This is a genomic window from Bacillus sp. LB7 (assembly GCF_030449715.1).
Lineage (GTDB): Bacteria > Bacillota > Bacilli > Bacillales > Bacillaceae > Bacillus > Bacillus paralicheniformis.
This window is the reverse complement of record NZ_JASGCA010000001.1, coordinates 390,905-448,575: the sequence shown is the minus strand read 5'-3', so window position 1 is coordinate 448,575 and position 57,671 is coordinate 390,905. Positions and strand designations below refer to the sequence as shown.

Genomic DNA, 57,671 nt, shown 5'->3' with positions numbered 1-57,671 from the left:
CTCTTGGCAAAACCCTCTGGAATCAAAAAAGCTTTAGATACATATGGGCGTCACAAACAGCACAGGCTGTCGGATCGATTTTGATGACGATCATCGTCATGGTCGATGTATTTAAGGAAACGAACTCTGTATTCGGATCGGGTCTGGTCTTGGCTTTATCCTCGTTCGGCAGTGTATTAGGCGGAGCGATGGCTGCTTTTGCTATTCAGCGCCTAGACCTGCTGCAAACGGCCGCTTATTCAACATGGTTCAGAGCGGTCTGCGCATTATGCATCGGCTTATGCCAATCGCTGGGCTTACCCTCTTATATCATTTATATGCTGCTGTTTTTGCAAAGCTTTGTCGGCTCCTGGTATTCCCCCGCACAGTTAGGTTTACTGTATCAAGCGATTAAAAAGCGCGATTACGTGGCTGCATCGGGAAGCATCGTAACGGTCAACCAGTTTGTTCAGGCAGCAGGCTGGGGGCTAGGCGGCTATTTAACCGTTTTGACCCAGACTCACACGCTGACAGTGTTTACAGCAGGACTCTTTTTCGTATCAGGGTTTTTAATCAAATTGCCTGATTTGAAAAATGCGGTTATCCCTCGCCAAAAAACCCGCACGCAATCAGTCTGGCGGACTGTATACAGGAAGAAAACCGTTTTGCTGCTTACGATGATGGACATGTCAGAAGGTTTAGCAAATGAACAAAGCGGCGCTCAGTAGAATAACATGCTGCGCGCCTTCTGATTCAGCGGGATATCAGCTCTTCGTATTCCCGCTTCAATATCCCCATAATGATTTCATCCGAGTACTGCTCATTCATATAAAGAGCCTCCCTGACCGTACCTTCCCTTTTAAATCCGGCTTTTTCATATGCTTTCAGCGCGCGGATATTGTGTGAAAAGACTTCGAGCTGGAGGCGGTTAAGATCGAGCCTTTCGAATGCAAACTGCATGGCCAGCCGCACCGCTTCAGAACCATAGCCTTTGTTCAAATAAGCGGGGCTGTGCAAAGCGATTCTAAACCCCGCTTTTCGATTTGTCCGGTCGATCTCAACGATGGACAGATCGCCTAACAAACGATCGTCCTCCTTTAAGCAGACGGCAAAATCATAGCGCGTCTCATCGCTTGTGATTCTCTCGTAATGCTCATAAAGGTCTTCCATCGCAAATTCACGTGTCGTGCCCGTCATATACCTGATGTCTTCATTTTGAGCGGCTTTATAAAAGCTCTCCATATCGCCTTTTTCAACAGGCCTGAGATAAACTCTACAGCTCTCGAACATCGAACGCCCCTCCCCTACTACATTTGATACGCAGCAAACCAATGGTATGGCTGTATTTCCTTTAAAGATTTATAGACCAGACGCCAATCCGGTACAGTTACAGCTGCTTTAAGATCCGGCCCCCAAATAAAAAAGTCTTTCCTGGCATACCCCGCACGGCGTTAATACCTTGCATTCGGAATGTTCATCATCTCTCACGACACAAACGGAGTGCGAAATTTTTGCCTGATACTTATGGGCTTCGAGAATGGCGCCCGTTTCAATGCATAAATCGGTTGAAGCGTTGATTACTTCCGGCGCTACGCTCGTCAAGATTCTTCCGTCTTCGGTGTACATGGCGGCTGCCCCGCCCCATCCGGTCGGATACCTCTTTTTGATCAATTCGACTGCGGTGTCATACAGCATCTGTTCAATATTCATTCAGCAACATCCCCAAACATTGTTTCTAAGGTCTCTCTATTTACAATACCTGATAATGGAATGTAGGTAAATGAAGATATTCATGACCTCCTGATTATGCTCACGCATGCCCATGCTGACGGATGCTTGTATGCTCATCGCATCTTCAAAATCGCTGTTCTTCTGTTTTCATCCGGTTGGCATGACACATTTCCGAAATGAATACAGTAAAATGAAGGAGATGAGAAGATTGCGTTCTTTACTAGAAGACGTGAAAGCTTTCAGACAAAAGACGCTCGCAAAGCTTCAAAATAGACAGAGACCTGATGGGTCATGGCGTTTTTGTTTTGAAGGGCCCGTGATGACAGACAGCTTTTTCATTTTGATGCTGACTTCGCTTGGCGATCAGGACTCTTCTCTCATCGCAAGTCTTGCTGAACGAATCCGTTCGAAGCAGAGCGGAGACGGTGCGTTTCGCAATCATCCGGATGAAACGGCAGGCAATTTGACCGCGACCGTCCAGGGCTATACCGGGATGCTGGCTTCGGGGCTCTATGACCGGAGAGATGCGCATATGCAGAAAGCCGAGGCTTTTATTAAGGCTGCAGGCGGTTTGAAGAATGTGCACTTTATGACGAAGTGGATGCTCGCTGCCAACGGGCTGTATCCATGGCCGAGAGCCTATATTCCGCTTTCATTTTTACTGATCCCGCCCTATTTCCTGCTTCATTTTTACCATTTCAGCACATACGCAAGAATTCATTTTGTCCCGATGGCCATTACGTTTAATCGACGATTCTCTTTAAAAAACAACCAAATCGGCTCGCTTCAGCACCTGGATGAAGCCATGTCAAAAAATCCTCTCGACTGGCTGAACATCCGCTCTTTTGACGAGAGAACCTTCTATTCTTTCAATCTGCAATGGAAACAGCTCTTTCAATGGCCGGCTTATGTCCATCAGCTCGGATTTGAAGCGGGCAAAAAATATATGCTGGACAGAATCGAAGAAGACGGAACACTATACAGCTATGCGAGCGCGACCATGTTCATGATTTACAGCCTGCTGGCGATGGGAATATCAAAAAACGCCCCCGTTGTTAAAAAAGCAGTCGGCGGAATCAAAAGCCTTATTTCATCATGCGGAGAGGAAGGCTTCCATTTGGAAAACTCAACTTCCACTGTCTGGGACACCGCGCTCATCAGCTATGCCATGCAGGAATCCGGAATACCTGAACAACATTCTTCCATCTCATCGGCAGCGGACTACCTTCTCAAAAGACAGCATGTGAAAAAAGCGGACTGGGCGGTCTCAAACCCTCAAGCGGCACCGGGAGGGTGGGGTTTTTCACACATCAATACAAATAATCCCGATTTGGATGATACCGCTGCGGCATTAAAAGCAATTCCGTTTCAAAAGCGTCCGGCTGCCTGGAACCGGGGGCTCACCTGGCTTTTATCCATGCAAAACAGGGACGGGGGGTTTGCAGCATTTGAAAAAAACGTTGACCATCCGCTCATTCGAAATCTGCCGCTCGAATCTGCCGCTGACGCAGCGGTCGATCCGTCAACTGCAGACTTGACCGGGCGCATTCTTCATCTGCTCGGACTTAAAGAGCGGTTGACAGATGACCATCCCGCGGTAAGACGCGCTCTAAGGTGGCTTGATCACCATCAGGAAGTTGACGGCTCGTGGTATGGCAGATGGGGTGTCTGCTTTATTTACGGGACATGGGCCGCACTCACCGGAATGAAAGCCGTCGGGATTTCCCGCAACCACGCGTCTGTCAGAAAAGCGGTCTCTTGGCTTAAATCGATCCAGCTCGAAGACGGAAGCTGGGGAGAATCTTGCAAAAGCTGTGAAGTGAAGCATTTTGTGCCTCTTCACTTTGGAACAGTTGTTCAGTCTTCATGGGCGCTGGAGGCGCTTTTGCAATATGAGCGTCCGGATGACCCTAAGATCTTAAAAGGGATTCGTTTTCTCACCGATGATCACGAAAGCTCGCCTGAGCGACTCGAATACCCGACGGGAATCGGGCTGCCGAAACAATTCTACATCCGCTATCACAGTTATCCTTTTGTGTTTTCATTGCTCGCTTCAAGCGCATTTATTAAAAAAGCGGAAATGAGGGAGACATATTGAATGCTTACAAAGAAAAAATAGCGTCATGGGCCAAAGATCTGAAAGACCAGATGAAAGATGATCCTTCTTTAGAAAGTCATTTAGAAAAACTTTTTCAATCACTGGATGATCCTCGTGCGACCGAACAGGAATGGTATGAACAGGCAGAAGCCGTGTATCAAGCCATCTCCCGCAGTGATGCGTCTCAAGCAGGCCGGCAGCCATTCAGAACAGTGCCGATCGGAGGCCACCGCCTGCCAAGCCTGCCCTACTCGTATTCAGCCCTTGAGCCTTATATTTCAAAAGAAATTATGTTTCTTCATCATACAAAACATCACCAAAGCTATGTCGACGGCTTGAACAAAGCTGAAAAAGAACTGCAGAAAGCAAGGCAAACCAAACAGTTCGACCTTGTCAATCACTGGGAAAGAGAGCTCGCCTTCCACGGAGCCGGACACTATTTGCACACGATATTTTGGTACGCGATGCACCCAAAAGGAAAAAGGCGGCCGACAGGCGAATTGCTGGAGATGATTAACCGTTCTTTCGGCAGCTATTCGGCCTTTAAAGAACAATTTTCCGAAGCGGCGAAAAAGGTGGAAGGCGTGGGCTGGGCGATCCTTGTCTGGGCGCCTCGCTCACACCGCTTGGAAATTCTGATCGCAGAAAAACATCAGCTGATGAGCCAATGGGATGTGATCCCCCTTCTCCCGCTCGACGTATGGGAACACGCATACTACCTTCAATATAAAAATGAAAGGGCAAAATACGTCGATAATTGGTGGAATGTCGTTGACTGGAGAGAACCTGAAAGGCGGTTTGCGACAGCAAAACGCGTTCTATGGGAGCCGTTCTGATATAACTTCAAATGGCAGGACTTCAAACTATTGAAGTCCTGTTTTTGTTTCGATTGTTACGCCGGACATCGGCCTTCCCGTCATCAGAGATGAAAAAGAATGCCTCAAAAAGCGGACGAGCTTTTCCTCTCGCACCTTTCTCTTCTCGGCGCCAGGCGCCGTCAACACCGGCCGTATCGAGCCGAGTACCGATCCCTTATCACTGTCAATGCCGCATCCATGTTTCCTCTATCATATGTAAAGAGATAATGTATAAAAGTTTCCTGTTTATTCTCAGGATTTTCAAAACCGATACACGGAGATGCTCGAGCAGATTCAGAAGAGAAATCCCGCATCCGTACACCTTTTTGAACCTGTTATTATGATAATCCCCTTATGGAAAAGCGAATCCGCAATACTCTATCAATATATCCCAAATTTGCGCCTTAAGTATGAAATGTGAACATTTTTTGATTTATTTGGAAAATAGTCGTTTTTCCTCATTCTTCTAATTCTAAAAATCGTTAAGCTATTCTACAAGAAGGGAGGGAATAAGTGAACAAGGTGTCGATGTTTGTCTGATTCAGCTGGTCAGTTTTTTGAAAAATGGAAATTTATTTTAGGAGGGTTAATCATGAAAAAAATGTTTGCTTTCTTTACAGCCTTCATGCTCGGTTTGACTTGTCTCCCGTACTTATCAGAAGCGAAAGAATCAAAACATACGGACAGTGCTGTTACAACCTTGCCTTCTATGTCTATACCCACATCTCTCAATCAGTCATTGGACCAGGAAAAACAACAGTTTAAAACTTCCGCTATTAATCTCAACATCGGCCTCGATCTCTTAGGAATCGGAAACTCGATTAGAGATGCTATCGTCCAAAGCAATAACCGCAGCGGTTTCGTCAAAAACTGCATGGAAACTGCTTTTTACTCTGCAGGGCAAAGATATAATGTCATGGTGTTCAACTTAAGCCAAGGCTATCATAATGGTTTAAGAGGAGTAAAATTTTATGGATCTGCCAACTATCATGGCGTGATTTACGGCATTTGGGTATTTGAAAGCGGACAATTTACAAACCAGGGAGATGGCGGCTGGATTAACTGGGCCTTTAAAGGCTGGTTTGATCGGAACGGCCAAACTGTAACATTTCGCAAGCCTTAATCAAAGTCAAAGTATCCCCCTCTTCTGCCTGCCGGTAAAATCGTCAAAAACGAATTCATCGGCAGGCTTTTTTAATATGTCTGCGCAGAAAAAAGTCGATTTTTTCCTTCCCTCCTTTATTAAACCGATCATACCGCGATGCTTATCATTAGCGGCACTCAAACTGTCTGCATGAAAAAAAGGCCGGATTTGTCCGGCCTTATAAACAATTCAATCTTAAAATACGCCAATGACGTCCAAAAAGACGACAATAATAACGATCGGAGCGGCGTAGCGGATCAGCAAAAGCCATGCTGCAAACCATTTTCTGCTGATTTTAGAACCCTCTTTCAATTCGGCAAAAAGCTCGTCTTTCGGGATTTTGAGCGGCACAAAAACGGCGATGAGCAAAGCGCCGAGCGGCATTAAAATATTGCTGACAAGGTAATCCGCCGCATCAAAAATGGATAGATTAAAAATCGATACATCCTGAAGCACGCCGTATGATAATGCTGAAGGAATTCCGAATAGGAAAATCGCAATTCCTCCGGCCCAAGCGAAAGCCTGTCTTTTTTTAGGATCCCCTTTTGACAAGGAAGAAACAAGGATTTCAAGCATTGAAAATGCGGACGTCAGTGTAGCAAATAAAAATAAGAGCATAAACGCCAATAAAAAGACGATTCCTAAAGGCATCTTATGAAAGACTGACGGTAGCACATTAAATAACAGCATCGGGCCGGCATCAGGAGATAATCCGAATGAAAAAACGGCCGGAAAAATCGCAAACCCGGCAAGAATCGCTACAGATACATTGAGCAATGTCACTGAAACGGCCGACTGTACAAGGTTTTCTTTTTTCGATAAATAAGAGCTGTACGTTACCATAACGGAAACACCGACACTCAGCGAGAAAAAGGATTGTCCAAGCGCAAACAGCACCGTTTTGGCTGTGATATGGGAAAGGTCAGGTTTTAAGAAAAACTCCAATCCTTCCATTGAACCGGGAAGTGTGAGCGAACGGATGATCAACAGCAGAAAAATAATGAACAGAGCAGGCATCATAAACTTGCTCGCTTTTTCAATCCCGCTTCTGACTCCTTTGGACACGACAAGGATCGTTATCATGATAAATGCAAACTGGCTCGCAAGAACGAGATACGGATTTGCAATCGTCTCCCCGAAAAGACCGGCATAATCCGTACTTCTTGACAGTTCGCCGGTCAGCCCTTTAATAATATAAATGATGATCCAGCCGCCGACAACACTATAGAAAGACAGCAGAATGAAACACGTGATAATGCCGAGGCGTCCAATCCAGTGCCAAAGCGAGCCGGGCGCCAGCTCCTTATAGGATTCAACGGCATCTTTTTGAGTCTTTCTGCCGATAATGAACTCCGCCATTAATAACGGAAGCCCAATCAATAAAGTAAAAAGAATAAACATAAGTAAAAATGCTCCGCCGCCGCTTGTTCCGGCGACATAAGGAAACTTCCATATCGCGCCGAGCCCGATTGCCGAGCCGGCCGAAGCTAAGATAAATCCAAGCTTTGATGACCATATATTTTGTTTATTTTCCACTTAAGCACCTCTTCTTCTCGGTCTAATTGCATATGGCTACAAACTATCATTTTAAAAAGCATAAACGAATTCGTCAAGGTTTTCAAACATTTCTTTCAGTTTACATAATAATATTATTTAAAACAAATTGGCATTTTACTAGTATTGAATTATTCAGAATATTAATTATAATAAGAGAATGTTATATTTTCTACAGATGTGAGGAGCTGGACTTATGAGTTATTTGATCAAAATCAGTCAATTTGCAGGAAAAACGTTCGCCATTTGGGTGATTCTGTTTGCGGTTCTCGGCTTTGCCTTTCCGACGCAGTTCACCTGGATTATCCCTTATATTACCATCCTGCTTGGCGTGATTATGTTTGGCATGGGATTGACATTGTCAGCGGACGATTTTAAAGAGCTGCTGAGACGTCCCCTGCATGTGCTGATCGGTGTGATGGTTCAATATACGGTCATGCCGCTGCTCGCTTTTGGACTTGCCTATGGACTCGGTCTTCCCTCCGAAATAGCGGTTGGGGTCATTTTAGTGGGATGCTGCCCCGGGGGAACGGCATCAAACGTCATGACATTTTTGGCGAAGGGGAATATCGCCCTGTCAGTGGCGATTACAACGGTATCCACATTGCTTGCGCCTTTTTTAACGCCGTTTCTCATTTTATTTTTCGCAAAAGAATGGCTTCCGGTATCTCCGGGCTCGCTGTTCGTGTCGATTTTGCAGGCCGTGCTGTTCCCGATTATCGCCGGGCTGATCGTTCAATTTTTCTTTAAAAAACAAGTAAAAAAAGCTGTGCAGGTGCTTCCGCTCGTCTCTGTTCTCGGCATCGTCGCCATCGTCTCGGCGGTCGTCGGAGGCAACCGGGAAAACATTATTCAATCGGGGCTGTTGATTTTTGCGGTCGTCGTTCTTCATAATGGCCTCGGGCTTTTCCTTGGCTTTGTTTTGGCAAAGTGCTTTAAAATGGATTATGCATCACAAAAAGCTGTAGCCATTGAGGTCGGCATGCAAAATTCGGGTCTCGGCGCGGCATTGGCAACGGCGCACTTCTCCCCTCTTTCCGCTGTTCCGAGTGCTGTTTTCAGTGTCTGGCATAACCTTTCAGGCTCATGGCTTGCGACATATTGGGGCAAAAAAACAAATAAGCAGAAGAATGACAATCATTCTCCTGCCCCGCAGATGATAAACAAAAAGCTTTGACCGTACGTGCGGCCAAAGCTTTTTTCTTGATTTAACCTTCCAACAGAAGCTGTTCAGGATCTTCAAGCAGATTTTTAATCGTAACCAGGAAGCCGACCGCCTCTTTACCGTCGACGATCCGGTGGTCGTACGATAATGCAATGTACATCATCGGGCGGTTTTCGAAACGCTCTTCATCAATTGCCACAGGGCGCAGCTGGATTTTATGCATGCCCAAAATACCAACTTGCGGGCTGTTCAAAATCGGAGTCGATAACAGTGATCCGAACGTTCCTCCGTTTGTGATCGTAAAGGAGCCGCCTTGAAGCTCGTTGAGCGACAATTTGTTGTTTCTCGCTTTCTTCGCAAGCTCTCCGATATCCCTTTCAATATCTGCAAAGGTTTTGCGGTCTGCATCGCGCACGACCGGCACGACGAGGCCATCCGGCGCAGCAACAGCGATTCCGATGTCATAGAATTTTTTGATCACAAGCTCGTCGCCTTGAATTTCCGCATTAAGGAGCGGATATTTTTTCAGCGCGGCGACAACAGCTTTTGTAAAGAATGACATGAATCCGAGCTTCACATCATGCTGCTCAAGAAATTGATCTTTTCGGCGCTTCCTTAGGTTCATGACCGCCGTCATGTCCACTTCGTTGAATGTCGTCAGCATAGCGGCGGTGTGCTGAACTTCAACGAGGCGTTTGGCGATCGTCTGTCTCCGGCGGGACATTCTTTGACGCTCTACCGGTTTACCTGTATCTTCGGTTTGTTTAGCGGCCGGCGCCTGTGTTTCACGTTTTGGTGCAGGCTGAGCTTTTGGCGGCTGCTCGTTCTTCTGATAAGATTCAACATCTTGCTTTCTGACCCTTCCGAGCGGATCACCGGCAGGAATCTCCGATAAATCGATGCCTTTTTCACGGGCGAGTTTTCGGGCAGCCGGAGAAGCGATTGTTCTTGTTTTGGCTGTATCCGCCTCATCGTTCGCGCTTTCGCGAGGTTCGGCTGTCTTTTCAGACGAGGCTGCCTTCTCTTCCGAAGCGCCGGCGCTTTCTTGAGCGTCAGCTTGAGGCGCCGTTGATTTGCCTCCTTCTCCTTCGCCTTCTGAAATCGTTCCGATTATTTCGCCGACCTGAACCGTGTCACCGGAATCTTTCAGCACTTCCTGAAGAACGCCGGACTGCTCTGCCGTCAATTCCACGTTGACTTTATCAGTCTCAAGCTCAAGCAGGAATTCCCCTTGTTCTACATAATCTCCCGGTTGTTTCAGCCATTGGGCTATCGTTCCTTCTGAAATTGATTCCGCTAATTCAGGTACTTTAATTTCCGCCATTTTTTAGTTCCCCCTTAATTTTTGCGAGTCAAGCTATCAGATACAATGCGTTCCTGTTCCTTTTTATGAACCGTCGGATCTCCTTCTGCCGGACTTGAACGTCTTCTTCTGCCAATATAGCGGACCTTCACGTCCTTTGGAGCAATCTCTCTTAAATAAGGCTCAATATAGTTCCATGCACCCATATTTTGCGGTTCTTCCTGTACCCAGACAATCTCCTCCAAATTCGGGAGTTTGCTGAAGATCGCTTTAATATGCTTTGCAGGGAACGGATACAGCTCTTCAACCCGTGCAATGTGCAGCCAATCTTTTTCACCTTCCATTTTATTGAAATGGCTGCTGATGTCAATCGAAACTTTACCGCTTGAAAGGACGAGGCGCGTCACTTTGTCATACTGATGGGAAAGTCCTGACATTTCATAGACCGGCTTAAAGCTGCTGTCGCTGAGCTCCTGCACTTCTGACACGGTATTCGGATTTCTCAGCAGGCTTTTCGGCGTCATGATGATCAGCGGGCGGATCTCCTCGCGAAGGAGCATCTTCGCCTGCCTTCTTAAAATATGGAAGTACTGGGCAGCGCTCGTCAAGTTGGCTACAGTCCAGTTGTTTTCCGCCGCCAGCTGAAGGAAGCGTTCCGTTCTTCCGCTTGAATGCTCAGGTCCCTGCCCTTCATAGCCGTGCGGCAAGAGAACAACGAGCCCTGATTTTTGTCCCCATTTCGCTCTTCCTGCAGAAATGAACTGATCAAAGTACACTTGCGCCGCGTTTGCAAAGTCGCCAAACTGCGCTTCCCAGATCACCATCGTTTCCGGCGAAGACACGTTATATCCGTATTCAAAGCCAAGGACGGACCCTTCAGAAAGCGGGCTGTTGTGAACCGCAAATGACGCTTTCGTATCTGCAAGGTGATGCAGTGCGATGAATTCGTCCCCTGTCTTGCTGTCGTGAAGGACAAGGTTGCGGTGTGCGAATGTGCCGCGTTCTGAATCCTGCCCGGTCAGCCTTAGAGGTGTGCCGTCTTTCAAAATGGACGCAAAAGCCATTGCCTCTGCTAGCGACCAGTCGATTTTTCGGTCATCGTCGAACGCTTTGGCGCGCCTTTCGAGGATTCGCTTTAGCTTATCGAAAACGTTGAAGTTTTCAGGCCATGAAACAAGCTCCTGATTGATTTTGCGCAAAGTTTCAACATCAACCGACGTGTCAACATCAGGAAAACCGTTGGAAACAGGCTCGGGAAGAACGATTTCATGCGTCATGTCTTCCTTCTTGGCCGGCACTTTGCGATAGGCTTCTTCTAAACGCTTCATGACAGCGTCCCCGATTTTGTCGACGGTTTCTTTATCGACGATCCCGTTATGAATCAGCTTTTCAGCAAAGATGTTCTTGACGGTCGGGTGCTTTCTGACCGCATCATACAGCATCGGCTGCGTTGCAGACGGCTCATCCATTTCATTGTGGCCGAAACGGCGGTAGCCGATCAGATCGATCAAAAAGTCTTTGTTGAAAGTCATGCGGTATTCAACAGCGAGCTGAACCGCTGAAAGGCATGCTTCAGGATCATCCGCATTGACGTGGACGATCGGAATTTCAAAACCTTTTGCAAGGTCGCTTGCATATTTCGTCGATCTTGACTCATTGCTTTCCGTCGTAAAGCCGATCATGTTATTGGCGATAATGTGAATCGCTCCGCCCACCTGATAACCTTTAAGCTGGCTTAAATTCAGCGTTTCCGCGACAATGCCTTCCCCTGGGAATGCCGCATCGCCGTGAATCAAAATCGCCAGCGATTTTTTAACGTCTTGAACCGGATAGCCGCTCTCCGTTCTCGTTTCCTGGGCGGCTCTTGTCGAACCCTCAACGATCGGATCGATGAACTCCAGGTGGCTCGGATTGTTCGCGAGCGCAATGCGCGCCGTTTTCGTATGCTCATCCTGAATCTGGCGGTTGGCGCCGAGGTGATATTTTACGTCACCCGTCCAGCCGTAATTGATCCCTGTCGAACCTTCCGACGGAACGAGGTCTTTGTTCGGCGCATGCTGGAATTCAGAAAAAATGATTTCATAAGGTTTTCCGAGCACATGCGCAAGAACGTTCAAGCGGCCCCTGTGCGCCATACCGATATTAACGTTTGTCGTACCTGCCGAAACGGACTTGGCGATAATATTATCCAGCATGGGAACAAGCGCATCAAGTCCTTCTATTGAAAAGCGTTTTTGCCCGACAAAGGTTTTGTGGAGAAACTGTTCAAGGCTTTCAACTTCTGTCAGCCTTCTTAAAACTTCCACCAGCTTTTCTTTCGATTTCGGGGCGAATAATTGCCCTGATTCGATCTTTTTCATCAGCCAGTTGCGCTCTTCAAAAATGTGCACATGGTCAAATTCAAAAGAAATCGATTTTTTGTATGTGTTTCTCAAGTACTGAATGGCTTCTAAACCGTTTGTTACTTCTTTAGGGGCATCTTTGCATATGACAGACGCCGGAATTTTTTTCACATCCTGCTCAGTTAACCCGTACTCAGCAAGAGGAAAAAGCTCCTGTTTCTCTTGTGTTTTTCTCAGTGGATTGACGGAAGCGTTTAAATGGCCATAGGTTCTAATATCTTCTGCGAGTTTTATCGCTGATGCGATTTTTTGAATAGATCCAGCCGTGAAATCTGCCTCTTCGTTTTTTAGAGAGGCGGCCCTTATATCGCCCGGGGGAGCTCCAAGTTCGTCAAACATCTCTTTTAAATCAGCATCCAAGCTTTCTGGATCCTTGACGTATTGATCGTAAAGCTCCAGCACATAGCCGAGGTTCGGACCGTGAAATTCTTCCCAAGTCATTCTTTGTTTCATACTATTTTGAAACATTTGAACATTACCCCCAACCTAATAATCAAGTGAATGATTCACTATCTTAATATATCTTCTGAACCTTGCGCCCAGAAATATGTAATAAAAACGCTTCCACGTACATTTTACCACTGTTTCTCATTTGTTTCTACACAGATTGTTCAAATAAAATTAAAAAATCATCTTGAAAAATAAAAAATTTTATAATTTTGAACTTTCAGACCGGATTCTCTTAAATCGGCTCATTATTTATTCACATATTTCCCCTGACCGTCTATTTTTTAACATCCCGATGTGCTCCGCAAAAAATTAAGTTGATAAAAATAATAAAAATTTCAATATTTCACTGTGTTTCTACGATAAAAAACAGATGGCCGCGAGTATTGCTGCCATCTGTCATATCTATCGTATACTTTTGTTCAACAGCTTTTTTAAAAGCGGGTACAGAACATCGGGAAGCTGATCGACGTCCGGGACGAAAAGGCTGTACTTTCCGTACATATCCTGTATCGTCTTCATTTGCGATTCTTCGATTTCGCTGTTTGATAAAAATACATTGATGACTTCGATATTTCGTTTCCTCGCTTCCATAACGGCTTCATGTGTATCGACAATCCCGTTTTGTTCATAATCGAATGCTGCCGGCTCCCCATCTGAAAAGACGATCAGGAACTTTTGAGCTTCGCTTCTTTGAACAAGCATCTTTGTCATCTGTCTGATCGCATATCCGTCCCGGTTGTCTTCCTCCGGTTCAAGCTGCATGACATGCGGTCCGGCGCCTGCTTTTAAGGAATCCGCAAAAGAGACGACCGTATGAAAGTAATTGGGCTGGCTCGTCTCTGTCGCATCGTTCGTATCTTCCCAAAAACCGACGATTTGGTGAGGGACAGCAACAGATTTAAGCGCTTCGTGAAACAGGACAATGCCCCGTTTCGTCTCCGCCATTTTGTCATGCATGCTTGCTGAACAGTCGACGAGCAATGTAAAAACGGCGTCGATCTCTGTTGACGGTTCTTGCTTTTTATAGAACAGGCGCGGATTGCGCTCTGTAAAGTAACGGAGCAGTTTATTGTTCAATCTGCCTGCATGCAAATCGGTTCTCGGGAGCGTTTTTTTATGCTCGAGCGTTTTTTGAATTATCTGTTTGAGCCGTTTTTGATACGATTCGATTGTTTTGGCTTGAGCCTGGTAGTCTAATATGTCTTCGTTAGAAGGTTTTTCCGGAGGCTTCATTACTGAAAACGCATAGCGGTTTTCTTTGCCTGCTGGTGCGGCGCCGCCGTTCAGCTCATCTTGAACAGATTCAAGCGATTCAAGTTTTGAATAGTCTTTTCTTTTCGTCTGCTTCGCCGTTCCCTGAACAGACCCGAGCGCTTGGTCGCCGTCTTCTCCTTCTCTTAAAGCGCCGCCGGAAATATCGGTTTTTGCGCCGTGCTCCAAATCAAACTGGAGAAAGCTTTTCGCCGGGGCTTCCGTTTCTCTGTGCCAAGTCGGCATTTCTTCTTCATGAACTTCCTCGTCACCCGCACTTTTCTCTTCAAGCGTCAGATCCTCGCTCAGCTTCGGTTTTGCTTTCAAATCTTGAAAAAGCTCTTCTTCGTCAACTTGTTCGTATTCCAGTTCCGGAAAAAAGAAGTACGTATTCAGCATATCCTTTTCGAGCACCTCTTCGAAACCTTCCATCAGCCCGCTTACAATCGAGACGATGTCAGCAGTTGAACGCGCTTCGAATACGCGGGCGAGCTCGGCTTCTATAAATCCCTTCATCGGATCGACCGATTCATGGATAGCCGGTATCTCATCAAGCGGCGATTCCGCGGTCAGCTTAAGATATACAGCGCAAAACAAAGCATCCGTAAAAATGCTCCGCTCCAAATTCAGCGTCAACTGGGTCGCAAAGTGTTTCCGGTACATTGATTTCCGGCTCGAAAATACCGGTTTTGTGCCGGGGCGCTCCCTCTTGATGGACTCTTCGATTCTGATGTCTTCAAAAAGCATAAACAACTGTTTTGCCAAACTCTTAAACTGATATTTCCGAGCCGCGTCAAGCATGCGGGAAAAGCCTTTCATCGAGCTGTAGCGGGAGCCGACTGACCGCAAGTAGACATCGCTCTTCAAACCGTCTACCATATCCCGGTGGTTCCGGTCTTTCCAAAAATGGCTCATGTAGATTTTTTTCTCAAAAGGATTGTAATAAGATTGAACCCCGTATTCCACTTCAACCTGATCGCTTTTCGCAAGCGTTTTCGCCAGATCTGTCAGCTCCATAAAAAGCAGAGAGTCAATCTTGCTGTCATTGAATTTAATAAACTTCATAAAAAACCCTCATTCGAACAAAGTTTGGGCAATATTTCGGACCGCCGCTTTTTCGCGTTCATCATCAAGCTTTTCAACGATGCCCCGTTCGATCGCTCGCAGCGGCGGAATATACGTTGACAGGTCGCAAGTATCGAGAAGCGCTCTGATGGAAGCGGCCTCTTCAGAAACCTGTCCATTATGAGCTTGCGTCATTAAGTCCGATGACAGGGTGACAAACCGGTTCAGCAGCTTCTGATTTTTTAGTTCGGATTGTGTTTCAAGCACCCGTTTCAGCAGGTCACCTTTAATGTATGGCACGTCGATAATGACAAACCGGTTTTTCAGCGCTTCATTCAACGGGACCGTTCCGACATAACCTTCGTTTATGGCTGCAATCACGCCGAATCCCTCTTTCGCTTTGATGACGTCCCCCGTAAACGGATTGGTCATCATTTTCCGGTAATCGAGCACCCCGTTTAAGATCGGCAGCGTTTCCGGTTTCGCCATGTTGATTTCGTCAATATATAGGAAATGGCCGTTGTTCATCGCTTTTGTCACAGGACCTTCGATAAATTCAATAGAGGCGTTCCCGTCGGTGTTTTCAATCGTTTTGTAACCGACAAGCGCCTCTGCATCAAGGTCCACAGAACAGTTGACACTGTGCATAGGTTTTTGAAAATAAGCGGAGAGCGTTTCAGCAAGTTTTGTTTTTCCGGAGCCTGTTGGGCCTTTTAACAAAACGTTTTTTCCGAGTGACAGCGCGATCATCGCGTCATAGAGAATGGCGCTGTCTTCCGCTTCATAACCGGGCGTTCCAATCAATGATTGGTATTCCGCGGCAACAGGTTTGGCAGCAGACTGAATCAGCCGCTCTTTTATTTTTTCAGGCAGCTCTAGTTCATGCAGATCATATTTCATGTGTTGTAAAATTCCTTTCTCAAAGCGTCTTCTGTATGTAAGTATACTAGAAAAGATGCGCTGCCCTCAATATAAACGGCTTCCATGCGGCGATTCACTTTTTTCCGGTGTTCGTCAGCGCTCCGCAAACCATCCGGGCTCCGGAGTTTCCGGATGGATTTGTCAAATCATCATCCTGATGCTCATGAATGATGAAAGCACTTCCATCATGATCAAGCAGACTGAACTTGCTTTTCTGATCGAGGGTGACGTCCGGCGCATTTACGATGACGTCGACTTTGCCGTCGGCTCCGACTTCAATATTCGGCAAATCACCGGCATGCGGTCCTTTCGGATTGTGAAAGCCGTGCTCCTTTTGGTCAGGATTGAAATGAGCACCCGCACTTTCAAAATCAGGCTTTTTACACACGCCTGTTTCATGAATATGAAAAGCAAGCATTCCCGGCGGCAGATCATGGGCGCTGACTCTGATATCAAGGCCTTCTGCAGCAGATTCAGACACTTCTATAAAACCGGTCTCCGTACCGTCGCGTTTGATCAGCGGTATTTTTAATGGCTGTGTCATCGCTTCAAAAGTTTCTTTATGTTCCTGTTCGGCATTTTTTTGCTCGATTTCTTTCTGCTGTGTGCATGCAGCTGCCAAACAAACAGCCATACATGTGAGCAATATGTACTGTAATGTTCTCAAACGGCTTCCCCCTTCGCTTTTCTTTTCAGTTTAGACAACGAAGAAGGGCATTAAACCTGTCCTTACCATCCTGAAATCACGAAAAAAAGCCATATAAAATGGCTTTTTTAAAATGAATACCGTTTTGCGCCGAGATAGCGCTGTTTCCAGTAGGAATTGTTCATGTCGCTGACAGAGACGCCTGAATCGTTTGCATTAATAAATTTGTTGTTTCCTAAGTAAATCCCAACATGTGAAGGACCTTCTTTATATGTTGAGAAGAAAACGAAATCTCCTCTTGAAGGCTGGCTGACTGGCGACATGATGTTCCAGTATCCGGCTGCGCTCAGCCTTGAGACAGATGTAACTTTGTTCAACGTGTAATAGATGAATCCGCTGCAGTCAAAGCCGGAAGGGTTGTTGCCTCCCCATCTGTAAGGCACGCCGATATGCTTTTCTGCTTCCGCAATCATCCGTTCGACCTTTGCACTTGTCGAAGTGCCGGTTGAAACTGAAGAGTTCGGCGAGCTGGAAGATGGGCTGCCAGATGAGCCGGAAGTCGATGCACCGGAAATTTTAAGCTTCTGGCCGACTTGCAAAACATCTGTTTTTAATTGATTAGCCTCTCTGATGCTCTGTACCGTCACCTTCATCGAATTTGCAATTTTCCACAGAGAATCGCCTGGTTTAACCGTGTAAGTGGTCGTTTTTGAACTGCTGCTTGTGTTCGTTTTACTTGATGAAGAACTTGAAGACGAACCAGAAGATGGTTTGCTTCCGCTGGAAACCGTTCCTTTCACTTTAAGAACCTGGTTCGGGTAGATCGTGTCCGACTTCAAGTTGTTCAGCGTTTTGATTTCGGCGACTGTCATATTCAAATTATTTGCAATTTTCCATAAAGAGTCGCCCAATTTGACTTTGTATGTGCTGCTTGAACTGCTTGCACTTTGCGAACTTGAGGATGAGCTGGATGATTTCGAACTGGAACTCGAGCCGGAGCTGGAACCGGTGCTTTTCGCGCTTCCTTTAATGACCAGCTTTTGTCCCGGGTAAATCATATCGCTGCTCAGCCCGTTTAAGTTTTTGATCTCTTTTACGGTTGTTTTGTAGTCTTTGGCAATCAGCCACAAGGAATCTCCTAATTTTACCGTGTAAGTTGACTTGGCAGTGCTTGAGCTGGAACTTGCGGATTTTGTCTGTGAGCTGCTTTTTGACTTGCCGTCCGGTACTTTTAAAGTTTGTCCAACATAAATAACTGTAGATGAAAGATTGTTGGCTGATTGAAGTGCCGAAACACTGGTATTGTACTCAGCTGAAAGCTTCCACAGTGAGTCTCCGCTTTTCACCTTGATGGTTTGGGCTTCTACCGGTGATGCCGCCAATGAAGTTCCAACTACCGCAGAGGCCGCCAAACCTACTGCTATCTTCTTCTTCATAACCTCTTAACCTCCCGTTTCATTTTCGTTCTCTCTATGTATGCCATTACATTTGCTATTGCTTAAGACTTTATCCGGCCGATCAGACAGGTGATCTGATCACCATATGTATGACCTTTGGCCGAAAGCCCCCTTTTATATTCTTAAGCAAAAAATGCAATTCACGATTTGTATCGGTCTATTTTATATTTTTTTAATAGTCTTTTTGTTTTTTTACAAATTTCTCATTAAAAATACAGACTGATAGACATATTGACAAAAATCAATACTTTTTTCGCGCGCTCGAGATGTCGGATGCTTTTTTTGGCAAAGGTTTGCGTTTCAATTTTTCGGAAATACGATGATCAGTTGTTTTAAAATCAGAGGTTCATGGTGAAAAACAGCGAGAAGGAGTTAACTGGATATGCTGCATGTGCCGAAACAGCCCGAATAGACGCCGTAACATGCGGATTTCCGTACCGTTTTACAGCCGCTTTCTTTTTCTCTCGGATCAAACGGTCAACAGATGGACAAGCCAGCGTTCAAGTTGAGGATGTAAAAACCGTGTATTCATATTCATTTGTTTACCGGAAATCGCCGATCAATCCTCATCTATTGCCTAATCGAAAAGCAAAGATCAGGATCACTCATACATTTCTACATTTCAGCACAAATTCCTCCAAGAAACCATAAATTGACTATATCATACATTTTTTTTGCCAACATCCGGAATTGGGAGTATCTTTTATTTAGATCGAACGGCGTTTTACTATTTCATTTATAGATTCTTTTTCCCTATCTTAATATAACGATAAATATAAAAACAAAACTTAATACTCATTCATTTTTGTATATCAATAGTCTTAATAGACTATTAGAAAACAGATGAAAAAGCTTCTGATTTATTACCGCCGCTTTCATGCATGTTTCCATCTTTATGGCGCATTTTAAGACATGGAGGTGAATCTTCTTGGCCATTCAAAAAATATGTCAATATTTATGTACGTGTTTAGGAATCCTTTCTCTTTCCTTTATTTATGTGCAAATGTTTAAAAAAACAAAACAGACGAAAAAAGATTGAACAGACATTTATTGCATTTTATACATAACGTGTTATAATTTCTCTCGTTATCCAAAAGAAACGGGGAACTGATATGAGGGAAACAAAGGATTTGCGGGAGAAAACAAGACAGTTTTTAACGATTTTGATTCCGATTTTGGTTACGCAAGCGGGACTGTCGCTCATTACGGTTCTCGACACAGTGATGTCAGGCAAAGTCAGTGCCGCAGACCTCGCCGGCGTCGCAATCGGCTCGAGTTTGTGGACCCCCGTTTATACAGGGCTTGCCGGCATTTTGACGGCTGTAACACCGATGGTCGCCCAGCTGATGGGGGCCAAGCGGCAAAAGGCTGTCCCTTATACTGTTATTCAATCGGTTTATGTGGCCGGGATCATCAGCATTGCTGTCATCGTTTCCGGATACTTACTGATTGATCCGGTGCTTGAGAACCTCGATCTTGAGCAGAAGGTAGCGGTCATCGCAAAGCAATATTTAATCTGCATCGGGCTCGGCATATTGCCGCTGTTTGTTTACAATGTGATGCGCTGCTTTATTGATTCACTCGGAAAAACGCGGGTGACGATGCTGATTACGCTCTGTTCTCTGCCCATTAATTTTGTTTTGAATTATTTGTTCATTTTCGGGAACTTCGGCTTTCCAAAGCTTGGAGGAGCAGGAGCCGGTATGGCTTCCGCCATCACATATTGGTGCATTTGTCTGATCTCTTTATACATCGTCCACAAAAAAACGCCGTTTCACCAGTTTAGGATTTTTGGAACTTTCTATTCATTTTCTTTTGCTGAAAGTATGAAACTGCTGAAGATCGGGATTCCGATCGGTTTCGCCATCTTCTTTGAGACGAGTATATTCGCAGCTGTCACTTTGCTGATGAGCCATTTTGACACGGTCACGATCGCTTCCCATCAGGCGGCAATGAATTTCGCTTCGCTTCTTTACATGCTTCCATTGAGCGTATCGATGACGCTGACAATTGTCGTCGGCTTTGAGGCCGGAGCAAAACGGTTTAAAGACTCAAGAACCTACAGCTATCTCGGCATTTCAATAGCGGTCGGTTTTTCATTATTCACCGCACTCATCATTTTACTGTTCAGAGAGCAAATCGCCGGTTTGTACGCGGCTGACCGGGATGTGCTGCTTCTGACAAAGGACTTCTTGCTGTATGCGTTGTTTTTTCAGCTGTCAGATGCCATCGCCGCGCCGATTCAAGGAGCGCTCAGAGGATATAAAGATGTCAACTACACGCTTGTTACCGCTCTCGTCTCGTATTGGATTATCGGGCTTCCGGTCGGTTTTGTGATCGGAACGTATACTTCATTCGGAGCTTTCGGGTACTGGATCGGACTGATTACGGGGCTCGCAGCCGGTGCAGTCGGGCTGTTCTTCAGGCTCAAACGCATTCAAAACCGCTATATTCACACTCAAAGCGTATAAAAAGGTGCCGGGCTCATATGCCCGACACCTTTTTTGACCATTTTAATCATTCCATTGATAGGTCCAAAATGTTTCTTTTTCAAACCATGTCTCAACAACCGGCTCGCCATTGGCGAGTTTTTGCTCTATTTCTTTCATAAAGCCGCCTGTTTGAGATTTATGCGCTTTGAGCGCGTTCATTTTAATATCTGCGGCTTCTTTAATATCAAGAACGACGTCAGGCTTGCCAAGAACCTCTTCCCTGTGGTGGGTGATGGCCATACATAAGACGCGCGGCCGGTCTTCTTTCTTTTTCCGCGATAATGCCCTGATGACCGCGGCACCGCACGCATCATGGTCAGGATGAACGCCGTGTCCCGGATAAAACGTCACGACAAGGCTCGGGTTTACATCATCGATGACAGCCTCTATTCGATCGGCCAGTTTTTCTTCATCCTCGAATTCGAGCGTTTTGTCGCGGTATCCGAGCATGCGCAAGTCCTGTACATCCATTTCCTTGCAGGCGTCGATCAGCTCTTGCTTTCTGAGCAGCGGAAGGGTTTCCCTGTTGGCAAAAAGCGGGTCTCCCATATTTCTTCCCATCTCGCCCAGCGTCAGGCACGCGTATGTGACAGGTATATCTTCTTTTCGGTTTAAGGCGATCAAGCCGGCGACTCCGAAAGATTCATCGTCAGGATGCGGCAAGATCACGAGTAAATGTTTTTTCATCTATAACACCTTCTTTTTAGACTGCAAATGGCTTTTTGCTGATTTGAAGCGAAATGGCAAGTTTGCCGCCCGGCAAATAGCCGGCGAGAAGCAATCTCCCTTCATCATCAACCGTATAATCCGTCAGGCCTTCGGCGTAGATCCAGCCGTCTTCGATTTTCAAACCGGCGCGAAATGGCCCCTCGCCCGTGATTTTTGCCCGGGAGCAGGTCACCTTCGCGTTTCTGATATACGCCACCACGGTCATGTTCTGCTCATCTTTATGCGCGGAATACGATCCGGTTGTCGTCTCCAAATGAATGTAAACAGGCTGGTTTAAAAATGTTTCCAAAGAAGCCTGCACATCTTCTTTTATTATTGCTTTCATGTTACTCCCTGCTTTCTTCGTTTGTTAATAACTCCAATCGTTCCGTATGCCATTCAATCAGCTTGAGCTTCATATCTGGTTCCAATTGTGAATTCACAATGCGCCGGATTGATTGATAGTATTTTTCGTGCTTCGTCTTTCTGAGCCTTGGATGGGTACGGAGGTCGTTCAACTCATCATCAATCGCCCGATGAAGCGCCTGTCTGTCTTCTCCGTCTATCGTCCGGTTTTTCCAAAGGGTTTTATACGCCCGCAAAAGCTCTAATTCGTCTGCCATGACGGAATAACCTCCGAATTGCTTCAATAATGTTTAATTATACATAAACAGGGCTTATTGAAAAGAAAAAGGGCTTACGGATGAAAGGAATTTTTTCTTTTTAAAAATACTTTCACCGGTTTCTTCCATTGAAATTGCGAAAGTGTAAACAAAATCAGCGCCGCCCATATGCAGGTAAATGTAAAGACCTTACTGCTGCTGAACGGTTCATGATAGACGAAAACGCCTAAGCATAATGTAATGGTCGGAGCGATATATTGCAAAATGCCGACTTGATAAAGCGGAAGTTTTTTCGCACCTTCCGCAAATAAAAGCAGCGGAATCGCGGTCAACACTCCTGCCAAAAACAGCAGCACCATCATGCCGATGCTCCCTGAAGCGGCTTGAGCCTTTTCCGGATGGCTGAAGAACAGCAGGTAGATCGCTGCAACCGGAGCGATCATCATCGTTTCCAGGGTAAGCCCTATGGCGCTTGAGAGCGATGTCCGCTTTTTCGCCAGTCCGTAGAGCCCGAAGCTGAATGCAAGTATCAGGGCGATGTACGGCACGGAACCGTACTGGAAAGCGGAAATAAGCACCCCGAAAGCAGCGAGAAGAACTGCCGCTCCCTGCATCCGTGTCAGCTTTTCCTTTAAAAAGACAATTCCGAGCACGATCGATACGAGCGGATTGATGTAGTAGCCCAGGCTCGCTTCAAGAATATAGCCGTTGCTGACAGCCCATATGTAGACATACCAATTGATCGAAATCAGAACGGACGACAAAATGAGCGGTACAAATTCCTTTCGGTTTCCCGAAAGCGCGCGAAATGCTTTGACTCCGTTTTTCCACTGCCGCAAAACGAGAAGCACGCCGCACATGAAAACAAATGACCAGATAATCCGGTGCGCCAGTATATCGAGTGCAGCCGTCTGATCAAGTACTTTCCAATATAAAGGAAGGAGCCCCCACAGCAAATAAGAAAGCGCTGTGTAAATGATTCCTTTCGTTTGAGATGAATGATTCATGTCTGTTTCTTTCCTTTCTTCTCATCACTTTCCGCACTTTTTTGCATATACTGTACCGTCTATGTGAAAGGAAGTGTGATCGTGTTTGATTGGCAACGCTTTTTTCCATTTCAGCAGTTTTCTAAGGACGGATTAAAAAACGCTGACCCGAAAGATGTGGAGCAATATATCCACCACATGATGAAAAGCGTTTTCGGACCGGGGTATGCAGTTCAATTTCCTTTTCGTGACCCTCTCTCAAAAGAAACACCGGCGGCAGATGAATCTGATCCGATTGATATTTTTGAAACGACAAGCCATGTATTTGTTAAAGTACCGCTCACCAAAGAACAGCTTAACCTTCTGAAAATTAAACATACTTCACAAACCCTGATCATAGAAAACTACCCTGAAAAAGGGCGGCAGGAAAAAGTCGTTCTCCCCTCTCTAGTACGCAGAAAGGGTACGAAAGCAATATTTAAAGACGGCATTTTGGAAGTGATGTTCTTAAAAAATGAGGACTTTAACCTGTCTGAAATCGACATCACGTTTTGAAAACGGCCAGCTTGGAGAAGCAGGCTGTTTTTTTTTCTTCCTGTACCATCTTAACACTAGTCCTCATGGATGATCATCTCATTTGCCTGACATTTGGCTGTGCCTTTACATTTCGACATCGCTAGTCATTATTCCTTAAAAAGTCCCTGTAACTATTTCCTCTTTCGGCTGCTGTCAGTTAGTCCTTATAATGATAATGGTTCTCAATTTATAAAACAGGAGGATGAATATGAAAAAGAAAATTAGCCTATTGATAACAGCGATGTTTTTGACGATCCTTTGTTTTTCACCTCAAGCTTCTGCAGCATACAACTCACTGCATAAGGGCTACGCCACTTATACGGGGTCAGGTTACTCCGGCGGTGCATTGCTTTTGGATCCGATTCCGTCCAATATGAAGATCACCGCTTTAAATCCGACAGATATGAATTACCGCGGAGTGAAAGCAGCTCTTGCCGGCGCCTATCTGCGGGTTGAAGGGCCGAAAGGAAAAACGACCGTCTATGTGACCGATCTGTATCCTGAAGGCGCGCCGGGAGCTCTTGACCTTTCACCGAACGCTTTTCGCGAGATCGGCGATATGAAAGACGGCAAAATCAACATTAAATGGCGTGTAGTCAAAGCGCCGATTACCGGCAATTTCACTTACCGGATCAAAGAAGGCAGCAGCCAGTGGTGGGCGGCGATCCAAGTCAGAAATCACAAATATCCCGTCATGAAAATGGAATATTACAAAGGCGGAAAGTGGATCAATATGGAGAAAACGGACTACAACCATTTCGTCAGCACCAATCTCGGGACAAGTCCGCTTAAAGTCAGAATTACAGATATACGAGGAAAAGTCGTAAAAGACACGATCAAAAAACTGCCGGAAAACGGGACGTCAAGCGCATATACCGTACCTGGAAAAGTACAGTTTCCTGACTGATCGATCCGGAAAGAATGAGACGGCGGCCAAAGGCGAAAAGATTCGCAAGCTTTGGCCGCCGCTTCATATTGGACATCCGGCATTTAGATGCCAGCAACAATCGGCTTATTGATCAATAGCCCGGTCCCGCCCCTCTGTATGGAGCTGCGCCCGGAACACCTCCGTACGGAACGGCCCCAGGAGCTGCCCCGTAGCCGTAATAAGGCGCGCCGCCGTAAGGTCCCGGGTATGGCGGCGGGTAAGCGTAAGGCCTTGGGTAGTTAAAAATCGCGCTTCCGAGAAATCCGCCCAGCAAACCGCCGACAAGCGGCGCTCCAAAACCCCAGAATAACGGGAATCTGGCCGGGTATCCGGCAGGACCTGATCTCGAGTAAAGCATATGAGGGTTCATTGGCTTTTATCCTCCTTTATGTCTGCCTATAGTAAAGGTATTCATAAAGTCGGGAAACGTTTGGGCTATTCTTCATAAATCATTTTTTTTGTCATTCCGCCGTCCACAGTCACGTTTGTACCGGTGACAAAGCGATTGTCCGGATCGGTCAAATAAAAGCATGCTTTGACGATATCCTGAGGGCGGCCGACCCTGTTTGACAAATGCTGCCCGTGGTCAATAGGCCGCAGGGCAGTATCATCCTCGGTTTCGATCCATCCCGGGGAAATGCTGTTGACGACGATCGAATCTTTGCTTAAAGACGCGGCCAATGCGTGAGTCAAAGCGATTAAGCCCCCTTTTGACGCGGCATAGGCTTCCGAGTCCGGCTCGGACATAAACGCCCTTGTCGAAGCGATATTAACGATGGCTCCGCCTGTTTTCGCTTCTTTCATTTGTTTGGCGGCTTCTCTTGCGCAAAGAAACGCGCCTTTCAAATTGGTATTCAGAACATCGTCCCATTCTTGCGCCGTCAAGTCATAAGGGGACTTCCAAACTGATCTGCCCGCGTTATTAATGAGCGCCGATATCAAACGGCCGTTTCGGGAAGCTTCCTGCATCAGCCGTTTCACATCTTCTTCAGATCCTACATCACAAACCGCAAACTGAACGCGCGCTCCGGAAGCGGTCAGCCCTTTTTCAAGCTGTTCACCCTCTTCTTTCAGTACATCGGCAAATACGACGATAAAACCTTTTTGAGCATAGGCGGCCACCAGGTCTCTCCCGATGCCTTTGGCCCCGCCTGTAATGACGACTGTTTCTTTACTAGTCAATCCGGTCAGCTCCCTTCCGGATGGCAATGATGTTCAGCCCAGGTTTGTATCTCTTTGAGGACAGGCTTCAGGGCCGTTCCCTTGTCTGTCAATTGATAGATGACTTTTACCGGCGTTTCCGGCAGCACTTGGCGCTCGATTATTTTGCAGTGTTCGAGCTCTTTTAAACGTTCAGCCAGCATTTTTTGGCTAATCATCGGTATCATTTCGGTCAAGTCTTTAAACCGTTTAGGCCCATCCAATAATACATGGATAATCAATCCATTCCATCGTTTGCCGAGTAAAGAAAAGGCGGCTTCCATTCTAGGACACATTGTAAACCCCAATTCTCTCACCCCTCCATATCCAGTTGACAAATATAATGTGTGCTATTAAAATACTCATTAAAGTTACAAAAAGTAAGTTTCTAACTTTTTGTCTGACTCTATCATAACATGTTTAGCCCAAAGGAGGAAGTCACATGTCTTCACAAGAAAACACTGCTCTCAACATTCTGGAAGAGCGTACTTCGATTAAAGAATATGACACAAGCGTTTCCATTTCTAAAGAGGAGCTGACAAAGCTGCTGAGCGTCACAACAAAGGCTCCGTCAGCCTGGAATCTGCAGCACTGGCATTTTACAGTCTTCCACAGTCAGGAATCAAAAGATAAGCTCCTTCCGATCGCGTTCAACCAAAAACAAGTCAGCCAGGCATCTGCGGTTGTAGCTGTGCTTGGAGACTTACAAGCGAACCTGAACGGTGAAGCCGTATACGGCCCTCTGACAGAGGCAGGTTATATGACCGAAGACATTAAAAACACGCTGCTCGGACAAATCAACGGAGCTTATCAAAACAGCGGATTTGCAAGAGACGCCGCCTTTACAAACGCATCGCTCGCGGCCATGCAGCTGATGATCGCGGCTAAAGCAATGGGCTATGACACATGCGCGATGGGCGGCTTTGACAAGCAAGCGTTCGTGAAAGAATTCAACATTGATGAACGCTATGTACCGGTCATGCTGATTTCGATCGGAAAACCGGTCAAACCTGCACACAAAAGCAATCGTTTTGATGTGTCTGACGTATCTACATGGCTGTAAACATGCTAAAAACCTTAGTCCCCAAAAAGGACTAAGGTTTATTTTTATGCTTTTATATGCTTTTCATACCAGACTTTCGCCTGGTCGATTTCGCTGTGTGTCAGCTGATGGCCGCCGCTTTCCCAGTGAAGGAGTACTTGGGCGCCGGCGTTTGTGAAGTAGCCGGCAAGCTCGCTTGATTCTTGCGGCGGACAGAGGGGGTCTGTTTTGCCTGCTCCGATGAACACGGGCAGGCCTGTCATATCAGGGAGCTTGCGATTTCTAAACGGAACCATCGGATGATGCAAAATCGCCCCTTTCAGTACACGTTCATGACGGAACAGGAGACTTCCCGCGATATTGGCGCCGTTTGAATAGCCGATTGCGACCACCCGGCTCCTGTCAAAGTGAAATTCATTTGCGGCTTCATCTAAAAACGTTTTTAATTCATCCGTCCGGTCGATCAAATCTTTCTCGTCAAATACCCCTTCTCTCAAGCGCCTGAAAAACCGGGGCATTCCGTTTTCCAGCACATTTCCCCTGACCCCGAGCAAATTTGCATCGGAATCAATCATCCTGCCGATCGGCAGAAGATCGTGTTCGTTTCCCCCTGTTCCATGCAATAACAAAAGGGTCGTATCAGAATTCCCTTTCTCATATATATGATTCATTTCCTTTCACTCCTCTTCCCATTTTGTTTCCGCGATGTCATTGCAACAGTCTTTCCAGCTGTTCATCAATCAAAAGCCCCTGTTCGCCCGTCTCTTTCCCATTCATTTACTCAGGAGTCTCCTGTATGGTGATCCCCTTCATTCTGTTTTATCTCGAATTCAAGATATTAGTTATTGTAAAGTTATACTTTCGAATATGCAAGCCAGAACGCCTGTTTAAATAATTTAAAAAATCACTTTTTTCTAATAATTATCTTGTGATTAAATCTGACAACTGCTATGATTATGAACATTAAAATCGCTAAAGGAGGAAAAAAGGTGAATCAACAGCTTTTTAAATGGGTTCTGTTCATCATCCCTTTTATCGGGCAGCTTGCCTTGCTGCCATTTGTAAACCGGATTGATCCGATCGTTTTCGGACTTCCATTTTTTCATTTTTGGCTGGTGCTGTGGATTGTGCTGACACCGATGATCACATTTGCGATTTACAGATTTGAGAAAAGAAACGGAGGTTATGAGTGATGCAGGGAAATTTAACAGCGCTCCTCATCACCGCCGGCATTATTTTGACCGTAGTCTGTATCGGGTTTATCGCCGGCAGCAATAAGCAGTCGCGGAAATCGGTTGAAGAGTGGTCCGTTGGCGGAAGACGGTTCGGAGGGCTGCTCGTCTGGTTTCTTGTGGGTGCCGACTTGTATACGGCTTACACGTTTTTAGGATTGACAAGCACCGCTTTTACAAGCGGAAGCGTCGCTTTTTTCGCGATTCCTTATTCGGTTTTGGCCTATTTCATCGCCTACTTTTTTCTGCCGAAGATTTGGAAGGTTGCGAAAGTGCACCAGCTCACAACGCTGGCTGATTACGCAAGGGAACGCTTCAGCAGCAAGCTCCTGTCTTCGCTTGTTGCGATTGTCGGCGTCTTAATGCTGATCCCGTATATCTGCCTGCAGCTCAGCGGAATTCAGGATACGCTTCAAGTCGCGGGTACAGGGTTTATTAACGTCAATGTCGTCGTCATCATTTCGTTCGTCCTTGTCGCGCTTTATACGTTTTTCAGCGGCATCAAAGGTCCTACATATACCGCCATTATTAAAGACATTTTAGTTTGGGTGATGATGCTGTTTATGGTCGTTTCGCTACCGCTCATCCATTTTAACGGCTGGACGCCGATGATTGACAAGCTGGCAAATGAAGCGCCGCATATGCTGACAATCCCTTCTGACGGACCTCGCGGAATCGCCTGGTTCATCACGGCATCGATCGTTTCCGCGTTGGCTCTGTTCATGTGGGCCCATGCGGCGACAGGCGTTTTCACGGCGAACAGCGCGGATGCACTCAGAAAGAACAGTATGTTTCTGCCGCTGTACAATATTGTATTGATTTTAGTCATTTTCTTAGGCTTTATTGCATTTCTCGTACTTCCTGATGACATTAATCCGAGATTTGCCTTGCTGTACTTAATTCAAAGTTCCTACGGCGGCGTCACGCAAGGATTCGCCTATTCAACGATTGCCCTGGCAAGTCTGATCCCGTGTTCGATTATGGCGATTGGGGCGTCCAACCTGTTCGCTAACAATTTATACCGCGATTTGATCAACCCCCGCGTTTCCGGACAAAGACTGACGATCATCACCCGCTCGATGGTATTCGTCGTCATCGGCCTGGCCCTTTTATTCGGAATGCTGTTCCCGGCAGCGCTTGTAACGCTTCAGCTTCTCGGTGTATCAGGCATGGTGCAGATATTCCCTGCCATCGTCATCAGCCTGTTCTGGAAAAACCAGACGAAGGAAGCGACGATCATCGGTCTTCTCGTCGGCCTTGCCGTTACATTTACCGTTTATTTAACAGGAGCCACTTTCGGCATTTACGAAGGCTTCTGGGGCCTTGCCGCCAACCTTTTGACTGTTGTCTTGTTGAATCCGTTCTTTGTGAAAAATGTAAAACACAATTCTGTGATCAACTATTTGTTCCATGCTAAGAAGGATGTGCAAAAAAGCGCTTGAGTGCCGTTCATCCCCATAGGGTTATGCCTGAAAAGCACTTGTCGCCAATGCAGTGAAAGTATTATCTGTATGGCAAACCAAAAAGAAACCACTGCGCCAGTGGTTTCTTTTTGGTGCATCTGTGCAGTTCAGACCAACTTTTTATGGTTAAAAGTACAATCATTCAAATCGATTTAGCATTTGTCAATTAATTGGCCGATGGCTTCTGTAAACATCTCATTCATATCCTTTGTCCCTATCGTAACACGAAGCCCTCCTTTTAATTGAAACAATTTATCTGTCGACCTAACCATGATTCCTTTCTTTAATAACTCTGACTCAAAAAAGCTGCTGTAGTCACCACAGTTGATCAAAACAAAATTCGCGCTGCTTTTGAGTGTCTTGATCCCGATTTTTTCGCATGCTTGTTCTATTTCTTCACGCCCTTGCTCTACAACTTTAATGCTCTTTTGTAAATGGTTCTGGTCATTTAAAGCAGCAATTGCTGCCGCTTTACTAAGGGAACCAACCATGATAGGTTCTCTGCATCGATTGATCCATGAAATAAATGAAGGGTCCATCATGCCGTAGCCCACCCTTAATCCGGCGAGGCCGAAAGCTTTTGAAAAAGTTCTCAATACAATCAATTGATGCCCCTCTTTTAAAAGAACATCCGCTCCTTCCTGTTGAGTGTATTCATAGTAAGCTTCATCAACAATTAACAGACATGTCGGCGGCAACCGTTTCATCAGTCCACGGATTTGATCATTAGAAAATCTTAAACCTGTTGGGTTATTGGGATTACACAACAGCACAACTTTAGCGTGCTCTGCTTCTTTCACAATTGCAGGAAAGTCCGGCTGCATATTATCTAATAGAGGAACTGGAACCGGAATCCCTCCGCTGATTTTTATCACTTGATGATAGGCAGCATACGACGGCCACGGGAAAACCACTTTTTCATTCAAATAGAGAAAAGTTTCCAATATTACTCTGAGAAGACCTGATATCCCGGCCTCAACAACAAGATGACTCTCGGGAAATCCAGTGTAGCCTGCTATATGTGATATCAGGTTGGAATTGCTTCCGTCGGGATAGTAGCGAACATCATTTAACGCTTTTATGATTGCTTCATAAACTTTGGGAGACGGACCTATTGGATTTTCGTTCGCCCCCATTCTTACCAGTTGATCGATGTTTAATTCTTCCATGAGCGTTTCAGCAGGTTTAAAAGGAGAGCTTGTAGGCAAGTCCTCCAATGTTGATTTGACAGTTAAGCGGGTTTTCACACTACTCTCCCCCTTCTTAATTCCTATGCAGGATCTTTTTTTACGAAGCGTATGACGAATTGCGATTCAGTCTGTTTAAAAGAAAAATATTGACCTTTTCTCCATTTTTGATGATGATCATCATAATGGACTGACAGCGGGTGACCGGACTGTCCTCCCGGCATTGCTATGACGCCCTCTTCTTCCATGCTTGGCGAGAATACAAACCTTTCGGAAACACCGAAGCCTGACCAAGACACCTGAATACAATGAGGACATCCGTCTAACGGCTCGTGTTTCATATTTAATATTTTCCAGGTACCTTGATAAATCAATGACAACGGGTGAATAATAAACGCTCTATTCACATCTCCCCACTTTATGGAATGCAAAGATACTTTTCTCGTCTGCCTTTTAAGCTCATGTACACACTCTAAAAGTTTATCTCTAAAATAAGAATCCCAACTGTTGAACGTTCCAGGAATCAATTCCGTGATCTGTGAGTCTAAAATCCTCCTTAACGGCAATTCAAAGTTCATCCACGAAAATTGGAATGCGGGGTCAATCCGGCGGCACTCAGCTAAAAGCAAACCTAAGATTTCCTCTGACAGTTTCTGATGGAACAAGAACAGCAACGGAAATCCCTTGCTTCTTTTATGTGCAGTACCATCCCAAAGATTCAAGTATTTCCTGACCGCGGAAAGCTTGCGATTCGGCTTTTTTTCCAACAAACGATTTATCGCATCTAGCGATATTTTCCGGTAACATTCATAAAACTCGCTGGTGGTGTCCAGTTGCATGTCATGCATAAAGTCTTCCGAAAACTTGTTGCCCCTGGCCAAAAGGTCTTTTATACGCTTAGCACGGTAGCCGCCAAAAAAGTTAAAGCCGAGCTGATAGGGATACTCGCTTCCTATCGTTCGATTATTAGCAGTGACTAAAAACCCTTCTTCCGGATTGCACACACTAGGCAGATTGTACGGTGGAATAAAACCCGACCATCCTTTTGTTCCGTCCGCCCATTTTTCAGCTTTTATTCCTTCAAATCCGTAACGGTTAGGAAACTTTCCCGTTACTGTCCATGCAATGTCCCCCTTGCTGTCAGCGAGCATAACATTTAAAGGCGGACCTCCCCAGTTGTTCATTAATTCGACCGTTTCAGAGATCGACTCAGTTGTATCCATCTTTATTAAATTAAAATCAACACCTTCTGGAGAAAGGGCCGCCCACTTCAAAGCGACCTCATTCCCTAAGAGTTTCGAACCGCAAACAGGTCCCCAACATGTCAGGCGGACTTTATCAGTCACACTTCCGCCGCCTTTTATTTTGATCGTTTCTTCCACCACTTCAAAATCCGCCCATCCTTCAGGTGTTTTATATTGATTTGGATTTGCCGGGTTCTCTTCAATATAAACGAGATCAAGATTGTCCCCGCACATCCTCGTAAACCCCCATCCGACTTTTCCATTGGAACCGGCAACCATCATGGGAACGCCTGGCAGAAAAATTCCGTTTAGATCTGCCTGTCCATACTTTAAACCCGCTCGATACCAAACGTTGGGCATTCCGAGTTCAAGATGCATGTCACTAGCCAGCATGGCGCAGCCATTAGCCGTTTTTTTCCCCGACACTGCCCAATGATTGGAACCGATTGGCGGGTTAAACGATTTTACAAGACGGCTTATATTTGTGACATTTTTTTTATTTTTTTTTGCAATTTCAATTAGCGATTTAAAAGCATTTACATGTGAAGATCTTCTTGGCTTATCCCCTCCAACAAGAGTAGATTGGTAAACGTCCTCATCGGTCGTAAAGAAGGCGACTGCTTCTTTTGGAAGGGCTTTTTCCATTACCGTAATCATTCTTTTATCACTTCCGTCCGAACACATGCGGCGGAATATTTCCAAGTAAACTAAAATGCTGTCTTTAGGTTCCCATGGTTCAGGCTTGTATTTACACAACCTGAACTCAAATGACAGAGATGAAGTCTCGAGATAATGATTGACCCCCTCAGCAAACTTTTTCAAAGCGCGCTTTTGTTCATTATCCAAATTGTAATAGATCTTTCCCGCCTGGCGATGAAAGCCGATTTCTCTTGACAATCGGTCGTTTTCCAAGTGAAAGCGTCCAAAAATTTCTGACATCCTCCCCGAGGATACTCTTCTAAGCGTATCCATTTGAAACAGCCGGTCCCTTGCCATGATGAATCCTAATACAAGATAAGCGTCCGTTTGTGACGCCGCCTCAATTTGAGGTACACCGTTTTTATCAAATTTAACCTCAACGTCTGTATGCAATAAGGGCATGTCTATTCTTTCGGCAAGAGGTTTCGGCATTTTTGACCTTAGGATCACGATCACATTGGCGAAGCGGTAAATATCTTTTATTCTGAGATATGCGTAAAGAACCATGGCGATGACCACGACCAGCAGCAAAGTTAAAACAGTTTGGTTTTGAGGCATATATCGAACCGCCGCAAAAACGGCTAGCACGGGCATAAATAAGACGCAGATTATCATGAGGATGTTAAAGCCAGTCTGAAGCCTCAATATTTTTCTAATCAAATTGTTTCCTCCTCAAACCGCTCGGCAGTTTGGTTAACAGATGCTTCAAGAAAGGAGACGTATTCATTCGTCAGACTTTCAATTGTTTCTTTTTTAAATCGATCTGCATTAAATTGAAATTGAACATAAAAATTCTCATTTGTCACTGTGGCGCTGCATTCAATATCAAAGCTTGTAGGTACTATATTTTCAGATGGGTCCATAATCTTTGCTTGTTCAATTTTCAGCCTGTCCGTCTCTTCTATTGCCGGTTCGATCTCATAATTAAAGGCTATTTGACAAAGCTCTGAGCGGTCTATCCCTTTTTGGCTTTCCAGGATGTCTGCAACCATTTCAAAAGGTACATCCGAATGAATCTGCGCTTCGATGACATGATGCCTAACATCGTTGACCAGATCAATGAAAGATTGATTGTTTTCAAGTTTTGTTTGAATAACGACATTGTTTGAAAACAGCCCTACTGCTCTGCTCAACTGACTTCTGTGTCTGTTGGCAAACATCGTCCCAATTTGCACAATATTTTCAGGTGCGTAGCGGAAAAGGACTGCTTTCAATGCGCTTAATAAGGTGACAAACATCGAAACGTTATTCCTTTTGTTGAAGGAATGAAGGGCTTTCCTTATGCCACCAAGGTCATATCGGCAAACAGATTGCAAATATGTTCCATTATCAGGTTCAGGAAAATCGTACGGTAAATTCAATCGTGTATGACAAGCCCCCAATTTGCGCAGCCAAAAGTTCAATTGCTCCTGGCATGCATCGGTTTTCAAAAAATTCATTTCCCAAACGGCATAATCAGCATATTGAATGTTTGGCTTCTCGATAGGAACCGGCCTATTTTCTGTATATGCTTTATAGATTTTGGATAAATCTTCAGTTAATATCCCTAATGATACTCCATCACAATTGATGTGATGCAAGACCATGGTTAATAGATAATCATCACTTCCAACTTTGATCAGGCTGCTTTTTAAGACCGGTCCATCATTCTTAAAGTCAAACGGCTTCTCTAAATCTTTCATTACGATTGCACGTATCTTCTCCCTCTTTTCTTTTGGCGGAAGATGGCTTAGATCCCATTCTATTGTTTTATGATGATCATCATGTTCGGAAACCCTTTGATACAATTCGCCATTTACTTCGTAAAAATTAGTTCTCAAAGGTTCATGATAATGAATTAATTCGTCGATACTCGCTTTTAATGCTTCAATGTCTACTTCTCCCTTTAATTGAAGGGGTAGCAGCACTTTTAAGAAAGGAGTATCTCCCAGTTCTCTTTCGAGCATCCATAGATTCTTCTGAGTTAAAGCCGCCGGAATCTTTTCCTGGCGAGCCACCTGTAAAAAGATGGGAACGGCACCTGTTTCAGCCTGCAGTAAGCGTTCTATTTTTTCACCTAGCTCTCTAATTGTTGCACCTTCATACAGAAAACTTAAAGGAACTTCAACTTTAAATGTCTCCCAAATTTGAGCAATAAGTTGTGTTGCCAAGAGGGAATGCCCTCCCAGTTCAAAAAAGCTCTTGTCAACTTCCAACTGCTCCGCATTCAATAAATTTTGATACATAGACAGCAATGTTTCTTCTAATTGATTGCTCGGCAAGCTTCTGCCTTGATAGGTTAATTGATTGGAAGGCCCCGGGTTTGGCAATGCTTTTCGATCGATTTTTCCGCTCGCGGATTTCGGGAGCTCCTCTACACAAATAAATGCTGAAGGGATCATATATTCAGGTAACTTTGTTTGTAAAAAAGCCCTGATATCTTCTAAACCGATGCCTTCATATACGACAAGATATGCTACCAGCTCACCATCCTTGTCGTCATGGCGCAGAAGTTTGACAGCCGCTTCTATGACGGTCGGATGCTGTTCAAGGCATGTCTCTATTTCACCTATTTCGACCCGGAAACCCCGGAGTTTAATCTGATAGTCAAAACGGCCAAGACATTCAAACCTTCCGTCTGAACGCATTCTCCCTCTGTCTCCCGTTTTATAAACAAGCTGGTTGCCGAGACTCTCTGCTGCAACAAATTTCTCTTTAGTGAGCGCTTCTTTGTGCAAATAGCCTTCGGCAAGGCCTTTGCCGCCGATACATATTTCACCCGCAACCCCCACAGCTACAGGCTCTAACTTTTTATTTAAAATGTACACTTCATAGTTGTATGCAGGTTTTCCTATCGTTACCGCTTCGTTTGGTACAACGGTTCCCCCGGTCGCATTGCCGGTTGTCTCTGTAGGTCCGTAAAAATTATTAATCTTTATAGACGGCAGTAATCTCCACGTTCGCTTTACCAAATGCTCGTCCAGTATTTCTCCTCCTAATGTCAGTTCAATAACCGTCATTTTATTGCATAAAGAGCTGTTTTTCTCAAGATAGTCGACTACTTTTTTCCATAGAGTCGGAACACAGTTAATCCCTATATTTTTCCTTTTGCTTATTTCTTTTACGAATATTGGAATATCAAATATTTTTTTCTCAGGGATGATCCATACAGACTTTCCGACGATGAGCGGACCCAGAAATTGCTTCATGCTCATGTCAAAGCTCATTCTTGTGATAAAAGGAAGGTATTCGACCGGATCACACATCAATTGCTTCGCCCAATTCAGATGGTTGGACAGGTTCTGATGACTAACCTTGACACCTTTCGCCTTCCCCGTAGAACCGGAAGTATAGATGATATAAGCCAAATCAGCTTCATCCATTTTTGAGGGGGCGCTGGCCGAAATGGCAAATAAGCGACCGTTGACATGAACCGGGTCTTGAAAATGGTCTGACTTAAACATTGCACGATCCGTGAAATCCTTGGTTGTTAAAACCATTTTCGGCCGGGAATCTGATAGTATATTTTGAATCCGATTTGCTGGATCGTTTGCATCAAGCGGCAAAAAAGCGGCTCCCGCTTTTAATACGCCCAATGCGGAAACGATACTTTCCATCGACTTTTCCATATATATCGCGATCATGTCCCCTGACTCCACGCCCGCATTTGTCAATAAACTCGATAATTGATCAACGTGCTGTTTTAATTCCCAATACGTCATGACGGCTTTACCGTCATCCAAGGCCGTTGAATCAGGAGAAGCGATTGCTTGAAGGTCAAACATCTCATGAACTTTTTTCAGCTCCTGTTGATTAGGGTTTTTACTCCACTCGTTCATGACAAGAGACCGCAGCGATTCCGGTAGTAGACTATTTTCCTGAATGCTTCTGTTTGGATTTATACACACACGCTCACATAATGAGATAAACTGCTCCACTAAAATATGAATGCTTTTTTCAGTATAGACAGCTTCATTGTAGAAAAAGCGGACATAAACATCGCCTTCCTGGCAAATAGCGATGTTCAAATGGAGATCTCGCCTCTCTCCACCGTCATACTGAATGAAAAGACGCGGATTCTCGCCTCCAAGCGTCTCATATGAAAATCCAATTGAATGAGAAAAGCTGTCATGTTCTTGGCGGTAATAGTCTTGCCAATCCAGAACCAGCTTCAGCTCTCGCTTTACATTTTCAATTAATTCAAAAAAAGTTAAATGATCTTCAGCCGGACATTTAAACGGTACCCATCTTCTGAAAAGACCTAAGGTGTCCTGGAGCTCATCAGCAGTGCGACCGTCCACTTCAAGCGAAATTTTCATACGATCTTCCATCAGCAAAACGGAAAACATCCCATAAAAGCATGTAAAAAAAAACAGCGATAGATCAACTTTTTCCTGGCCGCAAAAGGTTTTAATGCTTGTAAGCGTGTGTTGCGGAATGTTTCTTTCGAAAAAGCCACGCTTGAACTTATCAGGTTGCTTGTGATGTGTAAACGGCGATACTTTGGAAACCGTTTGATCATCTTTTAGGTTAAAACTTGCTGGTAAGTTTGCGTTTTCGGCTCTGCAATTTTCATGTTGCCAGCTTGAAAATTCACGATATTGAACGACTTCCTTTCCTGCTTCTTCATCATCGGCATAGACCGCGGAAACGAGGCTGAACAAAAGGTGCAACGTTTTTTTATCTGCCGAAAGATTGGGCAATGTTAAGATGGCGCTAAACTCAGTCTCGGAGAGCTTGACCAAGGTGCAGGAGAGCGGACCGTATTTGGCGTCCTCTTTATCCTTTATTTTTAAATTTTCTAAAACGGATTCTCTTTTATCTCCTTTACCCGAAAGATCAGCTCTTTTTCTAGAAAAATCGCTTTGATTCGTTGGACTTGGAAAGGGATCAAGGGGCTGCAAAATATATGTAGTCCTTAAAATTTCATGCTGGTCTACAACCTTTGTCACTGCGCACCAAAAACGGTCTTCATTTAAGTGATTAAATCGAAATTCACATTGAACAGCATTCATCCCGCAATTTTTGAACATCTGTTCCTGCTGGAAAGATAATAGGTATTCGCTTTGATCTGACGACATGTTTTCACCCTCTTCAAGCATCATTAAGATCTGGTAAATTTCGCCGGCTTATTTACAACGCAACCTTCCATAAGCTTTTTTATATTACTGAGTTTCATGTTGGAATTCCCTGTAGCCAAGATTTTTAAAAGCTTGTTAAAATCCTTGAATATCCTATCGATGTCTGTCTCGTCAAACATCTGTACCTTATAATTAATAAACAGCCTTATGCCCTTCGACGTTTCAGCAAAAGACATTAATATATCAAACCTTGCAGTTGAGGGATAAATTTCAACCCTCTTTATCTCAAGATCTCCGATTTTCAGATTGTCTACAGGAGCATTGTTCATGACAAGCATCGTTTGAAATAAGGGGTTGCCATTTAGCTGTCTTTCGGGACGTATGATCTCTACTACTTTGTAAAATGGAACGGATGCATGCCGGTATGCTTCAATTGCGTTTTTTTGAACCCGATCCAAAATTTCTTTAAATGTTGGATCCCCATCAAGGTTATTTCTTAAAACAATGGTATTCACGAAATAGCCCATCATTTTTTGTGTTTCACATTTATCCCGGTTCGCATAGGGCGTTCCGACACATATATCTATTTGGTCCGTATAAATATGGAGCAGTGTGACGTATGAAGCCATTAAATAATTAAAAAGGGTGCTTCCCGCAATTGCAGCCTGCTGAATGATGCTTTTCGAGAGTTCGGCTGAAATATTTTCAGGCTTCCATTCCCCTTTATTTGTCAAAGATTCTATGTGGTAATTCCCCATTGGAAAAGTCACTTTATGCGGTGCTGGTTTTAATTTTTCTTCCCAAAAATCAAGATCTTTACTGGATTGAAGAACTGAAGTTGCTCTCACATAGTCTGTATATTGGTATTGAACCTCCGTGAGCGAGGACGATGCACCTTTGGAATAACTATTATATAAAGCGCTGAATTCTTTGAAAAAAATATCCAGAGTCCACCCGTCAGAGACGATATGATGAAAATTAATGAGCAGATAATCATGATTTTCATTCAATTTGATGCTGACCGCCCGGATCAACAAATCATTTGTTAAGTCAAATGGCCGGTTGACTTCTTCGTTCAATAATTCATAGCACATGCGTTGTTTTTCTTTCTCGTCTTCATGATTTAAACGGTATATTTTCAATTTGAGCATTCGCTGTCTGTGTATTACTTGATAAGGGATTCCTCCCCTTGAGCGAAATGACGCTCTTAAAATGCTATGTCTGCGAATGATTTCATTTATACAATTTTCTACAATCGTTAAATCGACGCCCCCTTTAATAAAGATCGCAGCCGGATTATTATATGAAGGATCCTTCGGATCAATCTGGTCGGCAATCCACATTTGCTGCTGCTGGCTTGATAGTGGCAACTCAGCTCCGTCGTCAGCAATCTTTTTTTTCTTCATTAAAACCCTAATTAATTCCCTTTTTTCACATGATAAATGGGCGTATTTATATTGTGATTCAAGCGAATCCAAAGCCTTCACCTCCGCAAGCTGAAATTGGCACTGATTTCGTCTAAACTGTTCATTTCGTTTTCGGTCAAACGCCATCCCGCTGCTTTTGCATTTTCCTTCACCTGTTTAGGATTTGTGGCTCCGACAATCGGAACGGCCCCCTTGCTAATCAGCCAATTCAAGGCTGTCTGCGGTACTGTCCTGCTGTGTCTTCCGCCTATATCCCGTAGCAAATTAATCATAATGTCCAATGCCTCATATTGTATGTTGGTGAGCAGTTTCTTTCTTTTCCCTGGAGGAGGATTTTCAGCAGAATACTTGCCCGAGAGCAGTCCCATAGCCAAAGGCGAATATGCCAAAACGGTAACATTTAACTCTCGACATGCATCAAGGACTTCCTTCTCTTCTGCTTCCCTGCGAAGTAAACTGTATAAAACTTGATTGGATACGAGCGGCACGCCTCTTTGTTTTAAAGTTATATAGGCTGTATATAGTTGTTCAGCGTTACAGTTTGAAACACCAACCGCATTTATCAAATTTTGATCATAAAATTCAGTAAGAAGATCCATCCACTTTTTTAATGAAAAAGGGGGGAGCGGCCGGTGTAATTGATATAAGTCTATTTGCCTCAGACCAAGGCGTTCAAGGCTCGAAGAGAGAACCTTGGCCATGCTTTTTCTTCCGCACCTCCAAGGAAAAGGCATGAATTTAGTTCCAATCACGGGATGTTGATCCGCCTCTTTCATAAAAGAACCTATCAGCTTCTCTGAAGCTCCAGAACCATATAGCTCAGCAGTATCAAAAAAGTTGATTCCAGACATGCTGGCCTGTAAGAAGGTTTGCTGCAATTCTTTCCTTCCGTAATCAACTCCGTAGGTCCAAAACTTCGAATCACCCCAAGCCCATGTACCGATTCCAATAGGGCTGATTGTCATTTGCGTATTGCCAAGCTCCCTCGACTCTTCCACTAAACCTTGTTCACTGGTAATGCCACTCAATGCGTATCCCCTACTTCGTATTCCATCCGTAATTGATCCAAAAGCTCGAGACTGTCAATAACCTTGTATTCGTCAACTCCAAAGTCAATCAGACAGGCAATTTCATTTACACCCACCGATTTGAGTTCATTGATCATACTCTTGCAACTGTCAATCGTCCCCATTAAGGAACTTGTATGGAAATACCTTTCAAACGCAAAGTTTGCTAATGCCTTTTTATCTTCTTCAGAGAACTCTTTCGGATCGACATTCATTTCTTTTATTAAGGAATGATCGTTATAAAGCTCCATATGCATCCTCAAATAATTGATAAAAGGATCTTTTACTACATTCTGAACTTCCTCGATGCTTTTTCCTATATAGGTGTGAAGCATAACTGTAATAATTCCGCCTTCTGAGCCAAATCCATTCCGCTTTCTTGCCTTTTTGTAAATGGCGATATTCTTCTCCAGTGTTTCCACATCTTGGCTCAAGAGAGCTGTAAGAATATTAATCCCCATTTCCCCAGCCTTCTCCCATGTGCTGGAACTGCCTGAACTTGAGACCCAAACGGGAATGTCACTTTGAACTGGCAGCGGCTGTATTCTCACTTGATTCTCATCATGATTCCCGCTTTTAAAATTGACCTCTTCACCTTTCCAAAGTTTTTGAAGCGTTTTTATCGATTCGAACATCAATGTTTTTCTATTGATATAATTCATTGGCGATAGAACGAAGTCGCGAGGGTGCCACCCGGATGCGAAGGCGACCCCTGCTCTCCCGTTCGAGATATTATCAACAACCGACCACTCTTCAGCAGCTCTTATTGGGTGATGCAAAGGCAAGACAACACTACCTGCCCTGACCTCACATTTCGACGTCACCGAGGCGATTGCAGCACTCAACACAGAAGGGTTGGGATACAACCCTCCAAATTGATGAAAATGCCTTTCTGGTGTCCATATGGCTTTGAAGCCTCTTTCATCCGCAAATTTGGAAACTTTAAAAATGTATTCATACTTGTCATTTCCATTTTTTTCGCTGTCCGCCGAAAAGAAAAAAATACTAAAATCCAGAACCCCTTTTTTATTTGGAATCGGGAGATTATCATTAGCAGGCTTATTGTTCCGTTCTGATGTTTCGCCTCCAGGTCGATTTGAACGCAGCTTTTTTAATAATTCACGCCGTTCAGGAGATAGAGAAGAAAGTCGATCTTTAATTGTGCTCATTACTGTTCCCCCTTTGACTGTAAACGCTCAGTCTTTAAAAGGTTTCGAACTTCCTCATCAGACATTTCTTCTACTTGTTTCACTAATTCAGCGAGCTCAGCAGACTCCGCATCTTCCGTTTCAAACCGTGTTTCTTTCAGTTGAGACAACTCCTCATCGATCAATGAAGCAAGCCCGGCAATTGTAGGTACTTCAAAAAGTTTTGTCATCGTTAAGTCGATCTGATATTGATTTCGTATTTTTGATACCATCTGTGTCGCCAGCAGCGAGTGTCCGCCAAGCTCGAAAAAATTATCTTCGGCTCCAATTCCCTTAATACCTAAAAAATCCTCCCAGATCTCTCCCACATTTTTTTCGGTTTCGGTTTGTAAAGGGATATACTCCGTTAAAAGCGGAGGACGATCGTAATGCTCTGACTTGAGCGGCGCCTGTTGTTCCTCTTTTGTCGCCCCCACCTGGGATAGCATGCCTGTATGATGTTCGATATCAAGAGTTGCCTTTTTGATTTGATTTGATGGGCCATTCGAATCTAGTCTTTTTTCGCGAACCGCCTCTATCCAAAACCGCTTTCTGTCAAACGGATACGGCGGAAGGTGGACGCGCTGCGGCCTTCCCTCTCCCTTGAGCTTCTCCCATTTAATATCAACACCCATTACCCATAGTTTTGCCAGTGATTCCATCAGGACGTAATAATCCGCCCGATCTGAACGCGGGTGCTTCATCAAACCAAAAATAAAATTCGAAGACACGCCCCAATCCATTTGCATTTTGGTCAGCGAAGACAGCGTATGACCCGGCCCACATTCCATTAGAATCAAATCATCAATCTCCAAAAGATTTTTAACACCTTTTTGAAACAGCACAGGCTTTCTGATGTGCTGCGCCCAATAATTAGGATCGGTTGCCTGCGCATCTGTTATAAACTCGCCGGTTAAATTTGAGATAAAAGGTGTTTTAGGTGCTGAAAGCACAAAGCTTTGCAGGAACTTTTCATACGTCTCTAAGACGGGGTCCATCATTTCGGAATGGAAAGCATGTGACGTATGCAGCCTTTGATAGGAAATCCCTTGTTCTGTAAGTATGTCTTCTAAATTTTTCACGGCTGCTACAGACCCTGCTATGACTGTTTGATTAGACGCATTGACAGCAGCTATGGATAGCCCTTCTTCCAACAAGCTTTCAACCTCTTGAGAGGAAGCTCCGATACTCAGCATCATCCCCGGGCTCAGTTTTTGAATAAGCTCACCTCTTTTTGCCACCATCCGCAATCCGTCTTCCAGAGAAAAAACACCCGCCAGACAGGCGACAACATACTCTCCGATACTATGCCCGATCATCACTTTAGGTTTGACATTAAGTTGTTCAAGAACTTTGGCCAGTGCGTATTCGATAACAAACAATACCGGCTGTGTGATTCTAGTCTGGTTCAGCATGCTTTTTGTATCCCGGTTTTCTTGTTCAGGGTACAAGATTGTCTTGAAATCCAGGCCTAATAAAGGCTCAAGATATGATGAACATTCGTCTACAATTACCTTGAATATAGGAAGATGTTCATACAATTCCTTTGCCATGCCAATATATTGAGCGCCTTGTCCCGGAAATAAAAGCGCCACTGATTTTTGACTTTTGACAGTGCCGCTGATCAGCTTCGGCGAATCATCATTGTTCAGATGGCCGATCGCGTCTTGAATATCCGAGCAGACGAGCGCAGTTCTTTGGTTGAACAATTTACGTCCAGTCTGCAACGTGTATTCAACATTTCGTACATTGAAGTGTTGATTTTTCATTAGGTATTCTTTTAAATTCTTTCTCATGGAAGCAAGAGCATTTGGAGTCTTTGCCGAGAGGGTCAGAACATAGGCGGGATCTTTAGATGATGGGTAATTAATTTCTTGATCTGGGGCCTCCTCCACCACGACAAATATATTTGTCCCTCCCATTCCAATCGAATTAATTCCTGCGCGCCTTTTCTGATGCTGGTCTGATTTCCAATCGGTCAGTTTATCATTCACATAAAATGGACTGTTTTTAAAATCAATTTCACTTGAAGGCTTTTGAAAGTTTAAGCTTGCGGGGAGCTTTTTATTTTTCAAACTCAATACGATTTTAATCAAACCCGCGATACCAGCAGCTGCATCTAAATGGCCAATATTGGTTTTCACAGATCCGATTCCGCAAAACTGTTTATTTGTCGTTTTTAATCGGAAAGCCTTTGTAAGAGCTGCTACTTCGATGGGATCGCCCAAGCTGGTGCCCGTTCCGTGCGCTTCCACGTACGTAATGCTTGCCGGATTGACACCCGACATCCCAATACACTCTGCAATAGCACGCGCCTGGCCGTCAACACTCGGAGCTGTAAATCCGGCCTTTTCCGATCCATCATTTGTTAGTGCCGTCCCTTTAATGACTGCATCAATGCAGTCTCCATCCGCGATTGCATCTTCCAATCTTTTTAAAACAACAACACCAACGCCGCTTCCTGGGACACTACCCGTTGCATTTTCATCAAAAGCGCGGCAGTGCCCATCTTCAGATGAAGTGCCTCCAGATTGATAGATGTAGCCTTGCTCCATCGGAACTCTCACAGAAGCCCCTCCGGCAAGCGCAACATCACATTCACCGTTTAGCAGGCTTTGAGCAGCAAGATGCACAGCTAAAAGAGATGTGGCGCAGGCGCCCTGAACCGTAACACTCGGTCCTTTCAAATTAAGCTTGTACGCTACACGTGAAACGGCATAATCTTTATCATTTCCAATCATCGTTTGCTGATCGCCTAAAATTTCAAGTTTGTTTCTATGGGACATCAGGTTATTTAATAAATAAGTATTGATTGTGGTTCCCCCAAAAACACCTATTCTATCAGTGTTCTCATCACTGTTCATTCCTGAATTTTCAAGCGCTTCCCACGCGCATTCTAAGAAAATTCTCTGTTGAGGATCCATGGTTTCGGCTTCCCTCGGAGAATACCCAAAAAACGCAGCATCAAACTTATCATAGTCTTTCAAAATTCCCCCGGCGCCTACAAAATTGGGGTTTTCCACTTCTTCCCTTGTCAGGCCGTTCTTTAATAGATCCTCTTTCGTAAGATGTGCAATAGACTCGATGCCCTCTGACAAATTGGACCAATATTCGTCAATGTTATTCGCACCAGGGAATCGACCAGCCATTCCAATAATGGCTATATCAAGACCTGATTGATTCAAGGATTTCATTTGTTTATTCTCCTTTCTTTAAGCACTTTTCTACTTCTTCCAAGTGCATTTCGCCGTTTCTTCACAGAAGCCGCGGTTTGGATCGCCAATGGATGATCTTGAAGTGATGCAGAATAGCCGGCTTTTAAATAATCGCACAAAGAGCTTATGGTCGGGTATTCAAAAAACTTGACCAGCGGAACAAGTACGCCAAATTGCTCTTCTATTCTTTTTTGAACCTTGGCCAATAATAAAGAATGTCCTCCAAGATCGAAAAAATTGTCAAATGCACCAATTCGTCTGTTTGTTCCGATCACTTCCCCCCATATATTTGCGATCATTTCTTCCATACTGGTTCGAAGCGGATTAGCTGTGCTGACAGCTTCGTCAAATAAGCTTACTTTACATTCACTCAAAGTGCGGGTATCCAATTTTCCATTGTTCGTTTTAGGCAGCCTGTCCATCTTGTAAAATTTCGTAGGTATCATATATCTTGGCAAATGTGCGTTTAAATCATGGAAAAATGTCTGCTGATCCAATAGATTTCCGGGGTTTTGCAGCTTCACATACGCCTCGATTTCGTCCTGGTCATTGACTAGAACAACGGATTCGCTTACTAAAGGGTGCCGGCTTAATATGTTCTCAACTTCACCAAGTTCAATCCTGTACCCTTTCACCTTTACTTGATTGTCTACCCTTCCCAGAAATTCGATATTACCGTCAGGAAGATAACGGGCTAGGTCACCAGTCTTATACATCGTGCTGTACCCGGTCTTGAATGGATTGTTTAAAAATTTTGTCTGTGAAAGTTCAATGTTTTTCAAGTACCCTTTCGCCACGCCCGGCCCACTAATATATATTTGTCCCGGAACAAGCGACGGCAATGGTTTTAAATTGTCATCCAGGATGAATATTTGACTATGTCCGGTAGGAACGCCTACAGGCACGCTTTGGATGCCTTCATATTTGTCCAAATACGAGGGAGTCACAGGAAACATGAGACAATTTATACTGGCCTCAGTCGGGCCATAGCCATTAAAAACAGTGCAACCCTCGGGGATAATATTCCACGCGTCAGCCATAAGCTCTACAGACAGCTTTTCTCCGCCCAGCAGCAGGATGTTTACGTACTTAATCCGTTTGTAATGGTTCACAATCTCTTTGAAAAAGGATGGCGTCGAATACACCATGTTAATTTCTTTTTCATTGAGAAAGTCCACATACATTTCCGGATTTAAAATATGTTCGACATCAGTAAAATATAATGTGCCTCCAAAACACAAAGTCGTAAAAACTTCCTGTATGCCAAAATCAAAATTAAGCGGCAATGTTTGCAAACATTTAATGTTCCTGCCCAACAAAAAATGTTCCTTCTGCCAGTAAAATAAAGGCATAAGGTTATGATGGGTGATCTCGACTCCTTTTGGCTTGCCCGTCGTACCGGAAGTGTATACGACGTAGGCCGCGCCCTCGGTTGAAGGCCCGTTCTTTTTATCATATAGAGTTTGACGCGCCTCTATGTCGCGTTGATCAAACAACGAAACAGAGGCAAATTCCCGTCTCCATTTCTCTATATCTTCCAAATGATCGAGAACAATCAAGCATTTCAATCTTCTTAAACAATCCGTTAGTTTGTAAATTCTTGATATATACTTGTTTTCGGTAACCATGATTTCAAATTGGCACTCTTTAACAATGTGTGCTAATCGTTTGATAGGATCGGTTGGGGATAAAGGAACAAAGCCGTTTCCGGATTTCAATATTCCGAAAATGCCATTGATCGCGTGAACGTTCCGATCTGTCATCAGACCAATAAGATTGTTATCCAATCAATGAAGCCTCCTCTTTACACCCTCATTTGAAAGCATGCGCATTAAATATGTTCTACTGAATAGAGAGCCTCTCTAAATTCAGTTAGCTTTTGAACAGGATCAGCGCCTTCCACAAATAAACAGCTATTAACAAGAACTTGATCAAATCCCAGCTTCATAGCTTGAACTGCGTGCTCTTTAGCGCCTACTCCCCCATCAAGCATAACTTTAATCTCGCTTCGCTCTAATATTCTCTTTATATCGTCTAGCCATCCAGGGTCAATCCCCTTGGATGAGCCGATCGGAGAGCCCATTACGCGCAGCAGAGTGCATCCCATATTTTCAAATTCTTTCGCCAGTTCAATATCCGGAGTAAAAAGCGGCCAAATCTCAAGCGACGGATTTTCTCTTAACAGCATCTTTGCAGCCTTTAAAACCTCTTCATTCTTCACCAGTCTGTAGTCGTCCGACAAAACTTCCAGCTTAATGATATTCCAATTTGTCAATTCAACTGCCTTCAATGTACGCTCCACAGCTTCTTCAGCGCTTACAGGCAAATTTATATTTAAAACCGGAATGAGTTTTTGATTTTCGTCAAAATGATCGAGTATACTTCCGACAGTTGCCGTAAAATATCCCACCGGCAGATCTTCTCGGCTTTTCACCTCATTGATCGAATGGGTATTGACCGCGAGATGTTCGCATCCGCTCGCCTTTAGCATGTGAATAGCCAGCTCCGTATCAACGATCGCAGTTTTACTATTACCGAAACAGTGGATTAATTTACTCATTATTTTGTGCCTCCTTAATTAAATTAGCTAATTTTGAACTAAAAACTGATAACTCTTTGTAAGTAAACGACTCCTCCCGGTCCACAACCGCTGTGTGTTCCGGTGATGTCGCCGAAACATGTTCAAAGCATTCGTGAAGAGTCGCGTGTTCTGGATTCCATTTCAACAATGAATGTCCGCTTTTTCGCAGATACTTATGTTCTTCTTCTCGACTCATCAAAAACATGCTCGAAATTTCAATGCCGCTATTTTTTGTTACACCGCGAATAAGGTTCTGATAATGTTCCACGAACTGGCTGATTAAATATTCATCATATAGAAAGGAGTTGTATTTTACATAGCCAACAAGCGAATCATTGGCTTTTGTCACGGCTACGTCAAGGTCAAAGCGTGTTTCTTCATCGTTCAACGGAACGGCACGCCCATGAAAGGGCCCGATTTCCACATTCGACGCTGTATTTTCCATACCAAGCAGATTGTTTTGTTCACGGTTCAAACGAGGGACACTTTGATATGTGAAAAATACGTTTGTAAAAGGAGTGTCATTTGCCTTTCTTTCCGGTCTCAGTTGCTCAACCAAGAGAGAAAAGGGGAGCTCGCTATGAGCCAAATCCGTTTGAACATCAAGATCCAACCTTTTGAGATAGGTTTCAAATGTTTCGTCTCCTTGGATTTTTGAACGAATTATAAACAGATTGACGAAATATCCGAAAGTATCAGAATACTCCCCTCTATATCTTCCGTGCGAGTTCGAGGCAACCGCAATATCTTGTTCGCTTGTGTATTTGTAAAGCAGAATGTTAAAAACCGCCAAAAGAATGACAAAGAGGGTCGTGTTGTTGTCTTGTGCAAGCTGTTCAAGATCCCTCAAAACCTTCTTGTTGATATCAAATGAAAGAATGCCTCCTTTAGTTGTTTGTTTTTTCTTCTTGTCGATTACAGAAGGGAGCGAAATGTTCGGCGGTGGTTTCTTTAGTTTTTCAGTCCAGTATTTTAGCAGCTTTTCACCTCGTGAATCGCTGACCATATCCTTTTGATCTTCTACGAATTCACTGAACTTTTTCTTTGGTTTCGGCAAACGGAGTTCAACACCGAGCAATTCCGCTTCATAGTAGACTTTCAATTCATTCAGAAAAGATGCTAATGACCAGAAGTCAGCGATAATATGATGAACGCTGAAAAAAAGAATATATCCCTCTTCAGACTTCTTAAAGAGAATAATTTTTAAAAGCGGATCATCCAAAAGATGAAACGGCGTCCTCGCTTCTTTTTTCAGTTTCTCCAATAACTGCTTCTTGCTCAATTCAGTCGCGTCAACTTGCACGAACGCAATATTTTCTTTATGGCGGTCTTTAAAACATACTTCCTCTGTCATTGGATCTCTGACAATTTTCATCCTTAACAGCTGATGTCTGCCGGCGATTTTAATTAAAGCTCTGTTTAAAGCACCGGTATCAATCGATTGTTTGATTTCAAATATCCGGACAATATTGTAAGCCGTACTTTCTGGATTTAATTGCTGTAAAAACCAAATCGCCTTTTGGCCATAGGACATTCCTGTGATATGAGGGGCCGCTTTTTTGTTTTTTTTCTGAATGTCTCTTCCAGCATGTAAAGACATTTTCTCTGCGAGCTCTTTTATGGTGAAACCCCCGTTTAATTTAAATACAGAAGAAGTGAGTCCCGCTTTCTGCTCTAAATCGCACAGGAAACTCGCGGCTTGCAGAGAGTCCAAACCGATTTCTCTCAGCGTGCTGGTGGCGCTTATCGTATGAGGAGGCAGATTAAGAGAACAGCACAGTATTTGAACCATTAATCTCTGTATCTGTTGTTGTTTTTCATGCGAATGTTCTTGTGAAAGGACACGCTTTAATTCACCGGAATTTTCAGTCACTTCGAAGCCCTTTCTTTTTGAATAAGCGCATCTTACATCCAAAGCGTTGTTCAGATATGCCAATTTAACAGCTTTCCGTTGAATTTTAAGACTTGATGTTTTAGGAAGGCTTCCGTCTCGCACCAACAATATTGAACCCGGTTCAATATTGTAGTCTTGGACAATTCGGTTTCTTATTTTTTCAATGAGATGGTCTGCAGATTTTAAAAGAGATTTAGGAATCTCTTGAACGATGATCATATCTTCTTCTTCCGCTTCTAAAGAAAACGTAGCTCCAAATGTTTTTCGAAGTGCGGGATCCACTGATTGAACAGAGTCCTCTATATCGCTTGGGTATATGTTTCTGCCTCTAATGATGATTAAGTCTTTCAGCCTTCCTGTAATATACAGGCATCCGGCGTGTATAAAGCCCAGATCACCGGTTCGGAGAAAGAATTCTTCTTCAGAGGATGATAAATTCGCTCTGAAAGATTGTACCGTTTCGTGTGGCTTATTCCAGTAACCGAGCGCCACGCTTTCACCAGAAACCCAAATTTCTCCTATTTTCTTTTCGCCGAGTTCACAACCATCTTCATCCACAATTGCTATCCGGCCAATCAGCGGCTGCCCGCAGCTGACGATTTTTCTTACGGAATCTGAGGTGCGAAGTGAGATTTCATTTTTTTGCAGTAACTTTGCATCTACATCTATCTTGGCCAACGTATCACCGGTTTGATGCCCGCTGACAAAAAGCGTGGTTTCAGCAAGGCCATAACACGGCCTAAAGCTCGATTTGCTGAAACCGTTTAAACGAAACATTTGATAAAATTTTTCCAATGTGTCTGCTTTTATCATTTCAGCACCACTGTACGCCATCTTCCAGTTCGATAGATCTAGCTCTTTTCTCTCACTTTCCGTTATGCGAGAAAGACACCATTCATAGGCAAAGTTCGGACCGCCGCTAATCGTGCCTGAATATCTGGAAATGGCCTGCAGCCAGCGAATCGGCTTACGAATAAAATGAGCCGGTGACATGAAAATGCAGTGCACCCCACTAAAAATGGGATAAATGATATTTCCGATTAAACCCATGTCGTGAAAGTAAGGCAGCCAACTGACAATTGTTGCTTGTTCAGATTTTGCAAAAACTTTCGCTATTGCCTTTTGATTATGAATAATATTTGAATGTGAAATCATAATTCCTTTAGGAAATCCTGTAGACCCAGAAGTATATTGAATAAGTGCTAATTCATTCATTGGCGGAGGGCTCTCTTGTGAAGTTTGTTGTTTTAACAATACTGAAGTGGTGATGATGGGTATGTTTGTTTTTTTGCTCAATTCCAGCAAGCTTTTGTTTTTCATCAGTTTTTCGTCCGTCAGTATAACAGCGGGATCGATATCCCTAATGATTCGTTCAAGCTTAGCCACGAATCTCCCATCATCAGGCGGTGTGCATGGTACACTTGTCATTCCAGCCAACATCGTTCCATAAAATGCGCCTATCACTTCAAGCCCTGGAGAAAAAATCAGCAGAACGCGGCTTTGCAAAGGTGCTATACTTTGAAGACCGGCACCAATCCCCAGCGCGTTGATGTATAAATCTTTATATGTCCACGTATTTTCATGCGCCTCTCCGTCTCTCAAAAAAGTAAACGCAGAAGTATTTGGTGCTTCCTTGGCTCTATATTGGAGGATATCGATAATTGAATCATGTTCAAGCACAAATCCCCCTCCCTTAACAATTTTGGGGCGCCCAAAGCCTTTAGCACAAATGTTTGATTATGTTAAAATATGTTAGAAATTGGACTTCTTATAGGCTTCACGAATCTCTTTAATCTTCTTTTTAGAAAGAGTGCCGAAGTTTACACTTTTCATTCTGATCATGTCTTTCACCCCCTTTCCTAAAAGATAAGCTTTGAACGCCCTTATACAAAAAATTCGTCAAAATTCTGATAATTCCTTCTTATTTTTCGTTTATTTTCCATTTATATTTTTTTATGGAATTTGTTCTTTTAAATGGATTATAATAGAATGAAAATCACAACATAGAAAGGAGAATGAGAAGCATGTTGAAAACATATTATGACATTTTCAGGATAAAGGGGTTTCCATATGTTTTTTGTGGCCTGCTGTTTTCCAGGCTCGGGGGATGGATGTGGGGTTCAGGGCTTATACTATACGTTCTGTACGTATTTGACTCGCCTTTATTATCCGGTACCGCCGTTATTTTCGGCACAGTTCCTAGCATTTTATTTTCTCCTTTTGCCGGGACAATTATTGACCGCTATGATATAAAAAAGGTGATCGTTGCCAGTCAATTTTTTGCAGTCATCATCATGCTGTTAATTCCCTTCTTTTATTCTATCGACCTTTTATCTTTTCAACTGTTCTTGTTATTGGTTACTTTCGTAAGCCTGATGCGCCCCTTCGCAAATATCGCTTTTCGCTATCTTTTGCCTCAAATCGTCCCCGAAAAAAATTGGGATCAAGTCAATGCGGTGGACGGCATAACCCAGGAGCTCTCAGTCATACTTGGCCCAGCGGTTGTCGGTATTCTGATCAGTATATTTGAGGCGAACACGGCGATAATCGGGATCGCGGTGTGCTGGGCTGCAGGCGGTGCCAGCGTGCTTTTTGTGAAAACGCTGAAAAAATCGGGCGACAAAAAACCGCGAACCAATTTATTATCTGAATCATGGCTGGGGTTAAAATACCTCTGGGGAAACCCAGTGTTGCGGGGGCTTGCAATTTGCATGCCATTTTACACAATGACGTTTGGCGTCTTAAATGTCAGCCTTCCGATACTGGTGGAAGAAAGACTATTATTGGAAAAAGCTGCGGTTGGATTCTTTTGGACGGTTATCGGAACAGCGTCTTTATTGTCGAATATTTATTTTGGAAGGTTTAATACGGAAGGAAAAGAACGAAACAATTTGGCTTCAGGCATGCTGATCAGTTTAATAGGATTTGCTGTTGTGGCATTCTCCGGAAACCTATTCATCATTCTATTTGGCCTCCTTTTGATCGGGAGTGTTCAAGGCCTTGTCGATATTAATCTTTTGTCGCTCAGGCAAAGAAGCACGGATGCCGATTGGTATGGACGCGTTTTTTCAATGCTGGGTATGATGCTTGGGTTCGGAACCCCCATCGGCTCGAGTTTAGCCGGCTTCACCCTTACATATTCCCTGACTTTCACCTTGTTGATTCCCGTTTTCACTGGCCTTTTCGCAGTGCTGGTATGCATGGTATCCATTCCAAGACAAACCGCTAAAAACAAAGGCACATATTATAAAGAACTATAGCTAAGCAAACGTTTTGGGATGTTCAAAACTGCCTTAGACCTCATGTCTTAAAAGACCTGTCGGCTTTCCCGACAGGTCCTTTTTCAGATGGAATCTGTGATATGAGCCGTCCGCTTTTGCGGATCTCTTCCACCTGCCTATTTCTCTTTTTTTAAGATCTCAATCGCTTTATCCAGCTGCGTATCATTGTCGGCAAGCTTATCCTGCAGCTTGCTTGTCATGCTGATCGTCGTCTCGCCCGTTAGGATGCCTGTCGTTTTCAGCTTTTGGTCTTTTTGAAAAGCCTTAACGGCAGCCTCTGTCTGTGCGTCGAATGCCCCTGTCGCTTTCAGCTTATAGCCGAGCGCTTGGAGCATTTGCTGGGCGGCTTTCACTTCGTCTCCGGTGCTGCCTGCCTTATACTCTTTTTTGGAATCCAGGTACGGCAGTTTGGCATAGCTTGGGAGCTCCGCTTTATATTGAGGTTTGATTCCTTTTTCGTGAATCCAGTCCCCATTTGGCGTCAGCCACTTGGCAATCGTCAGCTTGACGGTCGATCCGTCGGAGAAGCTCTCCGCATTTTGAACCGTTCCTTTTCCAAACGTATTTTCACCCACAATCGGGATGCCTGAAGACTGGTGAAGTGCTGCGGCCATAATCTCAGCGGCGCTTGCCGTTCCTCCGTTGACGAGAACGACAGTTGGCTTGTTCACTTTTCGTTCCTTCTCAGCTTTGTACACTTCTTTTTTCCCGTTTTTGGATTCAACCTGCATAATGGTTTTGCCTTTATCAACAAACAGGTTGCTCATCATAATCGTTTGGTCCATCAGGCCGCCGGGATTGCCTCTGAGGTCAAGCACGAATCGTTCCGCACCTTTTTCAGACAAGTCATCAATGGCTTTCGTCAGTTCCTTTGCGGTATTTTCAGAGAAAGACGTAATTTGGATTTCACCGATGTTGCCGTCGATCATTTTGGAGTAAACGGTTTCGATCGGAATCGTATCCCGCTTAATCGTAACATCGATTTGGCCGACGCCTCCCCTGTTGAGAACAAGCTTGACATTCGTGCCTTTTTTGCCGCGGATCATTGCTGTCGCTTCGTTGACGGTCTTGCCTTTTACGCTTTTGCCGTCCACTTTCTGAATTTCATCATGCGGCTTTAAGCCGGCTTTTTCTGCGGGAGATCCTTTAATAGGCGCGACGATTAGAATTTGTCCATTTTTTTCTTCTACTTGGGCGCCGATTCCTTCAAAAGAAGAGGTAATGCTTTCTTCAAAGCTTTTAGCTTCTTTCTTATCCATGTATGTTGAATATGGATCATCCAAAGCTCCAAGCATCCCTTTAATCGCCCCGTCAGTCAGCTTCTCATCGTCTGCATTTTGATAATAGTCACTCTTGATTTTGTCGTACGCCGCCATCAGCTTTTCGAATTTCTCGGAGTCTGAAGCGGAATATACTGAACCGCCGCTGCCTTTGCCCACCAGATAAAGCGTCAGTGCGGAGGCGGCGACAGCCGTAATCAATACAGCCAAAAAGAGTTTTAACTGCTGTTTCAAACGAACACCACCTTTTCTTCTTACCATATTATCATGGACGAATCTTTATTCGTCAACTCGAATCACTCAGGATCCGATTTTCCGGGCTGCTGGCATTCGATCGTTTTTCAACCATTATTCCGCTTTTGCATATGCATACAAAAAAGGAGGGATTTCAATTTGAGCGATTATTTAGACATGCTCGCCAGCTTCGGCGTCTCATCCGCTCATCCCGGCGGGATGTCCCTGTCAAAGGCAGTGCTCGCCAAAGCCGGCCTCGACCCTGAGCAGCCGATTCTTGATGCAGGCTGCGGCACCGGCCAGACCGCCGCTTATTTGGGGCAGTTGCTGTTTCCTGTCACTGCCCTTGACGCCGACCCGGTCATGATCGATAAAGCCCGACAGCGTTTTAAAAAAGAACAGCTATCCATTCCGGTTGTCCATTCTCCCCTCGAGGAAATGCCGTTTCAGTCTGAAAGCTTTGCCTGTGTATTATCTGAATCTGTACTGAGCTTCACAAATATCCGGTCCGCTTTACAGGAAATCCGGCGGATTTTAAAACCCGGAGGGACGCTGATCGCGATCGAAGTCTGCCTTAAGGAAGGCAACGCTCTGACAGACGAAGCCAAAAAAGAAATCACGGACTTTTACGGATTCACCGCTTTATATGCCGAGGATGAATGGGTTCATGTTCTGAGGGAAGAAGGATTTTCAAAGGTTAACATCATCCCTGTCCTATTGGAAGACGCAGCAGATCCTGATGATGCCGTTGAAATGGATCTATCGCCTTCGATTTCCGACAAAAACTATGAAACAATGGAAAAACACCTGCATTACCTGGAAAAATACCGGGATTCTCTTGATCATATTATTTTGATATCACATCTATAAACCATCATTTGCCCTCCTTCTTTCGTCCAACCTTTTCTATTGAATCCGTCATAAGCTGACTAGGAATAGATTAGAAGATGGAAGGAGCATTCAAGTGGACCGATATTATAGGTTTTGCCACCAAAATGTTGGCAGAGTTGCGAGAATCACCGACAAAAGAGGCCGCGTCCATGTCGGAAGAATCGTCCGTGTATCACCAAGCAAAGTGTATATCGCCCCGATGGTCAGACGGGGAGGCCGCGGATTCGCCTACGGATATTACGGAGGCGGATGGGGTTGGGGGCCTGCATACGGACTTGGCCTCGGTCTAATTGCCGGTGTGGCTCTTGCAGGCTTGTTTTTTTGGTAACAGAAAAGGCCGATTCATATCGGCCCTTTCCCTTTTATATCTTTTTCACCTGTTTAAAATACTCTTCAAGCGTCAAGTCGTGTTCCTGGATGACTTTAGCCGCTTTTTTGCCTACATAGCGCAGGTGCCAAGGTTCATACTTATATTTCGTAATGTCTTCTTTGTTTTTCGGATAACGGATGATATATCCGTATTTGTAGGCGTTCTTCTCGACCCATTGTCCGTCTTTCGTATTGCCGAAGTCCTCTGATAAGGCGAAGCCGTTGCTTTTGCTGGAAATATCCATCGCAAGTCCTGTCTGATGCTCGCTTTGACCCGGATATGCCACAGCTTCTTTCGCCTTTTCTTCTCCCTTTTGGCTGACTTCGTTGTTATAGATCGCTTTTTGTCTGTCATAGGCTCTGTAGCCGGACACCGCAGCCAGTTCATAGCCTTCTTTCTTAGCGGCGCTGAACATCTCTTCAAGCGCTTTGGCGGCTTCTTTTCTGATATACCGCTTGTCGATATCCTCGGTAAAAGAAAACGCGACATCAGGCACTGTCAGGTCGCTCGGTGCATAGTTGCCGGGAAGCGCGTACTCTTTATTGACGAGCGCCAGTATGTTTTCCGGATTTTGAATCGTCGGCAGCCCGTCTACATCTTTTATTTGATTAAAATACTTGCTCTCAAGTATGAAGTCCTGATCTTCCAGGCTGCTGTCATCCTTTTGGTCTTTCGCATCCTTGTTTGCATTTGCAGTGTTCTGTGTTTTAGCCGTGTCATTTTGCTTCTGTTCAGTCATGGTACATCCTGTGCCAAGCAGGACCGCTGCACTCAGCAATGAAGCAATCGTCACGTATTTGTACTTTCCGTTCATTCGAATCCATCCTTTTTCAGTGCATGTATCTGGTTACAAACCGGTATCCAGAGCCAGCAGAATCATATCATTAAAGGTCGTCTGTCTTTCTTCCGCCGTTGTTTCTTCGCCGGTAATAACGTGATCGCTGACCGTTAAAATGGAGAGGGCTTTTCGGCCGAACTTCGCAGCTAAAGTATAAAGCGCCGTCGTTTCCATCTCGACCGCTAGCACTCCGTGTTTGGCAAGCTTCTCAATTTGGCTGTCGTCATTATAGAATTGATCCGCCGTAAACACGTTCCCTGCCGTAACCGGGATGTTCCGCTCACTTGCAGCGTCATAAGCAGCTTTTAACAGGCCGAAGTCTGCGCAAGGCGCAAAATCGACCGAACCAAATGCCACTCTGTTGATTTGCGAATCGGTTGATGAAGTCATTGCCAGAATGACATCTCTTACATTGACGTCTTTTCTGATCGCACCGCACGAGCCGACGCGGATCAGGTTTTTCACATCATAGCTTCTGATCAGTTCATTAACATAAATTGAAATAGACGGCACACCCATGCCCGTCCCCTGTACGGAAACGCGCTTTCCTTTATAAGTGCCCGTAAAGCCGTACATTCCCCGTACTTCGTTATAACATTCAACGTTTTCCAAGTATGTATCAGCGATATATTTTGCACGCAGCGGGTCCCCCGGCAGCAGCACCGTTTCTGCAATTTGTCCTTTTTCTGCGCCAATATGTACGCTCATGAATATTCCTCCTGCCTTTTTAAAGCTGATTGGTGATGATGATTGCAGCATCCACTCGCATATGTATTATAAACCAACATCGCGGAAAAAGAAAATAAAGCCCTGCTCCGCTTCGGCATCATTCTTTTGTTGTCATGTTTAAAAAAGGACAGGCATACCTTTAAAAAAGAATCATTACGATTAGCTATTTCAGGATGGAGGATAAGCGATGTTTCGTTCACTTAACAGTTATTTAATCGACTTTACCGGGCTTGTCGTCATTGGTGTTTTGATATGCCTTGTAACTGCCGGCGGATCGTTCGCCGCAGGCCTCCCCTTCCAGATTCCTGCTTCCGTTCAGCAGCTGAATACGATTTTCATCAGCATTTTAATCGAAGCTCTTCCCTTTGTGTTAATCGGGGTATTGATCGCCTGTTTCATCCAGATCTTTGTGACTGAAGAGCACATTCGCTCGCTTTTTCCGAAAAACAGGTTTTCAGGAGTCATTGTCAGCTGTTTGCTGGGCGCTTGTTTTCCGGCTTGCGAATGCGGAATTGTCCCGATCGTGAGAAGGCTCGTCTCAAAAGGCGTTCCCATCTACGCCGGTGTCGGCTTTCTGTTGACAGGTCCGCTGATCAATCCGATTGTCATCTTATCCACTTTTATGGCATTTGGCAATGATTTGCGAATGGCCGTTTTAAGGGTTGCTGTCGGTTTTGCCGCAGCGGTCATCATCGCTTTTGCGATCAGCATGATGTTCCGCTCCAGCCAGCTGAAAACGGAAAGCCGCAAGACAGCTGCACACTGCACCCATCCCGGCAGACAATCCCTTTTTACGGAAAAGCTATTTGATATGCTAAAACATGCTGTTGACGAATTCTTTGATATGGGGAGGTTTCTGATTATCGGCGCTTTAGTTGCCGCACTTGTGCAAACCTACCTCCCGTTAAAATCGCTGTTTCTGTTCGGAGGGGGCATGCTCGACTCGGCATTGGTCATGATGGGACTGGCTTACTTTTTATCACTGTGCTCTGAAGCGGATGCATTTATCGGCGCTTCCTTTACCAATTTGTTTCCATTCTCATCAATCCTTGCTTTTCTCGTATACGGACCGATGCTCGATTTAAAAAATACGGTCATGATGCTGCATGCGTTTAAGCCGAAGTTCGTCATTTGTTTGTCTGTTCTGATCACAGTTGTTGTCTATGGTTGTATCAAATTTGTCAGTTTGCTGTAGAAAGGAGGTTTTACCAATG

At 44.5% G+C, this 57,671-nt stretch carries 45 protein-coding genes and 1 pseudogene (2 of these 46 running past the window's edge); 16 read left to right on the top strand and 30 right to left on the bottom strand.

Annotation, left to right across the window (positions count from 1 at the left end; genetic code table 11):
* Positions 1-707: the 3' portion of an MFS transporter gene (locus tag QMZ64_RS02255; protein ID WP_265626784.1), read on the top strand. 13 nt of this gene lie to the left of the window's left edge; only the last 707 of its 720 coding nucleotides appear in the window; its start codon lies beyond the left edge, outside the window; it ends in the stop codon at positions 705-707.
* 25 nt (positions 708-732) lie between these two features.
* Here QMZ64_RS02255 and QMZ64_RS02250 read toward each other — a convergent pair whose 3' ends face one another.
* Together QMZ64_RS02250 and QMZ64_RS02245 are read right to left on the bottom strand one after the other, a co-directional pair.
* Positions 733-1,269, bottom strand: coding sequence for a GNAT family N-acetyltransferase (locus tag QMZ64_RS02250; protein ID WP_243940875.1), 537 nt, complete (start codon positions 1,267-1,269; stop codon positions 733-735).
* Positions 1,270-1,286: 17 nt separating this feature from the next.
* A pseudogene (locus tag QMZ64_RS02245) lies at positions 1,287-1,689 on the bottom strand (cytidine deaminase).
* Between the two features lie 229 nt (positions 1,690-1,918).
* Between QMZ64_RS02245 and QMZ64_RS02240 the strand changes: the two are divergent.
* From QMZ64_RS02240 to QMZ64_RS02230, 3 genes are all read left to right on the top strand, one after another.
* Positions 1,919-3,808 (top strand): terpene cyclase/mutase family protein, encoded by a 1,890-nt coding sequence (locus QMZ64_RS02240; protein ID WP_265626783.1) that lies wholly within the window; start codon positions 1,919-1,921, stop codon positions 3,806-3,808.
* A 50-nt stretch (positions 3,809-3,858) separates the two neighbouring features.
* Positions 3,859-4,644 carry a superoxide dismutase gene (locus QMZ64_RS02235; protein WP_243941185.1) on the top strand — a complete coding sequence of 262 codons (786 nt, stop codon included), beginning with the start codon at positions 3,859-3,861 and terminating at the stop codon, positions 4,642-4,644.
* Positions 4,645-5,257: 613 nt separating this feature from the next.
* Positions 5,258-5,788, top strand: coding sequence for a stress response protein YvgO (locus tag QMZ64_RS02230; protein WP_065643859.1), 531 nt, complete (start codon positions 5,258-5,260; stop codon positions 5,786-5,788).
* Between the two features lie 216 nt (positions 5,789-6,004).
* On the opposite strand, the gene QMZ64_RS02225 is transcribed toward QMZ64_RS02230, so the two are convergent.
* Positions 6,005-7,345, bottom strand: a complete 1,341-nt coding sequence (locus QMZ64_RS02225) for a sodium-dependent transporter (protein ID WP_065643858.1) — start codon at positions 7,343-7,345, stop codon at positions 6,005-6,007.
* A gap of 214 nt (positions 7,346-7,559) precedes the next feature.
* Here QMZ64_RS02225 and QMZ64_RS02220 point away from each other — a divergent pair, with 214 nt between their 5' ends.
* Positions 7,560-8,540, top strand: a complete 981-nt coding sequence (locus tag QMZ64_RS02220) for a bile acid:sodium symporter family protein (protein ID WP_301441117.1) — start codon at positions 7,560-7,562, stop codon at positions 8,538-8,540.
* A gap of 31 nt (positions 8,541-8,571) precedes the next feature.
* Here the strand turns inward: QMZ64_RS02220 and odhB are convergent, their stop codons facing one another.
* From odhB to QMZ64_RS02190, 6 genes are all read right to left on the bottom strand, one after another.
* Complete coding sequence (odhB, locus tag QMZ64_RS02215; protein WP_265626781.1) at positions 8,572-9,852, bottom strand: 2-oxoglutarate dehydrogenase complex dihydrolipoyllysine-residue succinyltransferase; 1,281 nt, start codon at positions 9,850-9,852, stop codon at positions 8,572-8,574.
* Positions 9,853-9,866: 14 nt separating this feature from the next.
* Entirely contained in the window at positions 9,867-12,701 is a 2,835-nt protein-coding gene (gene sucA, locus QMZ64_RS02210) for a 2-oxoglutarate dehydrogenase E1 component (protein WP_265626780.1), read from the bottom strand.
* A gap of 384 nt (positions 12,702-13,085) precedes the next feature.
* Positions 13,086-14,999: a vWA domain-containing protein gene (locus tag QMZ64_RS02205; RefSeq protein WP_301441116.1), complete on the bottom strand. Its 1,914-nt coding sequence runs from the start codon at positions 14,997-14,999 to the stop codon at positions 13,086-13,088.
* Between the two features lie 9 nt (positions 15,000-15,008).
* Complete coding sequence (locus QMZ64_RS02200) at positions 15,009-15,899, bottom strand: ATP-binding protein (protein ID WP_059230609.1); 891 nt, start codon at positions 15,897-15,899, stop codon at positions 15,009-15,011.
* A 94-nt stretch (positions 15,900-15,993) separates the two neighbouring features.
* Positions 15,994-16,554: a superoxide dismutase family protein gene (locus tag QMZ64_RS02195; protein WP_409365404.1), complete on the bottom strand. Its 561-nt coding sequence runs from the start codon at positions 16,552-16,554 to the stop codon at positions 15,994-15,996.
* Positions 16,555-16,694: 140 nt separating this feature from the next.
* Positions 16,695-18,002, bottom strand: a complete 1,308-nt coding sequence (locus tag QMZ64_RS02190; protein WP_265626779.1) for a C40 family peptidase — start codon at positions 18,000-18,002, stop codon at positions 16,695-16,697.
* Positions 18,003-19,135: 1,133 nt separating this feature from the next.
* On the opposite strand from QMZ64_RS02190, the gene QMZ64_RS02185 reads away from it, so the two are divergent.
* A complete protein-coding gene (locus tag QMZ64_RS02185; protein ID WP_265626778.1) occupies positions 19,136-20,494 on the top strand; it encodes an MATE family efflux transporter in 1,359 nt (452 codons plus the stop codon).
* A 42-nt stretch (positions 20,495-20,536) separates the two neighbouring features.
* On the opposite strand, the gene bshB2 is transcribed toward QMZ64_RS02185, so the two are convergent.
* The 4 genes from bshB2 to rarD form a co-directional block, all read right to left on the bottom strand.
* Positions 20,537-21,202, bottom strand: coding sequence for a bacillithiol biosynthesis deacetylase BshB2 (bshB2, locus tag QMZ64_RS02180; RefSeq protein ID WP_243940897.1), 666 nt, complete (start codon positions 21,200-21,202; stop codon positions 20,537-20,539).
* Between the two features lie 16 nt (positions 21,203-21,218).
* Entirely contained in the window at positions 21,219-21,569 is a 351-nt protein-coding gene (locus QMZ64_RS02175) for a YojF family protein (RefSeq protein ID WP_020451827.1), read from the bottom strand.
* Position 21,570: 1 nt separating this feature from the next.
* A complete protein-coding gene (locus QMZ64_RS02170) occupies positions 21,571-21,846 on the bottom strand; it encodes a hypothetical protein (protein ID WP_243940899.1) in 276 nt (91 codons plus the stop codon).
* A gap of 74 nt (positions 21,847-21,920) precedes the next feature.
* Positions 21,921-22,853, bottom strand: a complete 933-nt coding sequence (gene rarD / locus QMZ64_RS02165) for an EamA family transporter RarD (protein WP_265626777.1) — start codon at positions 22,851-22,853, stop codon at positions 21,921-21,923.
* Positions 22,854-22,934: 81 nt separating this feature from the next.
* On the opposite strand from rarD, the gene QMZ64_RS02160 reads away from it, so the two are divergent.
* On the top strand, positions 22,935-23,387 hold the full coding sequence (locus tag QMZ64_RS02160; protein WP_065643852.1) for a spore gernimation protein GerT: 453 nt from the start codon (positions 22,935-22,937) through the stop codon (positions 23,385-23,387).
* Positions 23,388-23,616: 229 nt separating this feature from the next.
* Complete coding sequence (exlX, locus tag QMZ64_RS02155) at positions 23,617-24,315, top strand: expansin ExlX (RefSeq protein ID WP_243940903.1); 699 nt, start codon at positions 23,617-23,619, stop codon at positions 24,313-24,315.
* Between the two features lie 112 nt (positions 24,316-24,427).
* Here exlX and QMZ64_RS02150 read toward each other — a convergent pair whose 3' ends face one another.
* The 3 genes from QMZ64_RS02150 to yodB all read right to left on the bottom strand — a co-directional run bounded on the left by QMZ64_RS02150 (position 24,428) and on the right by yodB (position 25,844).
* The gene (locus QMZ64_RS02150) at positions 24,428-24,706 is read right to left on the bottom strand and encodes a hypothetical protein (protein WP_065643850.1); all 279 of its coding nucleotides are present in this window, start codon (positions 24,704-24,706) and stop codon (positions 24,428-24,430) included.
* 65 nt (positions 24,707-24,771) lie between these two features.
* Positions 24,772-25,518: an SDR family oxidoreductase gene (locus QMZ64_RS02145; RefSeq protein ID WP_265626776.1), complete on the bottom strand. Its 747-nt coding sequence runs from the start codon at positions 25,516-25,518 to the stop codon at positions 24,772-24,774.
* Positions 25,519-25,523: 5 nt separating this feature from the next.
* The gene (yodB, locus tag QMZ64_RS02140; RefSeq protein ID WP_265626775.1) at positions 25,524-25,844 is read right to left on the bottom strand and encodes a transcriptional regulator YodB; all 321 of its coding nucleotides are present in this window, start codon (positions 25,842-25,844) and stop codon (positions 25,524-25,526) included.
* Positions 25,845-25,978: 134 nt separating this feature from the next.
* On the opposite strand from yodB, the gene QMZ64_RS02135 reads away from it, so the two are divergent.
* Positions 25,979-26,599: a nitroreductase family protein gene (locus tag QMZ64_RS02135; RefSeq protein WP_065643847.1), complete on the top strand. Its 621-nt coding sequence runs from the start codon at positions 25,979-25,981 to the stop codon at positions 26,597-26,599.
* 44 nt (positions 26,600-26,643) lie between these two features.
* Here QMZ64_RS02135 and QMZ64_RS02130 read toward each other — a convergent pair whose 3' ends face one another.
* A complete protein-coding gene (locus QMZ64_RS02130) occupies positions 26,644-27,249 on the bottom strand; it encodes an alpha/beta hydrolase (protein ID WP_265626774.1) in 606 nt (201 codons plus the stop codon).
* Between the two features lie 318 nt (positions 27,250-27,567).
* Here QMZ64_RS02130 and QMZ64_RS02125 point away from each other — a divergent pair, with 318 nt between their 5' ends.
* Together QMZ64_RS02125 and QMZ64_RS02120 are read left to right on the top strand one after the other, a co-directional pair.
* On the top strand, positions 27,568-27,771 hold the full coding sequence (locus QMZ64_RS02125; protein ID WP_020451835.1) for a DUF3311 domain-containing protein: 204 nt from the start codon (positions 27,568-27,570) through the stop codon (positions 27,769-27,771).
* On the top strand, positions 27,771-29,252 hold the full coding sequence (locus tag QMZ64_RS02120) for a sodium:solute symporter family protein (RefSeq protein WP_243940911.1): 1,482 nt from the start codon (positions 27,771-27,773) through the stop codon (positions 29,250-29,252). The genes QMZ64_RS02125 and QMZ64_RS02120 overlap by 1 nt, the downstream gene beginning before the upstream one ends.
* Positions 29,253-29,425: 173 nt before the next feature.
* Here the strand turns inward: QMZ64_RS02120 and hisC are convergent, their stop codons facing one another.
* The 10 genes from hisC to QMZ64_RS02070 all read right to left on the bottom strand — a co-directional run bounded on the left by hisC (position 29,426) and on the right by QMZ64_RS02070 (position 50,514).
* Positions 29,426-30,520 carry a histidinol-phosphate transaminase gene (gene hisC / locus QMZ64_RS02115; RefSeq protein WP_265626773.1) on the bottom strand — a complete coding sequence of 365 codons (1,095 nt, stop codon included), beginning with the start codon at positions 30,518-30,520 and terminating at the stop codon, positions 29,426-29,428.
* A gap of 23 nt (positions 30,521-30,543) precedes the next feature.
* On the bottom strand, positions 30,544-32,805 hold the full coding sequence (locus tag QMZ64_RS02110; protein WP_301441120.1) for a penicillin acylase family protein: 2,262 nt from the start codon (positions 32,803-32,805) through the stop codon (positions 30,544-30,546).
* Positions 32,806-33,059: 254 nt separating this feature from the next.
* Positions 33,060-37,415, bottom strand: coding sequence for an amino acid adenylation domain-containing protein (locus QMZ64_RS02105; RefSeq protein ID WP_367618583.1), 4,356 nt, complete (start codon positions 37,413-37,415; stop codon positions 33,060-33,062).
* A gap of 71 nt (positions 37,416-37,486) precedes the next feature.
* The gene (locus QMZ64_RS02100; RefSeq protein ID WP_265626772.1) at positions 37,487-38,941 is read right to left on the bottom strand and encodes a condensation domain-containing protein; all 1,455 of its coding nucleotides are present in this window, start codon (positions 38,939-38,941) and stop codon (positions 37,487-37,489) included.
* A gap of 5 nt (positions 38,942-38,946) precedes the next feature.
* A complete protein-coding gene (locus QMZ64_RS02095; RefSeq protein WP_301441114.1) occupies positions 38,947-39,918 on the bottom strand; it encodes an aldo/keto reductase in 972 nt (323 codons plus the stop codon).
* A complete protein-coding gene (locus QMZ64_RS02090) occupies positions 39,915-41,126 on the bottom strand; it encodes a MupA/Atu3671 family FMN-dependent luciferase-like monooxygenase (protein WP_301441113.1) in 1,212 nt (403 codons plus the stop codon). Before QMZ64_RS02090 ends, QMZ64_RS02095 begins: the two co-directional genes overlap by 4 nt.
* Entirely contained in the window at positions 41,126-44,338 is a 3,213-nt protein-coding gene (locus QMZ64_RS02085) for a type I polyketide synthase (protein ID WP_301441112.1), read from the bottom strand. The genes QMZ64_RS02090 and QMZ64_RS02085 overlap by 1 nt, the downstream gene beginning before the upstream one ends.
* Positions 44,335-46,146 carry a non-ribosomal peptide synthetase gene (locus QMZ64_RS02080; RefSeq protein WP_301441111.1) on the bottom strand — a complete coding sequence of 604 codons (1,812 nt, stop codon included), beginning with the start codon at positions 46,144-46,146 and terminating at the stop codon, positions 44,335-44,337. The genes QMZ64_RS02085 and QMZ64_RS02080 overlap by 4 nt, the downstream gene beginning before the upstream one ends.
* Before the next feature lie 44 nt (positions 46,147-46,190).
* A complete protein-coding gene (locus QMZ64_RS02075) occupies positions 46,191-46,919 on the bottom strand; it encodes a HisA/HisF-related TIM barrel protein (RefSeq protein ID WP_265626766.1) in 729 nt (242 codons plus the stop codon).
* Entirely contained in the window at positions 46,912-50,514 is a 3,603-nt protein-coding gene (locus QMZ64_RS02070; protein WP_301441110.1) for a condensation domain-containing protein, read from the bottom strand. The genes QMZ64_RS02075 and QMZ64_RS02070 overlap by 8 nt, the downstream gene beginning before the upstream one ends.
* A gap of 344 nt (positions 50,515-50,858) precedes the next feature.
* On the opposite strand from QMZ64_RS02070, the gene QMZ64_RS02065 reads away from it, so the two are divergent.
* Positions 50,859-52,094: an MFS transporter gene (locus tag QMZ64_RS02065; protein ID WP_265626762.1), complete on the top strand. Its 1,236-nt coding sequence runs from the start codon at positions 50,859-50,861 to the stop codon at positions 52,092-52,094.
* A 137-nt stretch (positions 52,095-52,231) separates the two neighbouring features.
* Here the strand turns inward: QMZ64_RS02065 and QMZ64_RS02060 are convergent, their stop codons facing one another.
* The gene (locus tag QMZ64_RS02060; RefSeq protein ID WP_301441109.1) at positions 52,232-53,629 is read right to left on the bottom strand and encodes a S41 family peptidase; all 1,398 of its coding nucleotides are present in this window, start codon (positions 53,627-53,629) and stop codon (positions 52,232-52,234) included.
* Between the two features lie 159 nt (positions 53,630-53,788).
* Here QMZ64_RS02060 and QMZ64_RS02055 point away from each other — a divergent pair, with 159 nt between their 5' ends.
* Both QMZ64_RS02055 and QMZ64_RS02050 read left to right on the top strand, forming a co-directional pair.
* Positions 53,789-54,499, top strand: a complete 711-nt coding sequence (locus tag QMZ64_RS02055) for a class I SAM-dependent methyltransferase (protein WP_265626758.1) — start codon at positions 53,789-53,791, stop codon at positions 54,497-54,499.
* 94 nt (positions 54,500-54,593) lie between these two features.
* Entirely contained in the window at positions 54,594-54,848 is a 255-nt protein-coding gene (locus QMZ64_RS02050) for a hypothetical protein (protein ID WP_265626757.1), read from the top strand.
* 34 nt (positions 54,849-54,882) lie between these two features.
* On the opposite strand, the gene QMZ64_RS02045 is transcribed toward QMZ64_RS02050, so the two are convergent.
* Together QMZ64_RS02045 and deoD are read right to left on the bottom strand one after the other, a co-directional pair.
* Positions 54,883-55,704 (bottom strand): M15 family metallopeptidase, encoded by an 822-nt coding sequence (locus QMZ64_RS02045; protein WP_265626755.1) that lies wholly within the window; start codon positions 55,702-55,704, stop codon positions 54,883-54,885.
* A gap of 33 nt (positions 55,705-55,737) precedes the next feature.
* Positions 55,738-56,436, bottom strand: a complete 699-nt coding sequence (gene deoD / locus QMZ64_RS02040; protein WP_265626753.1) for a purine-nucleoside phosphorylase — start codon at positions 56,434-56,436, stop codon at positions 55,738-55,740.
* A gap of 208 nt (positions 56,437-56,644) precedes the next feature.
* On the opposite strand from deoD, the gene QMZ64_RS02035 reads away from it, so the two are divergent.
* Positions 56,645-57,652: a permease gene (locus QMZ64_RS02035; RefSeq protein ID WP_265626752.1), complete on the top strand. Its 1,008-nt coding sequence runs from the start codon at positions 56,645-56,647 to the stop codon at positions 57,650-57,652.
* Between the two features lie 16 nt (positions 57,653-57,668).
* Positions 57,669-57,671: the beginning of a TIGR03943 family putative permease subunit gene (locus QMZ64_RS02030; RefSeq protein WP_265626749.1), read on the top strand. 870 nt of this gene lie beyond the right edge of the window; only the first 3 of its 873 coding nucleotides appear in the window; it begins with the start codon at positions 57,669-57,671; the stop codon falls past the right edge of the window.

Excerpts from the sequence above, each read along its gene's own strand:
- QMZ64_RS02250 (WP_243940875.1), bottom strand. The coding sequence starts at position 1,269 with ATGTTCGAGAGCTGTAGAGTTTATCTCAGGCCTGTTGAAAAAGGCGAT.
- QMZ64_RS02235 (WP_243941185.1), top strand. The coding sequence starts at position 3,859 with ATGAAAGATGATCCTTCTTTAGAAAGTCATTTAGAAAAACTTTTTCAA.
- QMZ64_RS02230 (WP_065643859.1), top strand. The coding sequence starts at position 5,258 with ATGAAAAAAATGTTTGCTTTCTTTACAGCCTTCATGCTCGGTTTGACT.
- QMZ64_RS02220 (WP_301441117.1), top strand. The coding sequence starts at position 7,560 with ATGAGTTATTTGATCAAAATCAGTCAATTTGCAGGAAAAACGTTCGCC.
- odhB (WP_265626781.1), bottom strand. The coding sequence starts at position 9,852 with ATGGCGGAAATTAAAGTACCTGAATTAGCGGAATCAATTTCAGAAGGA.
- sucA (WP_265626780.1), bottom strand. The coding sequence starts at position 12,701 with ATGTTTCAAAATAGTATGAAACAAAGAATGACTTGGGAAGAATTTCAC.
- QMZ64_RS02205 (WP_301441116.1), bottom strand. The coding sequence starts at position 14,999 with ATGAAGTTTATTAAATTCAATGACAGCAAGATTGACTCTCTGCTTTTT.
- QMZ64_RS02200 (WP_059230609.1), bottom strand. The coding sequence starts at position 15,899 with ATGAAATATGATCTGCATGAACTAGAGCTGCCTGAAAAAATAAAAGAG.
- QMZ64_RS02195 (WP_409365404.1), bottom strand. The coding sequence starts at position 16,554 with ATGGCTGTTTGTTTGGCAGCTGCATGCACACAGCAGAAAGAAATCGAG.
- QMZ64_RS02190 (WP_265626779.1), bottom strand. The coding sequence starts at position 18,002 with ATGAAGAAGAAGATAGCAGTAGGTTTGGCGGCCTCTGCGGTAGTTGGA.
- QMZ64_RS02185 (WP_265626778.1), top strand. The coding sequence starts at position 19,136 with ATGAGGGAAACAAAGGATTTGCGGGAGAAAACAAGACAGTTTTTAACG.
- bshB2 (WP_243940897.1), bottom strand. The coding sequence starts at position 21,202 with ATGAAAAAACATTTACTCGTGATCTTGCCGCATCCTGACGATGAATCT.
- QMZ64_RS02175 (WP_020451827.1), bottom strand. The coding sequence starts at position 21,569 with ATGAAAGCAATAATAAAAGAAGATGTGCAGGCTTCTTTGGAAACATTT.
- QMZ64_RS02170 (WP_243940899.1), bottom strand. The coding sequence starts at position 21,846 with ATGGCAGACGAATTAGAGCTTTTGCGGGCGTATAAAACCCTTTGGAAA.
- rarD (WP_265626777.1), bottom strand. The coding sequence starts at position 22,853 with ATGAATCATTCATCTCAAACGAAAGGAATCATTTACACAGCGCTTTCT.
- exlX (WP_243940903.1), top strand. The coding sequence starts at position 23,617 with ATGAAAAAGAAAATTAGCCTATTGATAACAGCGATGTTTTTGACGATC.
- QMZ64_RS02150 (WP_065643850.1), bottom strand. The coding sequence starts at position 24,706 with ATGAACCCTCATATGCTTTACTCGAGATCAGGTCCTGCCGGATACCCG.
- QMZ64_RS02135 (WP_065643847.1), top strand. The coding sequence starts at position 25,979 with ATGTCTTCACAAGAAAACACTGCTCTCAACATTCTGGAAGAGCGTACT.
- QMZ64_RS02130 (WP_265626774.1), bottom strand. The coding sequence starts at position 27,249 with ATGAATCATATATATGAGAAAGGGAATTCTGATACGACCCTTTTGTTA.
- QMZ64_RS02120 (WP_243940911.1), top strand. The coding sequence starts at position 27,771 with ATGCAGGGAAATTTAACAGCGCTCCTCATCACCGCCGGCATTATTTTG.
- QMZ64_RS02110 (WP_301441120.1), bottom strand. The coding sequence starts at position 32,805 with ATGCCCTTATTGCATACAGACGTTGAGGTTAAATTTGATAAAAACGGT.
- QMZ64_RS02105 (WP_367618583.1), bottom strand. The coding sequence starts at position 37,415 with ATGTTCAAAAATTGCGGGATGAATGCTGTTCAATGTGAATTTCGATTT.
- QMZ64_RS02090 (WP_301441113.1), bottom strand. The coding sequence starts at position 41,126 with ATGAGCACAATTAAAGATCGACTTTCTTCTCTATCTCCTGAACGGCGT.
- QMZ64_RS02085 (WP_301441112.1), bottom strand. The coding sequence starts at position 44,338 with ATGAAATCCTTGAATCAATCAGGTCTTGATATAGCCATTATTGGAATG.
- QMZ64_RS02075 (WP_265626766.1), bottom strand. The coding sequence starts at position 46,919 with ATGAGTAAATTAATCCACTGTTTCGGTAATAGTAAAACTGCGATCGTT.
- QMZ64_RS02065 (WP_265626762.1), top strand. The coding sequence starts at position 50,859 with ATGTTGAAAACATATTATGACATTTTCAGGATAAAGGGGTTTCCATAT.
- QMZ64_RS02045 (WP_265626755.1), bottom strand. The coding sequence starts at position 55,704 with ATGAACGGAAAGTACAAATACGTGACGATTGCTTCATTGCTGAGTGCA.
- deoD (WP_265626753.1), bottom strand. The coding sequence starts at position 56,436 with ATGAGCGTACATATTGGCGCAGAAAAAGGACAAATTGCAGAAACGGTG.
- QMZ64_RS02035 (WP_265626752.1), top strand. The coding sequence starts at position 56,645 with ATGTTTCGTTCACTTAACAGTTATTTAATCGACTTTACCGGGCTTGTC.